This is a genomic window from Serratia sp. JKS296, assembly GCF_900215445.1.
Lineage (GTDB): Bacteria > Pseudomonadota > Gammaproteobacteria > Enterobacterales > Enterobacteriaceae > Serratia > Serratia marcescens.
Map to the genome: position 1 here is coordinate 4,040,802 of NZ_OCMX01000001.1, position 55,166 is coordinate 4,095,967.

Below are 55,166 nucleotides of genomic sequence, written 5' to 3' on the forward strand. Positions count from 1 at the left end.
GGCGCCGCATAGGGTTACTTTTTCACCGGATGATCGCGGCGGAACAGTTCCCAGCTTTCAATTTCCTGCCCACTCGGCAAGGTACAGGTGGAATACTGGCCTGCCGCATTCTCTTTGGCGTTCAACTTGCCGCCGATTTGGGTGCAGTACACGTCGGCCGGGTTCGCCATGCCGATCGGTTTCACCTGCGGCGGTGGCGGCGCCTCATTGGATTTCACGGAACACCCCTGCAACATCGTCATCCCTGCCAGCAGGGAAAGCATCAACGTTTTTTTCATTTTTTCAGCTTATGCAAAAACGAACGGCGGAACGCTCCGCCGTTCGCTCATCATGAAATAAAGGATTTGCCCTGTTTCAGCACCAGATCGCAGGCTTTTTGCTTCACCTTCTCGGTGATCTGCGAGGTGCCCAGGCTGTTCAGATCCAGACTCTTGCCTTCGCCGGTCTGCAGCAAGCCGCCCAGGCCCTGCTGATAATCCTGGCTCTTGGCGTTTTCGGTGCTGGTGATGCCCAGCTTGCTGAGCAGCTGATCTTTCACCCCTTCGGCGCCGTTAGCCGACAGCACGTTGTTTTTCACGCAGTACTGCAGGATACCGGCGGCATTGGTCATGCTGCTGGAGCTCAACGCCTTGTCGCCGCCGTTCAGCAGGCCGGTCAACGAGGAGAGCGACATGCCGCCGCTGCTGTCGCCGCCCGACTTGCTCAGTTCGCCCGCCGCGCTGCTGAGGGAATCCATCAGCCCGGCGGCCTGGGTGGCGCCGCTGGCCAGGGTAGCGGACAGAGCCAAAGCCAGAAATAAACGATGTTTGGTGATCATAGTGGTGAAACTCCTGTCATAACGGCATGCAATCGGCGCAGCGCGCCGGGATACCCTTCCGACGCCGTCGGCGGCGACAAGTTCCTTTTATCTCGCCGCCGCGCCGTTTTTCGGAATTCAGGAAGTTTAGAACTGCCAGCGCAGCCAGGCGAAGAACACGTTGCCGTTGTTATAGGTGCCGGGAATGTAGGTCGCCTGGAACGTCAGCCGCTGATAGCCGATAGAGGCCAGCGGCAGCGGCGCCGGGATAGGGATGTAATTCCAGTTGTCGCGCGCGGTGACGCTGGCGGTGAAGCCCAGCCCCAGGCGAAAATCCTTGTCATCCAGCGGGCGCCAGATCTTCTCGTAGGCATAACCGCCGATCGGCTCCCATTTGTTGAAGGAGTCCTTGAACGCCATGATATAGATGCCGTGCCAGTCACCGTCGCTGTCGTAGCGGGAGATGCCGTAACCGGCGCCCCACGGGCGTTCGTTGTACTTATCGATATGCTCATCATCATAAGTCCAACGGTTGTGCCAGGTGATGGCCGGGATATAGAGATCGTGGTTAGGCGAGTTGTTCCAGGTCTCCGCCACGTTATCGGTAAAACGCTGCCATAAACCCGGTTTTTCAGCCTGTGCGGCATTGCCACTTTCTGCACCAACCTCAGCGTAAGAAGGCAGTGCAGGAAATATCAACGCCAGAGAACACGCCAAAAGAGTCCGTTTTAGAAACATCGTAAAGCTCCTGTAAAAATACGGCCGCAGATTTTTACCGATAGCCCGGGCAAGATCAAGCCGTATCTAATTTATCCAACGCCCGTTGTGCTTTGGTTAAGTTTAGCACCGGAAAATTCCCAATAATTCATGACAGACCGTACCGATATCCGCATGCTATCGCCTTTCGGGCGGCAAAACCGTGGGAAAAGTCCGCTTTGTCGCACGCGACTCGCGAGCAAGGTGCTTGACCAACACATCGACATCGAGACGGTTCACAAACGCCAGGGAATAAGAGGAATAGAGGCCGAACAGGCGGTTTTGGTGCCCGACCACCACCAGATCGATGCCGGTCTGGTGAATAAAATCGCTCACGTCCTTAAAGCGCCTTATGGTGACAATCTCCTTGACCGCGACCGGCACATCGACGGCGCTCACCAACCGGCTCAGCATCGCCTTGGCGGCGATCACTTCCTGCGCCTGGCGATCCTTGATTAACGCATCGCTGCCGTACTCCAGCTCCGCGTAGTCGGCGTTAAGATGGCCGACAGTGAGGGCGATTGGCTGCCCGCGCACCATCGCCGCCGCTTGACTCAGCAACGGCAGCCCATCACGCTCGTTATGAATCAGTACCAAAATATGCCGATAGCCTTTCATCACACTTCCCCCTCCCAGGCCAGCACTACTGGGATATGATCCCCTCTGGTAGGTATACGCCATCCGCGCACACGTAGAGAAAAGTTTACGTATCACTTCCCACAGAATGTGATGACCGCCACGTTATATTAACGCCCGTGACGGCCCATTTTTACACCGGCCCGACGCGGCGCGCATTGCGGCATCTGTAAAGCAAAACTGACAACCATGACCGAATAAAAAAACCTTATTGTTAATTTTTTGTTTTTTATTGGTTACGGGATGGTTTCGTGAAATAAGCGTGCGGCGGATCACCAAAATGCCCCTTTACGCCAGGCTCTGCTTTTCTTTCTCAGGCAAAAAGCGTTACGCCACCCGATGGGACTTAACGCGGCGTCAAAAGTACCGGATGTCTCGCCCTGCATCACGATAAATGCCAATGCGCCGCCGCTTCTCTGCCGATATACCGTCAATGAAAAATACCGTCTCTTCCCAATATCCAATAACCCTACTTTTTATGTATTACTCAATCGCGTAAAGCGCCGAATACAAACCGCCTATTCACCGGCCGCCCTCCTTATCTTGAACAAGCCGAGACTTTAAATAACTGTTAATGCTAACGACACAACATCGCCAGCAATTTATTTTTGCTGATTTTCGCCTGACAAAATAAAGATAAATAATCCGGAGCAATCAATGAAAATAACTATCGGGTCATTCATTCTGCAACAGCTTCATGCCCTGAGCGTCGATCGTATTTACGGCGTGCCCGGCGACTATAACCTCAGCCTGCTGGAGCTGTTGGAAAGCGACGAACGGCTGACATTTGTCGGCAACTGCAATGAATTGAACGCCTCCTACGCCGCTGACGGCTACGCACGGATGAAAGGCGCCGGCGCGCTGATCGTCACCTACGGCGTCGGCGATCTGGCCGCGTTGTCCGGCATCGCCGGCGCCTATGCCGAATCTTCACCTGTGGTCTGCATCGCCGGCACGCCGCCGCTGCACGCGATGAAGAATCATCAGCTATTGCACCATACCCTGGGCGACGGCAATTTCGACAACGTCATGAACTGCTTTAAACAATTCACCGTCGCTCAGGCTCTGATCACGCCGGAAAATGCCGCTCAGGAAATTCCACGCGTTATTTCTCGCGCCTGGATAGAGAAGAAACCGGTATATTTACAGCTGCCGTCTGATATTTGCGATGTCGAAATTGAAGTTGCCGCAGCCGCAGCACCGCCGCAGTTGCCGGCGAGCGATAAATACAATGTGCAATTAGCGGCGATGGCGCTGTTAACCAAAATAAAACGCGCGCAGCGCCCGATCATATTGGTCGACCAAATGGTGGATCGTTATCGGTTGCAGCAGCAGGTTATCGCCGTCGCTCACCGCTTTGCCATTCCGCTGACCAATATGCCAACCGCCAAATGCATTATTCCGGAAGATACCGCCGGTTGGATGGGCGGCTACAGCGGCAACCTATCGCGCCCCGAACTCTATGAACGCATGGCCCACTCGGACTGCGTGCTGAGTTTCGGCGTGCGTCTGGTGGACTCCACCACCGGCTATTTCTCGCAGCAAATTCCCGCCGCCGCTCAGGTGGATATTCAGCCGTTCTCGATGACGCTGGACAAGACTTCCTACCCGGCGGTGTCGACGGCGGATCTGCTGCAGGCGCTGTTGGACCTGAGCGAAGACGCGCCGGCGCAGCGTTTATCACCACTGGCCGATCCGCGTGACAAGCTGGCGACGCCGAGCGACGCGCCTCTCGACCAGGCCTATCTGTGGCAGCGGATCCAACGCTTCATTCAGGCGGATGATGTGGTGGTGGTGGAAAACGGCACCTCGGGCGCGGCCATCGGCGGCATGCGCATGCCGGGCGGCGTCAAGGTGGTCAACCAACCGATTTGGGGCTCGATCGGTTATACCCTGCCGGCGCTGCTCGGCACCCTGATGGCGGCTCCTGAGCGCCGTCACCTGCTGTTCATCGGCGACGGCTCCTTCCAGCTTACCGCGCAGGAAGTGTCCACCCTGCTGCGCTGTGAACAAAAACCGATCATCTTCCTGATCAACAATGACGGTTACACCATCGAACGCTATATCCTCGGCGAAAACTCGTCCTACAACGACATCAGCCCGTGGGACTACGCCAAACTGCCGGCGGTATTGAATACCCAGGCGCAGCCGTTCAGCGTGGCGGTGGAAACCACACAACAGTTGGAAATGGCCCTGGAACACGCCTCGCGGCAGGATCGGCTGGCGTTTATCGAGGTGAAAGTGCCGATGATGGACACGCCGCCAGTGATGAAAGAGTTCTGTAACCGCTGCAACAGCTTTAACTTCGGCCTGACCAACCCGCGCCGCAGCGCCTGAGGCGCGATGATCGCGCCGCCGGTGGTTCAGGCCGCCGGCGGCGTTTTTCATGCCGTTACCCGCCGGCGCGCGCCATGCAACGCTGGCGGCGTTCATCCACCCGCTTGGCGAACCAGGCGGTGGTCAGCTTGCGGGTGATTTTCGGGCTTTCCAGCTGAATGCCCGGCAGCATCTCACGCGGCAGCTTGCCGCCCGCCAACGCAAAGACCTTCTTATACAGGTCGGTATCGGCAAAGTCAGCCGTATCGCCTTTCTCAAGCGCCCGGCGAATGGCGCTGTCGCTCATGTTCAGGCGCTTGCCGAGCGTGCGCACCGCCAGCTCGGTCGAGCCGGGCTTGTCGCTGCTGAAGTCGATCAGATCGCCGTCCAGCGCCAGCGGAATGGCGCTCGCCCGGCTGACCGCGTTTTGGAACGCCGCGTTGCGGCTGGCGTACCAGCCGGCGTTGAAGTCGGCAAAGCGGTAAATCGGCCGGCTGTAATCGGCCGGGTACCCCAGCAAATGCATAATGCCGAAGTACATACCGCCGCGCCGGCTGAAAACTTCGCGGCGAATCGAGCCGTCGACCGGATAAGGATACCCTTTGGCGTGCGCATCGGCGAAGGCGATGCTCACCTGCATCGGGCCGCCGGTATGTACCGGGTTCAAATGGCCGAACAGTTTCTGTCCCATCGGCACGCGGTCGATCATGTCATCGAAGATATCGCTCAGATCCTTCTCCGTGCGCACCTTATCCAGACGCTCGCTGTAGCTCTGGCCGTTCGACGACGAGATCTTCAACGCGGTATGCACCAAAAAGTTCGGGATGTGCATCTGATCGGCGCGGCGGTCGATCTCTTTCCAGGCGATCTTCGGCAGCCCCGGCACCTGCGGGTTAGCCTGGAACGTCGACTCTTGTTCGGTCACCGCCAGCACCGAACACAGGTTCTCATCGCTCGGTTCGATGCCCTGCGCGGCAAAGGCGGCGGTAATATCGGTGGCCCAGCCCTGACGATCGCCGGCGTTGGCCGGGATCAGCGTCATCAGTCGGGCTTTGACGTCGGCGGGACGCGCCGCCGGCGCCGTGGTGGTGGTCTTGCTGGTACAGCCCGCCAGCGCCAGCAGCGCGGCCAGGCTCAGCCAACGGAAGGGCATCGGGTGGAATAAACGAGGTATCGGCATCTTTTCCCTGAACGTGATGACATGAACAGCACTGAAATTAGCCCAGCCGCCGCGCACAATCCAGTATAAAGATACCGCCGCACCTTTCCATCAGGCCGCTATGTTCAAACGATCGATAAAGATGTATTTTATATGCATCATATAAATCACTTTGCTCACCCAGCCAGAGGAGCCCCCTATGGAGCAGCAGCTGCTTTGCTATAAAACCTTGCCGGAATGGAACAGCGATACGCTGCCGGAAGCCTTCCGCCAGCGCCACAACACCCAGAGCGGCACCTGGGCGAAGCTCACCGTGCTGAGCGGCAACCTGACGTTCGCCATGATGACCGAAGACGGCGCCACCACCGAAACCTGGCAGTTCAGCCCCGAAAGCCAGCCGCCGTTTATCGCGCCGCAGCAGTGGCATCGCATCGTTTCCTTCTCGGACGACATGACCTGCCGGCTGGCGTTTTACTGCACGCCGGAAGATTACTACCACAAGAAATACGAACTGACGCGCACCCACTCCGAAGTGATCGAGGCGGCGGCGCGCATCGCGCCGGGCAAGGCGCTGGATCTGGGCTGCGGCGGCGGCCGCAATTCGCTCTATCTCAATCTGAAAGGTTTCGACGTCACCGCCTGGGACAAGCACGCGCCGTCGATAGCTCGCCTCAACCAGATCGTCGACGCCGAGCAGCTGACCCGCCTGCGCGCCGGGGTGCAGGATCTCAATACTCACCGCTTCAGCGGCGAATATGACTTCATCCTGTCCACCGTGGTGTTGATGTTCCTCGAGCGGCAGCAAATCCCGCATATCGTGCAAAACATGCAGGACAGCACCGTGCGCGGCGGCCATAACCTGATCGTGGCGGCGATGGATGCCGAAGATTATCCCTGCCCGCTGCCGTTCCCGTTCACCTTCAGCCCGGGTGAGCTGAAGCATTATTATCGCGACTGGGAAATCCTCAAATACAACGAAGATGTCGGCCAACTGCACAAGACCGACGCCAACGGCAACCGCATCTCGCTGCGCTTCGCCACCCTGCTGGCGCGCAAGCTATAGCGCGTCGTGAAAGATCACCCCCAGCGTATGGCGTTGGCCGGTGCGTATCCGGCTGACGCCGTGGCGCAGATTGACCCGATAGTAACCTTTCATTCCCGCCACCGGCCGGTGATGCACGGCGAACACCACCGCGTCGCCCTGCTGCAGTGGCACCACCTCCGGCCGGCTCTGCATCTGCGGCCGCTGTTCGGTCAGCACGAATTCGCCGCCGGTGAAATCCCGTTCGGGGGCGGAGAGCAAAAACGCCACCTGCAGCGGAAACACCCGCTCTCCGTACAGATCCTGATGCAGGCAGTTGTAATCCCCTGTTTCGTAGCGCAACAGCAGCGGCGTCGGCCGCCGTTGGCCGGCCCGGTGGCATTCGGCCAGGTAGGCTTCGTGTTCGGCGGGATAGCGCGCCGCCAGGCCCAACAAGGCGTTCCAGCGGTTGGCCACCGGCGCCAGCCGTGCATACATCAGGCTGCGCGCCTCGGCCACCGGCGGCGGCAGCGGATAGGCGAAATAGCGGTACTCGCCGCGGCCAAAACCGTGCTTCGCCATTACGATGCGGCTGCGGAAGTGCGCATCCTGCGGGTAGAGCGCTGTCAGCTCGCGGCACAGCTCTTGGCTGAGCACGCCGGGCAGCCGCGCGCAGCCCTGCGCATCGAGTTCGCGCTCGATCGCCGCCCAGTCCAATTCGGCCAGCCGGGCCGCCAGCGCGCCGCTCATCGCAGCGCCTCTTTTTCCAGCAAGGCTTTCTTGCGCTCGACGCCCCAGCGATAGCCGGACAAGGCGCCGTCGTTGCGCACCACCCGGTGGCAGGGGATCGCCACCGCCAGTATGTTGGCGGCGCAGGCGCCGGCCACCGCGCGCACCGCTTTGGGCGCCCCAATGCGCCGGGCGATATCGGCATAGCTGACGGTTTCGCCGACCGGTATCGCCTGCAGCGCCCGCCAGACTCGCTGTTGAAACGCGGTGCCGCGAATATCCAGCGGCAGCGCCAGCCCGTTCTCCGGCGCTTCAATCAGGCCCACCACCTGCGCCATCAGCGCTTCATACTGCGCATCGCCGCCGATCAGCTCGGCGTTGGGGAATTTGTCCTGCAGATCCTGCACCAGCTGCTGCGCATCGTCCCCCAGCAGAATGGCGCAGATGCCCACCTCGCTCTGCGCCGCCAGGATCTCGCCCAGCGAACAGCGCCCGACGGCGAAATGGATGCGCATGCCTTTGCCGCCCGCCCGATAGGCCTTCGGCGTCATGCCCAGCGCGGCGTTGGCCTGCTGGTAGAAGCGGCCATTGGCGCCATAGCCGGCGTCGAAGATCGCGTCGGTCACCGTTTCCCGCTGTGTAAGACCGGCGCGCAAGCGCTGGCTGCGCTGCGCATCGGCGTAGCCTTTCGGCGTCAGGCCGGTGATCGCTTTGAACAGCCGGTGGAAATGGTATTGGCTCAACCCGACGTGGCGCGCCAGCGTCTGCAGTGACGGCGCTTTTTCCGCCCGTTCGATATAGCGGCAGGCCGCGGCTATCTGCCGCGCATGCTGTTCCGTCAGCGGCGTCAGCCCTTGCCGGCAGCGTTTGCAGGGCCGATAACCCGCCGCCTCCGCCTGCTCCGCATCGTCGAACAGCTCCACGTTTTGCCGATTCGGCTGGCGTGACGGGCAGGAAGGCGAGCAATACACGCCGGTGGTTTTCACCGCGTAGATAAAGCGGCCGTCGGCGTGCTTGTCGCGGCTGACGATCGCCAGCCAGCGCGGATCGGCACTGTCGATTACGTTTTTCATCATCCGTTCCTCACTGCGGTTTCGATGTTAACCAGCATAGTGACGGGCCGTTGGCGAAACACGCCGACTCTTGCTTTTTAATTCGATGCCGACGTTTTCAACAATGTTTCGACAATTTTTAACCAACAACATGAAGTTTATTACGTTGCCAACCCGGTTGCACGGCGTTAGGATCGCGGCCGGCCACGGGCGTGGCCAGTGTTTCTGCCTGTTAGTTGCGCGCATGGAGAGGTTATTGTGTTAGAGAGTTTTGGCGTCCTGAATTTATGGACCTATTTGGCCGGGGTGGTCTTCATCATCATTCTGCCGGGGCCGAATACGCTGTACGTGCTGAAAACCGGCGTATCGCGCGGCGTGCGCGCCGGCTATACCGCGGCGCTGGGCGTGTTTATCGGCGATGCGATCCTGATCTTCTGCGCCTATATCGGCGTGGCTTCGCTGATCCGCACCACGCCGTTCCTGTTTACCCTGGTACGTTTTCTCGGCGCGATTTACCTGCTGTTCCTCGGCGCAAAAATCCTCTACGCCACCTTCGTGCAGCAGGCGCAGGCGCAACAGCAGCAAATTGAAGGCGGCCACAGCATTCTGCGCAAGTCGCTGACGCTGAGCCTGACCAACCCGAAAGCTATTCTGTTTTACGTGTCGTTCTTCGTCCAGTTCATCGACTTTAACTACGCGCACACCGGGCTGTCGTTCACCATTCTGGCGCTGATCCTCGAAGCCGTCAGCTTTATCTACATGAGCACGCTGATCTTCTCCGGCGCGATGCTGGCGCATTTCTTCAATCACAAGAAAGGCCTGGCGAAGCTCGGCAACGGCCTGATCGGCCTGCTGTTCCTCGGTTTCGCCACCCGTCTGGCGACCCTGAGCTCGTGATCCCTCCCGGCCGGCGCCCGCCGGCCGCAGTTTACTGTTCCGTCACGGCAAAATGACACGCAGGACAAACCGAATGTCAGGCAGAGCAAAGCCGCCGCTTTACCGCTGATCTAGACTCTCAGGGTTAACGATAACCTGATGAGCCTGATCGGAGGATGTATGTCTGACAATACCGTAGCCGTGCTGGATAGCGTGTCGCGTTTTCTCGATCGTCAGCATGGGCTGTATATCGACGGCCAGTGGCGCGCGTCCGCCGCGGAAGGCCGCCTGGCGGTGTATAACCCCGCCAATGGGCAGCAGATCGCCACCACCGCCGACGCCAACGAACACGACGTCGCGCTGGCGGTGCAGTCCGCCCACAAAGCCTTCAGCGAAGGCGTCTGGGCGCAGCGTCTGCCGGTAGAGCGCGAACGCATCCTGCTGCGCTTCGCCGATCTGGTGGAGCAGCACGCCGAAGAGCTGGCGCAGCTCGAAACCCTGGAGCAGGGCAAATCCATCAACATCGCCCGCGCTTTCGAAGTCGGCAGCACCCTGAACTGGATGCGTTACACCGCCGGGCTGGCGACCAAAATCACCGGCCAGACGCTGGACGTCTCCATTCCGATGCCGCCGGGCGCCAAATATCAGGTTTATACCCGCAAAGAGCCAATCGGCGTGGTCGCCGGCATCGTGCCCTGGAACTTCCCGCTGATGATCGGCATGTGGAAAGTGATGCCGGCGCTGGCGGCGGGCTGCTCCATCGTCATCAAGCCGTCGGAAACCACCCCGCTCACCCTGCTGCGCATCGCCGAACTGGCGAGCGAAGCCGGCGTGCCGCCGGGCGTGTTCAACGTGGTCACCGGCCGCGGCACCGTGTGCGGCAAGGCGCTGACCGAACATCCGCTGATCGCCAAAGTCAGCTTTACCGGCTCCACCCCGGTGGGCAAAAGCATCGCGCGCGCGGCGGCGGATCGCCTGACCCGCGTGACGCTGGAGCTGGGCGGCAAAAACCCGGCCATCGTGCTGAAAGATGCCGATCCGCAGCAGGTGATCGAAGGCCTGATGCTCGGCAGTTTCCTCAACCAAGGGCAGGTGTGCGCCGCCAGCTCGCGAATTTATATTGAAGCGCCGATTTATGATCGGCTGGTAGCCGGATTCGAACAGGCGGTGAAATCGCTGTCGGTCGGGCCGGGGATGGATACCGGCGCACAAATCAACCCGCTGGTGTCGCTCGCACACCGCAACAAGGTGGCGGCCTACCTGGACGACGCCCGGGCGAAAAACGCCGAGCTTATCGGCGGCGCGGCCGGGCCGGACGCCAACGGCTTCTACATTCCGCCGACGCTGGTGATCAACCCGGACGATCGGCTGAACCTGACGCGCGAGGAAGTGTTCGGCCCGGTGGTCAACCTGATCCAGGTGGCGAGCGCCGAAGAGGCGCTGAGCAAGGCCAATGACACCGACTTCGGGCTGACCGCCAGCCTGTGGACCACCAGCCTGCAGCAGGCGATGGCGCTGACGCCGCGCATTCAGGCCGGCACCGTGTGGGTCAACACCCATACGCTGATCGACCCGAACATGCCGTTCGGCGGGTTCAAACAGTCGGGCAGCGGCCGCGATTTCGGCCCGGATTGGCTGGATGCCTACACCGAGTCGAAATCGGTCTGCATCCGCTATTGAGTGAAGCGGCGCGGGCCTGGCCCGCGCCCTGACTTACTGATACTGCCGACGGTATTCGCTCGGCGACATGCCGAAACGCTGCTTGAAAGCGGTTGAGAAATGGCTGTGATCGGCGAAGCCCCAGTCGAGGCCGACCCCGGCCAGCTTTTCCTGCCCGGCGGCGCTGCGCAGCGCCTGCGCGCACAGATCCAGCCTGCGGTTCCTGATGTACTGCGCCACCACCAGCCCCTGACGGGCGAACAGCCGATACAGGCTGCGTAACGACACCCCCAACTCGGCCGCCACCCACTCAGGGCGCAGCTGCGCCGACTGAATATGCCTGTCGATCAACGCCAGCGCCTTGTCGAAAACCGATTGTTGTCCCTCCGGGCGCGCCTGTTCGAGCGCCAACGCCGGGCGCAGCAGCGCCGCCAGCGCATTCAGCACCGCCTCGCTTTCCGCCGCGGCGAGCTGAGGATCCTGCATGCTGCTCAGCACCAGCTGGCGGCTAAGGCGCACCGCGCTGAGCTCGGCCCCCAGACGCTGGGCGCAGGGCGGCGGCAGCGGCAGGCAGCCGCGCGGCAATAGCAAAGAGATTTGGCGCGAATCGCGCTGGAAGGTGAAGCTGCTGGGCTGTGAGGCGTCGATCAGCGTCATGTCGCCGGGAGAGAGCACCGTTTGGCGATCGCCCTGCTCCATCAACGCGCTGCCGCGCAGCTGGATGACGGTGAAAAAGTGCGCGCCGTCGCTGCGGGCGATCTCACGCGGCGTGCGGTACAGCCGGGCCTGAGACACGTCGACCACGCTCAGGTGCAGGGCATGGGCGCGAAACTCCTGCATCGCCCCGCTGAAGCCGGGCCCCAACGTTTTCGCGCAGAATCGGCCGCAGGCGGTGTTGATTTTCCCCAGCCACTCTTCGAAGCCGACGTCCCGGAGCGTTGCCAATGCCGTCATGATCTCTCCCTTCAAACAGCAGCGGTGCTGCGCCGTTGAACAGAAAAACACCATAACAATCCGTTAACACACAATCAATGGCGAGCGGGGGATTTGGCGCCGCGATCACAGATCATCGGGTGCCGGGAGGCATCGCCTTAAGGCTGCGTATCCAACAGATAGCGCACCACCGCCGCGTACTCTTTGGCGTAGCCTTCAACGCTGGTGCTGGCCATGCCGGCATTGTCTATCTTGTATTTGCCTGCCACGTAGAACGACGGAGTACCGCGCACCTCGAACGCTTTCACCGCTTCGTTCTGCTTGGCGATCAATCCTTTGACCAGCAGGCTGTGGCGCGCGTTTTCATAGGTGGCGGCATCGATGCCGGCCGCCGTAAACACCCGCTGAATATCGTCGGCGCCGTTGACGGCGCGCTGTTTCTGCACCGCGTCGAACATCGCGCCTTCAATCTTGTCTTCCACGCCCAGCACCGTCGCCACCGCCCAGGCTTCGGTCAGCGCATTGCCCAGTTTGCCCATCAGGCTGACGTGATATTTGGTGACTTTCTCACCGGCGGGCAGCGCCTGCGCCACGGTGCCGCCTACGCGGTAGGTTTCGGCGAACTGATAGCAAGGGCCGCAGTAGAAGGAGAAGAACTCCACCACCGCCGGCGCGGCGGCCACCGGCTTATCCAGCCGGGTATATTGCTCGCCCGCACGGTAATCCGCGGCCTGAACCGCGGGCAGCGCCAACATCAATACGACGGCGGCGGCGAACGAACGCTTAGCTTTTGCCAACATAAACACTCCTGGTTTCATCTATGAACATCGTCCTTAGCGGCGGTTTTTATAATCAAATAACCGCCAGAAGACCAGTTTTTATTACCTTCTATTTGTGAGGGATTAAGTCAGCGTCCCTCGTAGCCGTCCCAATAGGCACCCACCGCTTCCTGCGAGAGCACCTGGCGGCGCTTAGGATTGTCGGCGCTGCTGTAGGCGCGATTGATGAAAATGGTTTTGTGTTCCATGTTCTGCTGGAACTCCGCGCTGGCCAGGTAATCGGCCTTTTTCTGCGCCTCGCTGCGCGCCACGCCCGCCGCGCGATCCTTTTTCCCCTGCTGGTAGAACTGTTCGAACATCGGCACGGCGTTTTTAATGCTGCCGTTCACATCGGTGCGGAATTGCGGATCGAAGTCGTCGCGGGTTTGATAAACGTAGTGTTTGGCATGCTGCTCGGCGCTGCTGAGGTGATGAGTGCAGGCGCTGAGCGCCAACAGCGGCAACAACAGCGCCGCGCTTTTCAGTCTTTTCATGTCGTCTGTCCCTGTCAGTGAGGAAGGTTCCTTTAGCGCCACGAGCATAGCGCCGGCCCCCGGTGAACGTCAAACGACAAATCGCGCATCACTTTGTTTTATATTAATATTATATACATTGATTGGTATTCATTGCCTGAAACACTATGCTTTAACAGACAGGGTAAACACTCACCGACAGCGAGGCGGCCAATGAAACCGATCGACAAAAACGTGGGGGAGTACGACCTCACGGCGGAAAAAAAAGCGGGCATGATCACCGGCACCATCCGCGGTGAACTGCCGGACAGCGACGCGAATCTGCCGCTGGTGCCCTTCTCCGGCACTTTCGCCGGCCCCAGCGTAGCCGAAGCCATCGCCGATATTCAGCAGCAGTTCCCCGACATCGAACCGGCGATTATCGACGATTTGCGCGAGGAACTGCTGAAGGCCGGGTTCTAAGCCGGATCGCAGTGCCGCACGAACGGGCTGTACACCGGCGCGCCGGGCTTCAGCGCCAGATCGGCGTCAAAATCTTCATTGCGGTTGAACGGCACCGCCGGCCAGGCGGAAAACGCGTTCAAACCGTCCCGGTACGCCTGTGTCACCTGCGCCAACGCGGCGTTTTGCGCCTGCAGAGCTTCACCCGCCAACCCGCCGCGCACGCCATAGACCAGGAACGGCTCCAGCACGCTAAAGCCGATATAGTGCAGCGCATGCATGATTGGCCACAGCATCAGCCGCATGTCGCCGTCGCGCCCATTCGGCGCGCAGGCCTGTGCGGAAGCGCCGGCGGTGACGGTCAGCAGCGCCCGTTTGCCGCGCATTACGCCGTTCTCATGGCGGTGGCGGCTGTCGTAGATCCCGCCGTAAACGAACACCCGATCCATCCAGCCCTTGATGATAGCCGGCGCGCCGAACCACCAGAAAGGGAACTGCAGCACCAGCGTATCCGCCCAGCGCAGCAGCTCGATATGCCGCCGGATCTCCGCCGGCAGCGCCTGGATCGTCCAGTGATGGCGCTGTTCCTGCATCGCATCGAACCTGTCCGCCCGCTTTCTGCTGGGGTAGTGGCCGGCGCCCTCGCGCGGATCAAACCCCTCCTGATACAGATCGACCGTTTTCACCTGATGCCCCTGCGCCAGCCAGGCCTGCCGCGCCTGTTCGGCCAAATGGGCATTGAAAGAATGCGGCTCGGGGTGAGCCAGCACAATCAGCACGTTCATCCTGTGTCTCCCGTTGTAAGGTGGTGCTGTTATGCTGTGGTTTTATCGCCCCCTTGGCAATTACGCACCTGAAGGTAACCCCCAATGGCTTATCCCGGCGACGTCTATTCGAGCAAGTGTTCCGCGCGCGATGCGCTGGCGCTGATTTCCGGCAAGTGGGTGATGCTGATCCTGCCTGCGCTGGCGCAGCGCCCGATGCGCAACGGCGAGCTGCTGCGCCGCATCGACGGCATTTCGCAGAAGGTGCTGACGCAAACGCTGCGCCAGCTGGAACGCAACGGGCTGCTCGAACGGCTGGATTTAAGTGAAAAGAATCAGGCGCATGTGGAATACCGGCTCAGCGCCGTCGCCCGCTCGCTGGTCGAGACGCTGACGGCGCTGGACCGATGGGCGGAATACCACTTCCCCGAGCTGGACGCCGCCCGCGAGCGCTATGATGCCGACCGCGGGCGCGAAGCCGATTAAAGCGGTTTGGCCCGCAGCGTCTCGCCGCTGCGCACGAAGTTGCCGGCCCCCAGATGATGAATGGTGTGCAGATCCGCATTGGCGGCGGTGAAGTTCCAGCGCCCTTGCTGGAACACCCGCTCGTCCGCAGCCGCGCTCAACACCTCGCCGAAGCAGGTGTCGTATTTTTCCTGCGCGCCGCTTTCCGGCAATAATCGGCACTCCAGCCACGCCACGCAACCCTGTTCGATCAGCGGCACCTGCAGCGTAGCGCTCGGCGCAGCGGCGATGTGAAAGCGGGCGAACTTGTCGTCATCCAGCCCGGACACGCTGCCGACCGCGTAGGTGGCGTCGATGAACATGGCCGCCGGCACGCAAATGCCGAATGCGCCGCTCTCCTCGATCATTTGCCGGCTGTGCGCCCCTTTGTCCACCACAATGGCGATGCGCGGCGGGCTGAACTCCACCGGCATCGACCAGGCGGCGGCCATCACGTTGCGTTTGGCGCCGTCGCGGCTGCGGCTGGTGATCAATACCGTCGGGCCGTGGTTCAGCAGGCGGCTGGCGTGTTCGAGGGCGACAGGACGAAAGTGGCTCATCGGGAAATCCTTGCAGTGACTGTTTGCCCAGCAGTGTAGATCTGCGCCGTAAAGGCAAGCAACGCGGGGCGCACAGAATGCACCGATGAGACGCTTGTTCCCGATCTCGCCATCCGTTATCTATAGTTAGATCAATTCGCCGGTAACGGCCCACTCCACCTGAGGATCTTGCCTTGACGTTTTTAAAACACCCTATCGCCGGATTGGTGCTGGCCGGCTGCGGCCTGTTGTCGGCGGGCGGCGCGCTGGCCGCTTCCGATGCGCTGGTGTACTGCACCGTCGCCTCGCCGGAATCGTTCAACCCGCAGCTCTCCAGCTCCGGGCCGACCTTTATCGCCACCTCGCAGGTGCTGTACAACCGCTTGGTGACGCTGCGCGAAAGCGATAAAACCCCCGCCCCGTCGCTGGCCACCGAGTGGAGCGTCAGCCCGGACGGCAAGACCTACATCTTTACCCTGCGCCAGGGCGTGAAATTCAACAGCAACAAATACTTCACCCCAACGCGCGACTTCAACGCCGAAGACGTGGTGTTCACCGTGATGCGGCAGAAGGATCCCGCTAACCCGTATCACAAGGTCTCCGGCGGCAACTATGAATACTTCACCGACATGGGCCTGGATAAGCTGATCACCAAGGTGGAAGCGGTGGACGAGCATCACGTGCGCTTCACGCTGAGCCAGCCCAACGCCGCCTTCGTCGCCGACTGGGCGATGGATTTCGCCTCGATCCTGTCCGCCGAATACGCCGACGCGATGCTGAAAAAGGGCACGCCGGAATACGTCGACAACTGGCCGATCGGCACCGGGCCGTTTGCGCTGCAGCAGTACAAGCAGGATTCGCTGATCCGCTACACCGCCAACCCGCACTACTGGCAGGGCGAAGTGGCCAGCAAGCACCTGATCTTCTCGATTACGCCGGATCCGCAAACCCGGCTGGCCAAGCTGAAAACCAACGAATGCCAGATCATCCCCGCGCCGCTGCCGGAACAGTTCGCCGCCATCAAGGCCGACGGCAACCTGCAGCTGCACGACATTACCGGGCTGAACGTCGGCTATCTGGCGTTCAACACCCAGAAAAAACCGTTCGACAACCTGCTGGTGCGCCAGGCGCTGAGCTACGCGGTAGACAAGAAAGCGATCGTCGCCGCGGTGTTCAAAGACAGCGGCACGCCGGCCAATTCGCTGCTGCCACCGGGCATGCTGGGCTACAACGACACACTGCCGGAGTACGCCTACGATCCGCAGAAGGCGCGCGAGCTGCTGAAGCAGGCCGGGCTGGAACAGGGCTTTGAAACCGACATTTGGTCGATGCCGGTACAGCGCCCTTACAACCCGAACTCGAAACGCATCGCCGAGATGATCCAGAGCGACTGGGCGAAGGTGGGCGTGAAGGCCAAGATCGTCACCTGGGAGTGGGGCCAGTATCTGGCCGGGCTGCGCAAAGGCGAGCAACAGAGCGCGCTGTACGGCTGGGTATCGGACAATGGCGATCCGGACAACTTCGCCACCCTGCTCGGCTGCGCCGGCGTGCAGAGCGGCGCCAATGTGGCGCGCTGGTGCGATAAGGATTACGACCGGCTGATCCAGCAGGCGATCCAGGAGAACCAGCCACAGGCGCGCGCCAAGCTGTATCAACAGGCGCAGGTGATCTTCGCCAAACAGGCGCCGTGGCTGCCGCTGGCCACCGGCAAAGTGTTCTACGCCACCCGCAGCAACCTGAGCGGCTACGTGGTGGACGTGAACGGCAGCGATTTCGCCAAGGCCAAATTGAACTGATCTCAGGCGCCGCAGCGAGGGCTGCGGCGTAATCCGCTTCATCGCTTAATAAGCTGCCAGCCTCTGAACCTATCGTTTATTAGCTTCATAACTTGCGACGCTCACCTATCGCCAGGCGCATATCTCACTAAGCCAATAGCTTAATAAGTGAGTTGAACCTGGCGTTTTGCCTAAATTGCGCGCACGCGCTTTCCTCCGATGTAACATTTCGTTACCATCGGCGCACAGACCCTTTAACATCAAAAGGTAACCCGGTGCAGAACACCTACATGCCGTGGCAAATTCGCCTGCACTGGCTGGTGGCGATCCTGCTGGTCATCACCTGCGTCACCATCGAGCTGCGGGGCTTTGCCGAACCGGGCAGCGCCCCCTGGTACGTGCTGGTTGTCACCCACTTCAGCTGCGGCGTAACGGTGTTTGCGCTGATGATCGCCCGCCTGTTCCTGCGCTGGCGCCGCCCCTCGCCCGCCATCGCGCCCAGACCACCGAAGTGGCAAACCGGCCTGGCGCACCTGACGCACACCCTGATTTACCTGCTGCTGCTGACACTGCCGGTGCTGGGGGTGTATTCGCGCTATCTGGGCGGCAAGGAGTGGTTTCTGTTCGGCCTGCCGATGCCGTTCGCCGACGTGGCCGATCGGCCGCAGGCGCGGACGATTATCGGCTGGCACAAAACGCTGGCGTCATTCGGCTACTGGCTGATCGGCCTGCATGCCACCGCCGCACTGTTCCACCACTATATCGTCAAGGACAATGCGCTGGTGCGCATGCTGCCGCTGATGAAAAAGCGCTGACCAGCCGGCGCCAGGGAAGAATTTTCGGGCCACGCCCGCTGACAGGGAATGATATGCAAACCCAATTTTTTAATGTGACCGTCGAACAATGCGCCTGCCAGCAGACGGCGCCCGACAACCTGGTGAGGATCATCGCCTCCGGCCAGACATTCTTTTTTTACCGTGACGACTTCAGCGACAGCGAAAATCTGCTGGCCAGGCTCGCCGCCGGCGATCGGGTGAAGATCGGCGCCCACCGCCTGCAAGACGGCAGCTACTGGCTGCACTGGCTGGTGCACGGGACAAAAGGCCGGCTGGAGCCGGACAGAACGCTGAAATACAAGCTGAAATACTTCGCCCTGCTGCTGCTGGGCGCGGTGCTGGCCGGCGGTTTCCCGGCGGCCTTTTTCATCATGGACGGGGAAGATTCCTGGCTGACCGTCGTCCTGTTCTTTATCGCCATCATCGCCGGCCTTATCGGCATCGGCATGGTGCTGTTCATCGGTTCGGAGCTCCTGCTGATCGGGCACCGCGGCCGCAGGCGCCTGCTCCGGGCGCTGGATCGCGTGCTGCAGGGGCAAGACGTCACGCCGCCCGGCTCGCTCAGCCTGAAAATCCCCGGCATCAAATACCGGGCCGTCCGCGCAGACGCCGCGCCAGTGCCCGCAACGCCACAAACCGAGTTTCCCCTCCCCGAGGGCGTCGAAGCCTCCGACATCGAGACGGTCAACGCCCTGAGCTACGAACTCCGCCACTATGAACTCCGGCGGCAGGTGCAGTATTTGGATACGTATGCGTGGCGCCAGAAGGAGACGCACTTTGCGTTGACGACCCGCGCGCTCAATGTCCCCAATACCAAACTGCATCCGGTATTTCGTCGGCAACATCCGCTTTTCATCGCCAAAGGCGATCCGCTGCAGGTGCTGTATTGCGAGAACGACACCGTCCCCGAGTTGCCGACGGTGCGTGGGATCATCAATCATCGAGATCGCCAAACCTATCTCATCGGCGGCAGCCGCTACTTCACCGAAGCCGGCCTTAACCTGTGCGCGCGCGTTGTCTTCATTTTTGGGGCAATCGTGGCGTGTTTTGTGCTCGGCATGACGGTAGTGGATAACGCCGATACCCCGGCGGGCTTTTATCTGGATGCCTGGACCCTGAAGCGTCTCGGCAGCGAATTGCCGCCGATTATTCTGTTGCTGATGCTGATGGTCAGTGGCCTGGCGCTGTTGTTCGAGGGTTTCGCCCAGATCTGCCGCCTGTACTCTTTTGACCAGCACCGCACGTTTAAAACGTTTAAATACCTGCGAAATCTGCGCCGCAGGTTATGGCGGCAGGCTCAGGTGACGGAGCTGAAATGATGACGTTAGCGCTTTATAAAAGACCCCTTATTATCCTGACGCTGTTTTTGGCCAGCGCGCTGGGCGTCTATTTGCTCGCCCCTGAGCAACGCTATGCGCAGTGGCAATGGACTCAGGGCGACCAGGCGTTGCCGACGATAGCCCGTTACGATCTCATCCACAGCTACCCGGCGCAGGACGGCGCTCTGCTGCTCACCAGCAAAAGAAGTGAAGACCGCGCATACAATAGCTTTTACGGCTGGGCGGCCAACTACCTCAGCCAGGTGCTGTTTGCCGGCCCAAAAGGGTTACAGATGCTGGGGGAACTCGACGACTTGATCCACGATGCGGTGTGCGGCGAACAGGAGTGCGTGCTTTTTCTCTCTGAGGGCCGCAGGCTGGTTGATGTGCAACGGGGCACCATCGGGGCGCTGATCCCCTGGCCGGAGGGCGACGACAACCGGCCTTCCTTTGTCGGCGGCAAACTGGTGGCGCAACCGGGAAAACGCGCGCTGTATCTCATCAGCACCGAAGGCGTATTCTACAGCCCGGACTTCGGCGCCCATTGGCGGCAGACGCTGGATCTGCCGGCGCTGCTGGACGCGCGGCAACTGCTGGGCTTTGAGCGCGGCGAGGAGGAGTCACCGACGGCTTACGCCTCCGGTAAGCGCAAATCCATGCCCGAGATTTTTACCGCCGTTGATGGCGATCGCGTGCATTTCTGGATGAACCCGGTGCTCGGCTCCGGCGCGTTACACATCGCCGTTAACGGTAAAACCGGCGAGGTGACTGAACTGCATTGGCTGCTGGTGCGCGTCAAGGAAAGCGCGCAGGCCCCGGACGGCGGCATCTACCTGATCGCGCAAACGCTGGACAGAGGACTGTATCAGCTTCTGCGTTATCAATCCGACGGGCAGTTGAAGGTGCTGCTGGAGACCGGCGATAAATCGCTGTATCAGCTCTGGGCGGGCAACGATAAGCTGGTCGCCCAAACGGATAACGGCGATGCGCGTCTTTCGCTGATTTTCGATCTGCGCTCATCCGAAGTGCGCTACCGACAGCCGTTGGAGTACCGGTACAACGGGCGCGACGACACGCGCCAAACCGTGATCGAACCGGAAAGCCACTATGACGATGACGGGGAGACCCCGGCGCTGCCCTACTTCGTTCGCTATCGCTCCACCACGCCGTGAACATAAGGAACTTGCCATGCTGTTAGGTTATGGCGCCGGCGCCGCCGGCCTGCTGGCGCTGTTATTGGCCCTGCTGCTCGCCGGCATCCTGCTCGCCTGGTGGGGCTGGCGATACGCCGCCGCCCGCTGCGGCCGCCCGCGCCCGCCGCTTTCCTGGGGCGGCTATCTGTTGGCCTCGGCGCTGGCGATCTACCCGGTGGCGTTCGCGCTGATGCTGATCGACATTGCCCTTCAGGATCTCAAGAGCCAGCGGGCGGAAGAACGCTGGAATCGGCGCAGTTACCTGACGCTCGAGGCGGCAAAACCGTTCGGTGAAATCACCCTGCCAAAAGGCAGCTGGGTAAACCGGCAGGAGCCGCGCCAGCCCGGCACCGAAGACAGCCCCATCACGATGAACGGCGTGACCGCCGTGCGCTTTCCTCAGCCGCAGAGCGTGGCCGGCGTGCCGATCATCGCCTTCGAGGTTTTACCGCCGGTGATGGAGCTGGCAGATGCGCATACTTTCACCCGCCCAACCGGTCAAATGGCGCACTGCGAAGCCGGTTGGCTGGTCTCTTTCTCTTTACCGCCGGATAAGCCGGCCCCGCAGTGGGAGGAGTGGCAAGCCGGCCTTCCTGCGGCGGCGTTTCGGCCCAGCGACTGGATCTTTAAGGAGTGCTTCTCCGGCAGCCCAATCGCGGTGCTGACCTTGCACAACGGCGAAGTCAGGGTGTTGCCTTAAGCCTTACGCCGTGGCGTTGGGCAAGCGCACGGTCACGCGGTTGTTGGCCGTTGGCAACTGCAGCGGCGTTTCCTGCCAACTCACCGCGATAACCAATACCGGCGGGGCCGGCACGCGCGGCTCACGCCCGTCGGGCCCCACGCTGTAAGCATCCCATTCAATCACAAAAACCCCGCCGTCTTGCGGCTCGACCCGCTCGACGAAAAAGGTGGTGTCCGAACCGCGCCCGCCCGCCGGTTTATGCGCGTAAGAGAGCAGGCTGAACCACTCGCCGGCGAAGTACAGATGATACAGACCATCGACGATATGCTCGCCGTGGAACTGGCAGCCGCCGACGCTCAAGCCGTCACCCGACGGGGATCCCGCCACGCGTTCGAGATCGCGCACGAAGCGATCGGTCGGCCGGTTATCCAGCAGCAGCTCATAAGGCGGCGTGTGCAGCAGCGCGGCAGGATCGTCCGCCTGGCGCAGATCCGCCGGCAACATCGAGCGCGCCGCCAGCATCCGGCCGTTGGGTAAGGCGATCTCCAGCCGATCCGCCGGATCCGCTACCCACTGCGGCACCCACAGACCGCGTACAAGGTGCAACGGCGTGGCCTCCACCTGCCGACACGTCGCCCGCAGTCGCGCCAGCGCCTCGGCGGAGCCGGCGGCCAACGCGTCCTGCTCGCGATCGGTCAATGCCGGCAGCGCGTACATCACCCGGGCAGCAGGCTCATAGACCGTCAGCCCCTCCCCCTCGCGGCCGCGGGTCGGGATCAGGCGCAGCTTGCCGTCGTCCACGTCCTGCGGCGCGGCACAGGCGCCATGCACAATCGCCCCGTCGCGCAGCAGCAGCGTCCAAAAGCTGGGGCCGCCCATGCCCAGTTCCCCCACGCCGCCAATCTGCCGGTCGCTGTCGCCGGCGTGCGCCATTTCAATCGGCTGCGAATGCCAGTCGGTCTTGCGCCACTCTGCCGCCTCTTCGGGTTCTTGCTCGCTTTTAGCGGCGTACTTCGCCCATTGCAGCACGGCAAACAGCGCGATGCACAGCACACCCCAAACCGGGTGATCCTGCCAAATCAACACCCAACCGACAATCAAAAGCGCCCAGGCGGCCATGGCGATATCCTTTTCCACGAGAAAACCGCCTGATTCTAGCGCAGGAAACGCAAGGGGTTGAAGCCTATGCCATGAATAATTAGCCGTTAAATAGAAAGATAATAATTTCAGCGTTATTTCTGTGACTATGAAGATTACATAAATAATGCTTCACTGCGTGATTTTAACGTAGAAAAGACAACTCCCTGTTTCTCAATGTAATATTTATAACCCTGTTAAAAATAGAAAAATGAAAGTGAAAAAAACCGCAATAATTTGTGCATATTCTAAACATTGACTATGTTTATACATACTCTTTATATGCAGGTAAACAGACTGAAAAACAAAAGATAAAGACTCTCAATACAATTAAACAAACCTCGCGCACCGCGTGGGTGACACGCTATTTATTATAAAAATTCCGAGGCTATTTTATCTCCACGGAACGGGCCACTTTGCGTTTTATCAGGCCAATAGGCTACACACCGCAATTAATATCATTATTAGCATTCCGGAGATCGACAATGAAAATCGTTACGGGCATTATCCTTACCTCTGTGGTCGCCTTCAGCGGCGCGGCTTACGCGGCCGATGCGCAACCTACCACCGGCAACGCAGAAGTGACGCTGGAACACGTGCACGCCGTGATGGAAAACGGCAGCCCGGCGCCGCAGCATGACGCCGCCTGCAAAAAAGAACTTTCCATGCCGGAATCGAAATATATGGGCATGAAGGTTAAAACCGATTACACCATCAACAGCAGCAGCATGATGATGTCGGCCAAATCGATGTTCCCATCGCCGGATTCCATGAAGCCCATGGAACTGACGGTCGATCTCTCCGCGCTGGGCCTGGCGGATGTGTATGCCTTCGGCGCCTTTAAACCGGCCGCATTGCCGCAGGCCTATATTTATTTCACCATCGACAAGGATTTTAAAAATCCGGTCAGCACCTTTATGATCATTAACCAAGGCAAGCAATATAACTGCGTAATTTCCAGCTCGAATAAAATGATGAGTGAAGAAATGCGCGGCAAGATGATGAAGAAACAATAACGGAATGAAAAACGGCGCTTCCCTTAGCAGGAAGCGCCGCCAGCAAAGCCTTAAATCAGACCAGGATTGTATTTCTGGTTGAACTTCTCTTCCGACTGGAACAGATAAATAATGCCTTCGATAAAGCCGACAATCGCCGGGATCCCCGTCCAGCAGAACAGCAGGTAGAACAGCCCCCACCACTTCATCCCCAGGTAAAACTTATGAATGCCCAGCCCACCCAGGAAGATGGCCAGCAGGGCCGCCGCGAGCTTGTCTTTTCTGCTCATAGTGCACTTCTCCTTACTTCTCACCGAACCACCGGCATGTCCAAAAAACGGATGCCGCTCCGCAGAGCGCCGCATCGCAATGCTTGAGGTGAAAACATTCACCCATCAAGGCTCAACAGGGGTAATTATAACAGTGATTAATTAAACGGTTGTTTAACCGGCGAAAGGGTAAGCAAATGGAGTCTGGAGAGGGAGTGGTGCCGATAATAGGAGTCGAACCTACGACCTTCGCATTACGAATGCGCTGCTCTACCAACTGAGCTATATCGGCATCGAGCCGGGCCTGCGGGGCAAGCCGGAAGTGCGTTGAACAAGGTAGACCCGTGCACGAAATGAGTCAATAGCCGCCGGGGCGTTTGGTTGTTTTGCAAGCAACCAGACTGTCGTGCAGACCCTCTTTTCCAAAAACAATCAGGGCGCAGCATGGTGCGCCCTGACCTCTTTATGACCGCAATCCGGCCTTAGCTGCGCACCAGATCGTCGCCGTAGCCGATCCACTTGTAGGTGGTCAACGCGTCCAGGCCCATCGGGCCGCGGGCGTGCAGTTTCTGGGTGCTCACCGCCACTTCTGCGCCCAGGCCGAACTGGCCGCCGTCGGTGAAGCGAGTGCTGGCGTTGACGTACACCGCCGAGGAGTCCACCGCGCGCACGAAGTGCTCGGCGCTGCTGAGCGAACGGGTGAGGATCGCGTCGGAATGGTTAGTGCCGTGGGTGCGGATGTGATCGATGGCCTGATCGATATCGTCCACCAGCAGCACGTTCAGATCCAGCGACAGCCATTCGTCGTCGTAATCCTCCGCATTCACCGGCACCACCGTCGCCGGGCCGCCCTGCAGCAGCGGCAGCGCGTTTTCCGCCGCGTGCAGCGTCACGCCCGCCGCCGCCATTTTGGCGCTCAGCGCCGGCAGGAACTCGGCGGCGATGCTGCGGTTCACCAGCAGCGTCTCCAGCGAGTTACAGGCGCTTGGGCGCTGGATCTTGGCGTTTTCAATCACCGTCAGCGCCTTGTCGAAATCGACATCGGCATCCACGTAGGTATGGCACACGCCGATGCCGCCGGTGATCACCGGGATGGTCGATTGCTCGCGGCACAGCTTGTGCAGGCCGGCGCCGCCGCGCGGGATCAGCATGTCGACATAGCGATCCAGGCGCAGCAGTTCGTTCACCAGCGCGCGATCCGGGCTGTCGATCGCCTGCACCGCCGCCGCTGGCAGGCCGCACTGTTCCAGCGCCTGCTGGATCACTTTCACTGTGGCCTGGTTGGTATTATGCGTCTCTTTACCGCCGCGCAGGATCACTGCGTTGCCGGTTTTCAGGCACAGGCTGGCGACGTCAATGGTGACGTTCGGCCGCGCCTCGTAAATCACGCCGATCACGCCGAGCGGCACCCGGCGGCGCTCCAGCTTCAGCCCGCTGTCCAGCAGGTTGCCGTCCAGCACATGGCCGACCGGATCGTTCAGGCGGCACACCTGGCGCACGTCGTTGGCGATCGCCGCCAGCCGCGCCGGGGTCAACAGCAGGCGATCGAGCAGCGCTTCGCTCATGCCGGTGGCGCGCGCCTGCGCCATGTCTTGTTCGTTCGCCAGCAGGATCGCTTCACTGTTGGCTTCCAGCATGTCGGCCATCACCGACAGCACCTGATTCTTCTTCGCCGTGCTCAGCACCGCCAGCTGCCAGGAGGCCTGCTTGGCGGCCTTCCCCATCTGCTCCAGCATGCTCACTCCTTAACTGACAATCATATCGTCGCGGTGCACTGCCACCGGACCGTATTCGTAACCGAGGATCTCGCTGATTTCCTGCGAGTGGTGCCCGGCGATCATGCGCATCGCATCGCTGTTATAGCGGCTGACGCCGTGCGCCAGATCGCGCCCCGCCAGGTTGCGGATGCGGATCACTTCGCCGCGCGAGAAATCGCCCTTCACTTCGCGGATACCCTTCGGCAACAGCGAGCTGCCGCGCGCCATCATCGCTTCCACCGCGCCGTCGTCGACGGTGATCTCACCGGCCGGCGGCGCGCCGAAGATCCAGCGCTTGCGATTTTCCAGCGGAGTTTCCAGCGCGTGGAAACGGGTGCCCACCGGTTTGCCTTCGATCACGTCCGCCACCACGCCCGGCTTGCTGCCGGCGGCGATCACCACGTCGATGCCGGCGCGGCAGGCCACGTCGGCCGCCTGCAGCTTGGTGCCCATGCCGCCGGTGCCCAGACCGGAGACGCTGTCGCCGGCGATGGCGCGCAGCGCGTCGTCGATGCCGTGCACTTCACGGATCAGTTCGGCCTGCGGGTTGTTGCGCGGATCCGCGGTGTAGAGGCCCTGCTGATCGGTCAGCAGCAGCAGTTTGTCGGCCCCGGCCAGAATGGCCGCCAGCGCCGACAGGTTATCGTTGTCGCCCACCTTGATTTCGGCGGTGGCGACGGCGTCGTTCTCATTGATTACCGGCACGATGCGGTTGTCCAGCAGCGCCGTCATGGTGTCGCGCGCGTTGAGGAAGCGCTCGCGGTCTTCCAGATCGGCGCGCGTCAGCAGCATCTGCCCGACGTGGATGCCGTAAATGGAGAACAGCTGTTCCCACAGCTGGATCAGCCGGCTCTGCCCCACCGCCGCCAGCAGCTGCTTGGAGGCGATGGTGGCGGGCAGCTCGGGGTAGCCCAGGTGTTCGCGCCCGGCGGCGATGGCGCCGGAAGTGACGATAACGATGCGGTGGCCCGCGGCGTGTTGCTGCGCGCACTGGCGCACCAATTCGACGATGTGGGCGCGGTTCAGACGCAGCGATCCGCCGGTCAACACGCTGGTGCCCAATTTCACAACCAATGTCTGGCTGCCGTTCATAGTATTTCTGCCGTGTAATATACCCGTCATCTTTCAAGCTGCAGCGTTGTTGGCTGCACGCACTCACCCCAGTCACTTACCTCAGTAAGCTCCTGGGGATTCCTGCGCTTGCCGCCTAGCCGCAACTCGAAAGCTATAGGGTATGATGAGAATAAGGGTGCAAAGGTCTTTGTAACAGGAGAGACGCGTTATGCCAACAGGCACAACGCGAAATCAGCACAATACGTGGTCAAACGGGGTCAGGCGGAGAGTTTGATCAGTTTTTCTTTGAAATCGTCGGCGGGTTCCAGCCCCAGCTCCATGGTCGCCAGCAGCTCGCCGAGGCGGCGATGGAAGTCGCGCAGGGTGTCTTCCAGCTTGGCGTTCACTTCATCATCCTTAATGTTTTGCGCCGTCCAGTCGCCTTCCTTGTCGAACAGGCCGAATTGGTACGAATAGGTGAAGCGCGCCTCTTCCGCCTGCAGCTCCATCCACCAGCCCCAGAACTCACGCTTCTCCGGAGCGGGCTTTACATTGACGCAGACGGCCAAACAATCAAAGAAAAAACGGTCGTTTTCACATTGCCCTTCACGCAGGTACGGCCCCAAGCTGGCAAAACGTTTCATTAGTCGGCTTTTAGGGTGACCACTCGGTAACGTCATTCTCTAACCTCCTCAATGTAGACCACTCTTTTTAACAAACTGTTAAAATTTAGCAACTAATTAACGCATTTTGTCCCTCAGCCAACCGGACATCTGCAGCAACGCCCGGTGGAAGCTGTCGTAAACCGGGGTGCGCGGGATGGCGACCAGCTTGCCGCTCACCGAGGAGGTGACGATCAGCTGCGACTCTTCTTTCGGGCTGAGCGTATCGCGCTCCCAGTAGCCGGAGATCATCGGCGTCGGGCAACGGCGCCCCAGCAGCCCCTGCATTTTCAGCGAGTAGCTGTTCAGCTCCACCTTCAGCACGTTGTCGGAGGCATTGGCCATGCCCATGCGGCTGGCCAGCACGTCCATATACATGTCCGGCACGTTCAGCTGGGTGCTGCTGTCGCACAGCAGGCGATGCACCACCGGCCCCAGGCAGGCCACGCCGCGCAGCCGCTGCGGCTCCAGATAGGCCAGCCGCACCGCCACGTTGGCGCCGAAGCGGAAGCCGAAGGCGCTCACCCGCTGATGATCCACCCACGGCACCGAGGCCAGCTGGATCAACACTTGTTGGTGCAGGTAGCTGGAGTCCTGCGTCAGCTTCCATTTGCAGGAGGAACCTATCGACGGCATGTCGAGCGTCAGCATGGCGATGCCGTGCGGCGCCAGGTAGTCGCGGAACAGGCGATGATAGTCAGTCTGCAGCGTATCGAGACTGCCGCACATCAGCACCGTCGGGAACGGCGCTTCGCCCTTCTCGGGCATGTGCAGGAAACCGGTGACGCAACCGCCGCCTTCGATGCGGAACTCCAGCTCTTTCAACTGATACGGCAACAGCAGCGCCGCCTCTTCATAAGCGCGGTTGGCGAGCATCTCCGCCTGTTCAGCCAACTCGTCGCCCTTCAGATGCGGGTAGCCGGCGATGCTGTACAGGCTCGCGGCCTTCAGCCAGTACTCGCCGCCGAGCAGCGGATCCTGCTGCTCCGTCGCCCGCTGCTGCCACTGCATGCCCTGATGGATCCACTCGTAGATCCAGTTGCCGTTGCGGTAGCCCACCACGGTATCCAGCCGCTGCGGATTGCTGCGCTCGGCGTCCGAGGCGGCGATGCGCGCCAGCACTTCGTGAATTTCGATCGGGCTGACGCCGCGCCAGGCCCACAGCAGCGGATTCAGCATGCGGTACCAGCTGCCGGTGGTGTCGCCTTCCAATGCGGAATGCATGGCGGCGCTCACTTTGTTGCGCGCGCGCAGCACCAGCGTCGAGGTTTCAGGGTGTTTGAATTTGGGCTTGAAAAGAATTTCAGAAAGGTTGGCCTGTGCCATGGTAACAACAGCCTCCGTAAATCTGGCTATAGGCCGCAACAGGCCTACTTAACTGGAGGTAGTGTACCTAACTCTGGCGGGATAAACCAAGATAACGCAAACGCCCGGCATAACCGGGCGTCAGGCGGCTGACAAAGGAGGAAAAAGCGTGGTTTTTCCTCCTTTGTGGTCAACGGCCGAAAATCAATAAATTGATTTTCCTTATTTTTTTATATCTTGCCTTCGGTAAGCCTGACAACGCCATCACGTTTATCATTAAACAAACGCCCGGCATAACCGGGCGTTGACTTGGAACTGGCTGGGCTTAGCGACCGCCGATAGGGGGAACGAAGCTGACGCCCATGTCCCACGGCTGCTCAATCCAGGTGTCCTGCGGGATGTCGATCACGTAGTCGTCCACCAGCGGACGGCCCGCCGGCTTGGCGAAGATGGTGACGAAATGCGCTTTCGGGTACATGTCGCGAATCGCTTTTGCGGTGCCGCCGGTATCCACCAGATCGTCCACCACGATGAAGCCTTCACCGTCGCCTTCGGCGCGCTTGAGCACTTTCATTTCGCGCTGGTTGTCATGGTCATAGCTGGAAATGCAGACGGTATCCACATAGCGGATGCCCAGCTCGCGCGCCAGCAGGCCCGCCGGCACCAGGCCGCCGCGGCTGACGGCAATGATGCCGGTCCATTTGTCGGCAGGCAGCAGGCGGTGCGCCAGCTTGCGTGCATGTATTTGCAGCATATCCCAGGTAACAACGTATTTTTCGCTCATAGAATCGTGTCCCAGCCGGTTGGTGAAGCGGCTTACTTTATAGTTCAGGGGAAAAAAGGTTGCGCGAGATTATAGAGACTGGCCGCGTTGAATTCCAGCTGTACCGAGGAAAACCTCGCGATTTCCGCCGGGCGGCTTTTCGGTGATTGATGCTGAAAAAGCGAGCGTTCCCGCCGCGAAGCCGTGTGATCAAGCGCTTAAACCGCACAATACGGGGGGCGCACCGCCGGAAATAAAGTGATATTCTCTGACGATCGTGCCACGACGCACAGATACCCGCTCACCTTAACCGCGCGGCACGCCCGTCCTGTCGGAGCCTGCCGTCACAGGAGACTTATAGTGTCTGAATTGTCTCAGCTTTCGCCACAGCCGCTGTGGGATATTTTCGCCAAGATCTGTTCTATCCCGCACCCTTCTTATCATGAAGAAGCGCTGGCGCAGCACATCCTCACCTGGGCCAAAGAAAAGAACCTGCACGCTGAGCGCGATCGGGTCGGCAATATCCTGCTGCGCAAGCCGGCCACCAAAGGCATGGAAAACCGCAAGCCGGTCGCGCTGCAGGCGCACCTGGACATGGTGCCGCAAAAGAATAACGACACCGTGCACGACTTCGCCAAGGATCCGATCCAGCCTTATATCGCCGGCGAGTGGGTGAAAGCGCGCGGCACCACGCTGGGCGCCGACAACGGCATCGGCATGGCCTCCGCCCTGGCGGTGCTGGCCGACGACAGCGTTGAGCACGGCCCGCTGGAAGTGTTGCTGACCATGACCGAAGAAGCCGGCATGGACGGCGCCTTCGGGCTGCAGCCGAACTGGCTGCAGGCGGACATCCTGATCAATACCGATTCCGAAGAAGAAGGCGAAATCTACATGGGTTGCGCCGGCGGCATCGACTTCATCACCACCCTGCCGCTGCAGCGCGAAGCGGTGCCGGCCGGTTACCAAACCCTGAAGCTGACCCTCAAGGGCCTGAAAGGCGGCCACTCCGGCGCCGAGATCCACGTCGGGCTGGGCAACGCCAACAAACTGCTGGCGCGCTTCCTGTTCGCCCATGCGGCGGCGCTGAACCTGCACGTGCTGGACCTGAACGGCGGCACCCTGCGCAACGCCATCCCGCGTGAAGCCTCCGCGGTGGTAGCGGTGCCGGCGGACAAAGCCGACGCGCTGAAAGCGCTGAGCCAGGAGTTCCTGGCCGTGCTGCAGAACGAACTCTCCGCCAAAGAGAAGAACATCACCGTGCTGCTGGAGCCGGCCAACAGCGCTTCGCAGGCGCTGAGCGCCGACAGCCAGCAACGCTTCCTGGCGCTGCTGAACGGCACGCCGAACGGCGTGATCCGCATGAGCGACGCGGTCAAAGGCGTGGTGGAAACCTCGCTGAACGTCGGGGTGGTCACCACCAGCGAAAACGAAGCGGAAATCATCTGCCTGATCCGCTCCCTGATCGACAGCGGCAAAGATTACGTGGTCGAGATGCTGACCGCGCTGGGCCAGCTGGCCGGCGCCAAGGTGGCGCCGAAGGGCGGCTACCCGGGCTGGCAGCCGGACGCCGACTCGCCGGTGATGCACCTGGTGCGCGAGCTGTATCAGGATCTGTTCAACAAGACGCCGAACATCATGGTGATCCACGCCGGCCTGGAATGCGGTCTGTTCAAAAAGCCGTATCCAAACATGGACATGGTATCGATCGGGCCAACCATCACCGGCCCGCACTCGCCGGATGAGCAGGTGCATATCGAAAGCGTCGGTCTGTACTGGAAGCTGCTGACCTCGTTGCTGAAAGCGATCCCTGAACGCGCGTAATCTGCGCGCTTAACGCAAAAAGCCGGCGACTTGCCGGCTTTTTTTATTCCCAAGGCAGCGCCAGCTGCCGCTCCAGCTGCGGATCGAGCAGCGTCACATGCAGCCCCACCAGCCGCACGCCGCGCCCTTCTCGCCGCTCGCGCCACGCCTGCCGCGCCACCGCCAGCAAATCCTGCCGGTTCAGCACCGGGAACACGTGTTCCTGAGTGGTTTGCTGAAAATCCTGAAACTTCAGCTTCACGCCTTGCCGGGCGATGTGCAGATCCGGCTTCACCTTGCGCAGCCGCATCTCCAGCTCGGGGTAGAGTTTGTCGATAATCAGCGTTTCGCAGTCTTCCCAGTCGTGAATGTCTTCCGCCAACGTGCGCTCCACGCCCACCGATTTACGCAGCCGCTCCGCCGAGATTTCGCGCCGATCGATGCCCTGACACCGCTCCCACAGCACCCGGCCGAACTTGCCGAAACGCTTGAGCAACTGCGCCAAATCGTATTGCTGCACGTCGGCGCAGGTGATGAGCCCCACCTCTTCCAGCCGCTTGGCGGTCACCTTGCCGACGCCGGGGATCTTGCTGAGCGGCAGCTGCTGCAAAAACGCCGGTACCTGCGCCGGCGTGATCACGTATTGCCCGTTCGGCTTGTTCATCTCGGAGGCGATTTTAGCGAGAAACTTGATTGGCGCGATGCCGGCCGACGCGGTGAGGTTCAGCTCGTCGGCGATCGCCTGACGGATCTCCTGGGCGATCAGCGTCGCCGAACCGTTGCATTGCGGGCTGTCGGTCACGTCGAGATAGGCTTCATCGAGCGACAGCGGCTCGATCAACGGGGTGTAGCGGGCGAAGATTTCACGGATGTGTTGCGAAGCCTCTTTGTAGGCCGCCATGCGCCCCGGCAGCAGGGTGAGATGCGGACACAGCTTGAGCGCCATCGCCGTGGACATGGCGCTATGCACGCCGTAGCGCCGCGCCGGGTAGTTGGCGGTGCTGATCACCCCGCGCCGATCGGCGCTGCCGCCAATCGCCAGCGGGATATCGCGCAGGCTGGGATCGTCGCGCATTTCCACCGCCGCGAAGAAGCAGTCCATATCGACATGAATGATTTTACGCATCGCACCCTCCAGTAACACTGTATAAGTATACAGTCAGATACCGAAAGCTCAAGGCCGCAGGCTTCGATGAAAGCGCCGTTTCCGCCAGATATTTCCGCGTTGTTAAAAAAGCTTAATTTTTCAATAGTATGATTTCCGCCATCCCGTGCGGCTCACCACAACGATAACGACAAGGTACTCTACATGATCAGATTTTCTCATTGGCTGCTGGCTTCCGCACTGTCGCTGAGCGCGCTGGCGGCCAGCGCCGCCGCCGGTCACGCGCCGGCGATCGTCGCCCATCGCGGCGGCACCGCCGATGCGCCGGAGAACACCCGCATCGCCATCGAAACCGCGCTGAAAAACGGCGCCGACGCCGTTTGGATCACCCTGCAAGCATCCAAAGACGGCGTCATCGTGCTGTATCGCCCCTCAGATCTGAAGGCGCTGACCAACCGGCAGGGCCCGGTCTCTGCCTATACTGCCGCGCAGTTGGCCGAGACCGATGCCGGCTGGGCGTTCGCCAAAGGCGATGCGCATCCGTTCCGCGGCCAGGGTATCGGCATTCCGAGGCTCGACGACGTGCTTAAAGCGTTTCCGCACGTCACCTTTTATCTGGACATCAAATCCCCGGACGCCGATCCGGCGCAGTTTGGCCAGGCGCTGCTGGCGACGCTGGAAAGCACCGACAGCCTGAATCGCACCCGCGTCTACTCTACCGACGCCAAATACCTGCAGGCGCTGCCGCCGGCCGTCCCGCGCTTCGAAAGCCGCGACGAAACCCGCACGCTGCTGGCCAACGTCACCATGGCGCACCAGTGCGATGTCAAACCGGACAACCGGCAGCCGCGCTGGTACGGGCTGGAGCTGAAGCGCGAGGTGGAAGTGGTGGAGAAGTACACCCTCGGCGAAGGGCGGTCGAAGGCGTTTCTGACCTGGGATAAAGAGTCGATGGATTGTTTCCGCTCGCAGGGCCCGACGCACATCATTCTGTTCGGCGTCAACACGCCGCAGGCGTATCAGCAGGCGCTGGCGCTGGGCGCCGACGGCGTGATGGTCAACTCGCCGGCCGAGGCGAAAAGTTTCCGCAAGGCGAAATAAATCACCGGTTACGGCATAAGGCGGTTCGTCATCCCGCCTTATGCCCGTATGGCTTTCAATATCCGTTAGCGAGCAGGAACCACCTGGATGGTGCTATTTTCATAGCGAACACTAAACCCAGCACCGAATAGCCGGGCGGCAGGCTCAAGACCTTTACTTCGTTTATCCCGCGACAACAGCGTCACCGATATCCCGTAAGACTTCCCGCCTTCGAATTTATAGTTATCGTCGGGAATGCACGTAGCCGCGGTGACCGCAGGCATCTCGTTATCCGCGAAGTGCTTGCCGAAGATAGCATTGGCGTTGCCGATTTCTTCGATAATGACGCCGGCCAAGCGTTCGTCCCCTTCAGGTTGAACCCGCACACAAACGTGGTTATCAACGACAGTGACGTTGGCCGCGTAGTTTTTTGGCCTCGGATCGTTCATGTGCATGCAGCCGACGAGCAACAAAGTTAGCGTTCCAGCCAAAATAATGCGGTTCATCCTGTTACCTCTGCTTAAGAAACTGAGAAAGCGCATATTCGTATTTTCTGGCGATCGTTTTATCCGTTACGCCCTGAAAATTCACGCCATTGTTAATCGCACCCAGCCAGATAGTGTAACCATACTTCTTCAGGAACCAATAATCAGCGATGATTGAAGCCTGCTGTTCCATGGAGTAGTTATGCAACAGCTGTTTACCATCGAGTCGATATTTGTATTCAGCAGCCCAACTCAATAACCCTCGGGTTCTCACCCACATGCCTTTTTGGTGCTGCCAGACATGGCTCATTTCGTGGATAAATACATGCTGGAAACCTGCAGCGGCCGTGGAAAAATCAGCCTTATATAAGGCTTGTCTAAACCAGACTTCTCCGTTGGGTGCCATCGCCGTTCTGTTGGCTTGCAGCCCAAACGGCAGATAGCTATCGCAGTGAACAAACACTTTTTCATAGAAAACTGACCTGCCAAACACGGAACGGGCCAAATTAATTTCACCCACCGTTAACCCCCGTTTTATCCCTTCTTGTTGTTGTCCCATCCTGGAACTCCCTAAATCCAAAAGAAACCTAATGAGACGACATTTTAACCAATCAAGTCAACAAACTAACCTAATGATAAATATCAGGAATATCCGAATAATTCTAAAATGAGAGATGTATCAACCTTACGATTTAATCCTGAGCAAGATTAAAGATTACGATGGGCGTTTTAGCGATTTCGTTAAATCAAAAGAAGTCTGGTTCTGGCAAGTGATATGAAACGAATAGCAGCAATTATTGCCGGTGCGATAATAGGTATCGGCCTCATGCTCCTGGCTTTTCCCTTTCTCTCAGACTGGATTATTGGCCACGTTGAGGGCGAGGATCAGATGTCGGCTAACTTCGAGTTGCTGGCGATTGACCTAGTGTTATGCTGTTTCATGGACGGTGTACTCGGCAACCTGGCCTATTCAAAATCAAATAACTCCCCCAAATAAAAAAACCCGGCCAGGGCCGGGTTTTCACTTCGTTACAGAATACGGTGCTTTTCCAACTGCTCGCGCCGCTGCGCCGCTTTGGCTTCGCGCTTTTTGCGCGCATCGCACGGCTCCGGGCAGTCGCAGACTTTCTCCATGCCCAGCGCGGTGATGCCGCCGCAGCTGCCCTGCAGGCTTTTGCGTTTGAACACATAGCCCAGCGACATGCCGCCGACGATCAGCAGGAACAACACGAAAGTAGCGGCGAATACCGTCAACATAGCAACCTCACGAACGCTTTTTCAGATAGGGCTTGAACGCGTCTGAATAACGCTCCTCAAACCCGTCGGCGGTTTTCACGATCATGAACACCGGAATGCCGAGCAGGTTGGCCAGCGCCATGCCGCGCTCCGGCCCCATCACGTTCAGGCCGGTGGACAGGCCGTCGGCGGTCATGCAGGTCGGGCTCAGCACGGTGATCGACACCAGCCGATGATGGATCGGGCGCCCGGTGATCGGATCGATGGTGTGCGAATAGCGCACCCCGTCCTGCTCGAAGTAGTTGCGATAGTCACCCGAGGTGGCGATCGACATCTCCCCCGGTTGGATCACCAGCTGCGCCTGCTGCTGCGCGCCGGTGGTCGGGCGCTCGATGGCGATGCGCCACGGCTTTTGCTCGCCGTTATGCCCGCGCGTGCGCACCTCGCCGCCGATATCCACCATGTAGTCTTTCACGTGTTGCGATTGCAGATACTCCGCCACCACGTCCACGCCATACCCTTTGGCGATCGACGACAGATCGACGTACAGCTCAGGGATGCTTTTCACCAGCGCGCTGCCCTGCACCGCCAGTTTGTCGGCGCCGGTCCAGGCGCGGCGGTGCGCCAGCTCCGCCTCGCTCGGCACCTTATCCGGCCGCCCTTCCGGGCCGAAGCCCCACAGGTTGACCAGCGGCCCGACGGTCACGTCCAGCGCGCCATCGGTGACGCGATTGATGCGCAGCGCTTCGCGCACCACTTCGGCGGTGGCCGGCGAAACCGGGAACGGCCGGTCAATGTCGCGGCTGGCGTTGAAGCGGCTGAGCTCGGAATCCGGCCGGTAGGTGGACATCTGATCGTTCACCTGTTCCAGCCGTTTGTCGATCTCCGCCTGCATCTCGCGCGCCGACGGCGTATTGTCGCCGGCCACGTAACGGATCGAATACGAGGTACCCATGGTTTTACCCGTCAGATCCACCTGTTCCGGCCCGCAGCCGGTCAGCAGCAGGGTGGCGCTCAGCGCCACGCCCGCCAGCCAGTTCTTCGTCGCCAATGCGCGCAATTTAGCCACCAAAGTCATCCAGCATGATGTTTTCGTCTTCGACGCCCAGATCTTTGAGCATCTTGATCACCGCGGCGTTCATCATCGGCGGCCCGCACATGTAAAACTCGCAGTCTTCCGGCGCCGGGTGGTTCTTCAGGTAGTTCTCCAGCAGAACATTATGGATAAAGCCGGTGTAGCCGGTCCAGTTATCTTCCGGCTGCGGATCCGACAGCGCCACGTGCCAGGTGAAGTTTTCGTTCTCCGCCTGCAGCTGGTTGAAATCGTCTTCATAGAACATCTCGCGCAGCGAACGCGCGCCGTACCAGAAGGTGATCTTGCGTTTCGAGTTCAAACGCTTGAGCTGATCGAAGATGTGCGAACGCATCGGCGCCATGCCCGCGCCGCCGCCGATAAAGATCATTTCGGCGTCGGTGTCCTTGGCGAAGAACTCGCCGAACGGCCCGGAGATGGTCACCTTGTCGCCCGGCTTCAGCGACCAGATATAGGAAGACATGATGCCCGGCGGCACGTCCGGATTGTTCGGCGGCGGCGTGGCAATACGCACGTTGAGCATGATGATGCCCTTTTCTTCCGGGTAGTTGGCCATCGAGTAGGCGCGCACCGTGGTGTCGTTCACCGTCGAGCGGTAGCGGAACAGGTTGAACTTGTCCCAGTCGCCGCGATACTCCTGCGGCACGTCGAAGTCAGCGTAGCTGATGTCGTGCGCCGGCGCTTCGATCTGGATGAAACCGCCCGCGCGGAACGGCACGTCTTCGCCATCGGGGATCTTCAGCTTCAGCTCTTTGATAAAGGTGGCTTTGTTATCGTTGGAGATAACCTCGCACTCCCATTTCTTCACGCCGAAGATCTCTTCCGGCAGCTCGATCTTCAGGTTCTGCTTCACGTTCACCTGGCACGCCAGGCGGCAACCCTCTTTCGCTTCGCGCTTGTTGATGTGCGAGAGCTCGGTCGGCAGGATATCGCCGCCGCCCTCTTTGATCACCACCCGGCACTGGCCGCAGGAACCGCCGCCGCCACAGGCCGAGGAGACGAAAATCCCCTGGCTGGAGAGCATGTTGAGCAGCTTGTCGCCCGCCGGCGCATGGAAGCTCTTATCCAGATCGCCGTTGATTTCCACCGCGATGTCGCCGGTATTCACCAGCTTCGACTTGGCGAACAGGATCAGCAACACCAGCACCATCACGATGGCGGTGAACATTGCTACGCCTAAAATAATTTCCATAAATTCTTCCCGCCTTTACAACTGAACACCGGAGAAGGACATGAAGCCCAGCGCCATCAGTCCGGTGGTGATAAAGGTAATGCCCAGGCCGCGCAGCCCTGCCGGCACGTTGGCATACTTGAGTTTTTCGCGGATCCCCGCCATGGCGACGATCGCCAGCATCCAGCCGGTGCCGGAACCAAAGCCGTACACCACCGATTCGGCGAAGTTGTAGTCGCGCTGCACCATGAAGGACACGCCGCCGAAGATGGCGCAGTTCACGGTGATGAGCGGCAGGAAGATGCCGAGCGCGTTATACAGCGACGGGAAGAAACGATCGAGGATCATCTCCAGAATCTGCACCAGCGCCGCAATCACGCCGATGAAGGTGATGAAGTTGAGGAAGCTCAGATCGACGCCTTCCACCAGCGCGCCGTCGCGCAGGATCAGGTTGTAGACCAGGTTGTTCACCGGCACCGAAATGCCGAGCACGATGGTCACCGCGATGCCCAGGCCAAAGGCGGTCGAGACCTTCTTCGACACCGCCAGGAAGGTGCACATCCCGAGGAAGAACGCCAGCGCCATGTTCTCAACGAACACCGCGCGCACAAACAGGCTGATATAGTGTTCCATCGGCCTTTACTCCTTTTCGATCTGCGCCGGCTTCAGGGTGCGCAGCACCCAGATCAGCAGGCCGATGATGAAGAACGCGCTCGGCGCCAGCAGGAACAGGCCGTTCGGCTGATACCAGCCGCCGTTCTGCACCGTTTCCAGCACCGGCACGCCGAACAGCTTGCCGGAGCCGATCAGCTCGCGCAGGAAACCGACCAGCACCAGGATCACCCCGTAACCCAGCCCGTTGCCGATGCCGTCCATAAAGCTCTCGATCGGCGGCGACTTCATGGCGTAGGCCTCGGCGCGCCCCATCACGATGCAGTTGGTGATGATCAGGCCGACGAACACCGACAGCTGCTTGGAGATCTCAAACGCATAGGCGCGCAACAGCTGATCGACCACGATCACCAGCGAGGCGATGATCGCCATCTGCACGATGATGCGCACGCTGTTGGGAATATGATGACGGATCAGCGAGATGAAGAAGCTGGAGAACGCGGTCACCAGCGTCACCGCAATGGTCATCACCACCGCCGTCTCCAGCTTGGTGGTCACCGCCAGCGCCGAACAGACGCCCAGCACCTGCAGGGCGATCGGGTTATTGTCGAACAGCGGCCCCAGCAGGACCCGCTTTATCTCTTTGGAATCAGCCATTTTTCAGCGCTCCTTCACGAACTTTTTTCAGGAACGGGCCGAAGCCGTGCTCGCCCAACCAGAAATCAAACGTATGCTGTACGCCGTTGGAGGTCAGCGTGGCGCCGGACAGGCCGTCCACACCATGCACATCCCCCTGACGCGCGCCGCCTTTCACCACGCGGATCGCCGGCTGGCCATTGTCGTCGAACAGCTGCTTGCCGACCCACTGCTGGCGCCAGGACGGGTTCTCGACCTCCCCGCCCAGCCCCGGGGTTTCCCCCTGGTCGTAGTAGGTGATGCCCTTGACCGTGTTGCCGTCATTATCCAGCGCCACGAAGGCGTACATCATCGACCACAGACCGGTGCCGTATACCGGCAGCACAATCTTGTTCACCTGGCCGCTTTCATCGCGCACCAGGTAGATTTCCGCCTGGTTGCTGCGGCGCTTGATGCCGGCCGGATCGTCGCCCGCCGCCAGCGCCACGCTTTTGGCGTCGTCGCGCAGCGCGGCGCCCAGATCGAACGCCGCCGCCTTGCCGGCGACAAACTCGCCGCTGTTCAGATCCACCAGGCGCGGTTCGATGCGCTCGCTGTACAGGCGCTTGACCTGCTCGCTCTCCATTTTCGGCTGTAACAGGCCGGCTACGTCGAGAATATTGCGCTGCTTGTCGAGCAGCTTTTGCTCCTGCTGTTTGGACTTCAGGCCGACGGCGGAGCCCGCCACCACCACTGAACACACCAGACACAGCAGCAGCACTACCAGCAGCGTTTTACCGATGCCGTCGTTTTTCGCTTCATTCGCCACGGGCTTTTCTCCGCTTGATGTTGGCCTGCACCACCAGATAATCGAACAGCGGCGCGAACAGGTTGGCGAACAGGATCGCCAGCATCATGCCTTCCGGATAGGCGGGGTTGACTACCCTAATCAGCACGCACATCACGCCAATCAGAATGCCGTACCACCATTTCCCCTTATTGGTGAAGGAGGCGGAAACCGGGTCGGTCGCCATAAAGATCATGCCGAAAGCGAAGCCGCCCAGCACCAGATGCCAGTACCACGGCATGGCGAACATCGGGTTGGTGTCCGAACCGATGGCGTTGAACAACAGGGCGGAAGCCACCATGCCGAGCATTACGCCGGCGACGATGCGCCAGGAGGCCACGCGGCCGAACAGGATAATCGCCCCGCCGATCAGGATCATCAGCGTGGACACCTCACCGATCGAGCCGGGAATGTTGCCGAGGAAAGCGTCCAGCCAGCTGATGGACTGGCCGGTGGCCACGTTGCTCAGGCTGTGCGCCCCGCCCGCGCTCCACTGCGCCAGCGGCGTCGCGCCGGAGAAACCGTCCGCGGAGGTCCACACCAAATCGCCGGAGATCTGCGCCGGGTAGGCGAAGAACAGGAAGGCGCGGCCGGCCAGCGCCGGGTTGAGGAAGTTGCGCCCGGTGCCGCCGAAGATCTCTTTGGCCACCACCACGCCGAAGGTGATGCCCAGCGCGGCCTGCCACAGCGGCAGGGTCGGCGGCACGATCAGCGCGAACAGGATGGACGTGACGAAGAAGCCTTCGTTGACCTCATGCTTGCGGATAATGGCGAACAGCACTTCCCAGAAGCCGCCGACGACGAACACCACGGCGTAGATCGGCAGGAAGTAACAGGCACCCAGCACCATCTTGCTGACCCAGCCGGCGTCGGCCGCCAGCGAGGCGCCGAGCCACTGCGCCAGGCGATAATGCCAGTCGCCCGCCAGCACCTGTTGCAGCGCGTCGCCGCTGTACAGATGGTGCAGCGCCGGGATTGCCTGCTGGCCGACGTTGTACATGCCCCAGAACATCGCCGGGAACACCGCCAGCCACACCAGGATCATCATGCGTTTCAAATCGATGGCGTCGCGCACGTGCGAAGCGCCGCGCGTCACCGTGCCGGGGGTGTAAAACACCGTAGTGGTCGCTTCATACAGCGGGTACCACTTTTCCAGTTTGCCGCCCGGCGTGAAGTGATGCTCTATCTTCTCGAAATAATTCTTCAGGCCCATCGGTTATCCTTCCTGCTCAATCTTGGTCAGCACCTCGCGCAGCACCGGCGCGTACTCATACTTGCCGGGGCAAACGAAGGTGCACAGCGCCAGATCTTCCTCATCCAGTTCCAGGCAGCCCAGCGCTTGCGCGCTGTCGCTGTCGCCCGCCAGCAAATCGCGCAGCAGCAGCGTCGGCAAAATATCCAGCGGCATCACCCGCTCATAGTTGCCGATCGGCACCATGGCGCGCTCGCCGCCGTTAGTGGTGGTTGAGAAAGCGAACAGTTTGTTCTTCAGGAAGTGGCCCAGCGTGGTGCGGGTAATGGAGAATTTGTTCGGCGAGGGCACGATCCAACCGAACAGCTCTTTGTCGCGCCCTTCCTCCAACACCGACACCTGCGAGTGGAAGCGGCCGAGCCAGGCGTTCGGCCCGGCGGCGTGCATGCCATTCAGCACCGAACCGGAGATCACCCGATTCTCGCCGCCTTTCAGGCGGCCGGCGGTCAGCTCATCGAGGCTGGCTCCCAGGCGGGTGCGCAGCAGCGCCGGCTGCGCCACCTGCGGCCCGGCCAGCGCCACCACACGGCGGGTATCGAGCTTGCCGGTGGTGAACAGCGTGCCGATGGCGATGACATCCTGGTAACCGATGTGCCAAACGATTTTCTTCAGGCTGACCGGTTCAAGGAAATGAATGTGGGTGCCCGCCAGCCCGGCGGGATGCGGGCCGGCGAATTCGCTGTAGGCGATCTGCGAGCCGCTTTGCTGCCCAACCGAGGCGCCGGCGGCGTGGCATACGTGTACCTTGCCCGCCGTCAGGCGCGCCAACACCACCAGCCCGGCGTTAAACGCCGCCTGCTGTTCGGCGATGATCACCTGCGGGTCGGCGGCCAACGGCTGGGTATCCATCGCGGTGACGAAAATGGCGCGCGGCTCGCTGCCGGGGCTCGGCGTTTTGCTGAACGGACGGGTGCGCAGCGCGGTCCACAGGCCGCTGGCGATCAGTTCGCTTTCGACCTGTTCACGCGGCAGCTGGCTCAGTTCACCCAGCGGGTAGTGCGCAAACTCGAGCTGATCGTCGCCGCCGTTTTCCAGCGCAATCACCACCGATTGCAATACGCGCCGCTCGCCGCGGTTAATCGCGGCGATGCGGCCGCTGGCGGGTGCCGTGAAGAAAACCCCGGGGTTTTTCTTATCTTCGAACAACGCCTGGCCTTTCTTAACGGTATCGCCTTCCTGCACCAGCATGGAGGGGCGCATTCCGACATACTCTTCCCCAAGCAGGGCGACATGCTGAATGTTCGGGCCATCTTGGATCGCCTGAACCGGAACCCCGGCTATCGGCAGATCTAACCCTTTTCTGATCTTAATCATAGGATTTATACGATGTAGTTTGGTTTACACGTCTGCCCGGCCCCAGAGGCGGGTGCGGACGATGCCAGGATTGCCGGGCAGTGCGCACGACGGCACGCCCAACATGAACTTTCTCGCAGTGAATATATGGGGTAACGCGCATTCCCTTGATTCCCCCCTCTCCGTTATTTGCGTGACAATCGATGTGTTAACGGCCTGTAGCCAAATAACCACCGAAACGGCCGGGTTATATGCCATAACCCCCGCCGCTTCAATCGCCACCGCGCGTTAAATTGAAGAGAGAATATTAACATTGTTCGCAACATTGTTCTGCGTTCCGTCGTGACTTGGGTCAAGCAAACGCAATTAAATTTCGCCTGTTTTTCACTACTTATCGTTAAAATCTGCCGGTCATTTCACTTTTATCGAGCTTTGTCGTTTTTTTATACATATCACGTATTGCTAAAAATAAACGCGCTGGTAATCTGGCGGTGTTTTGCAGCAGTAAAAACAATAATCAGTGGCATGCTGGCCAGGTTGATTACGCCGGCAGATAAATATAAGCAGGAATTATAATGAGCAAAATCGCGCTGTTGTTTGCGATGCTTGTTTCTATGCCGATGATCACGGCCTGCAGCGCCAGCGAGCAGGTACCCGAAGCGCCGGTAGTTAAACAGCAATTATTGGGTTCGCCGGTCTATATTCAGATCTTCAAAGAGGAACGCAAGCTGGAATTGTATGCCAGAATGGGCAATGAATTCCGCCTGGTCAACACGTTCCCGATCTGTAATTTCTCCGGCGGGCTGGGTCCTAAACGTCGTGAAGGCGACTTTAAAAGTCCTGAAGGCTTTTATAGCGTTGACGCGCGCCATCTGAAACCCGACAGCAAGTATTATCGGGCGATCAATATCGGTTTCCCTAACGATTACGATAAGTCGCAGGGCTATTCCGGCGCTTATCTGATGATCCACGGCGAATGTAAATCGATCGGCTGTTACGCGATGACCAACACCTATATGGATGAGATCTATCGCTACGTCGAAGCCGCCTTCGCCTATGGCCAAAGCCGCGTCGACATCAGCATCTACCCGTTCCGCATGACCGAACAGAACCTGAAACGCCATGCGTCATCCAGCTATATCGCCTTCTGGCGCCAGCTGAAGCCGGGCTATGATTACTTCGCGAAGAACCGCCAACCGCCGACAATGGGCGTGGTCAATGGCCAGTACGTCTTGGGTCAACCGCTGATGAGCAGCGGCGGCATGATGACGCAGTACGCGTCAGCCAGCCCGACGCCCAACACCAACCCCTTCGCTCAGAACAAGCCGCTCACCGAAGTGAAATAACGCGAACTCGCCTGGCTCAATCTTGTGCCAGGTTTCGTTAGCGGTCAGCGGTTGGGTGGCGATCACCGTGACCACATCGTTCGGTGTGGTCTGTTGCTGAAAATCAATCTCCACGTCCTGATCAAGCAGCGTCGCCTTGCCGAACGGCGCGCGGCGCGTAATCCAATACAGGTTGGTGGAGCAATACGCCATCACGAAGCGCCCGTCCGACAACAGCATATTGAATACCCCTTTCTTGCGCAGTTGGCTCGCCAACAGGCCAATGTAGCGGAATACCGCCGGCCACTGGCTCGGGGTGCGCGGATATTTCAGCGCCAGCTGGTGCAGCAGCCAGCAGAAGGCATATTCGCTGTCAGTCTGGCCGACCGGGCGGAACGTGCCGGTATCCAACTGACGATAGCCTTTCAATTGGCCGTTGTGCGCGTAGGTCCAGTTGCGGCCCCACAGTTCGCGGGTGAACGGATGGGTGTTTTCCAACGCCACTTCGCCGCGGTTGGCCTGGCGAATATGGGACACCACCGCGCAAGACTTGATCGGGTAGTCCTGCACCAGGCGGGCGATCGGCGAGTTGAAGCTCGGCTGCGGATCCTTGAATGTGCGGCAGCCGTTCCCTTCATAGAAGGTAATGCCCCAGCCATCCTTATGCGGCCCGGTGCGGCCGCCGCGCTGTACCAGGCCGGTAAAGCTGAAGCAGATATCGGTCGGTACGTTTGCGCTCATCCCGAGCAGTTCACACATCGCCAGCACTCCTTAACCACACTGACACAGACTGTGCGGGCACGGCATACATGCGGCGCCCGCAGTCTTATTCATGGGGAGCCGCAGCCCCCGAAGGCTATTACGCCTTAACCATCTCTTTTTCGATCAGCTGAATCAAGATGTGAATCGCTTTAATGTGAATTTCCTGAATGCGATCGGCGTAACCGAAGTGCGGCACGCGAATTTCCACATCGGCGGAACCCGCCATCTTGCCGCCGTCCTTGCCGGTCAGGGTGATCACTTTCATCCCCTTGGCACGCGCCGCATCGATAGCCTTGATGATGTTGCCGGAGTTGCCGGAGGTGGAAATGCCCAACAGCACGTCGCCTTCGCGGCCCACCGCTTCCACATAGCGCGAGAACACATACTCATAGCCGAAGTCGTTGCTGACGCAGGACAGGTGGCTCACGTCCGAGATGGCAATCGCCGGGTAGCCCGGGCGGTTTTCGCGGTAGCGGCCGGTCAGCTCTTCGGCGAAATGCATCGCGTCGCAATGGGAACCGCCGTTGCCGCAGGAAATCACTTTACCGCCGGCTTTGAAGGAATCCGCCAGCAGCACCGCCGCGCGTTGGATGGCGTCGATGTTGGCGTCGTCATTGATAAATTTCGCCAGGGTATCAGCCGCTTCGTTCAGTTCACTGCGAATAAGGTCGTGGTACATGAGGAACCTCTTGTTATCGTCAAATCTTCCGCTCCGCAGTGTACCGGATCGCGGAAACAGCGAGAAGCATTCTCGGCCAAACAGCGCGCCGGTTAAGGAAGCGGAGAGGTTTTTGATGATTGGTGCTGTCAGTTTGTGACCTGAGTTGTAATTAAACTGTAAACGCATTGATAAAAATTCTGCCTTGTACTAAAACCTATTACATACACACAACAGGTCAGACCTCTTACTACTTCGGAGCTTCTTATGATGGTTCTTAGTATCGTCGTTTTCCTGGCTCTCCTCGGCGTGGTGTTCTACCACCGAGTGAACCTTACCCTCAGCAGCCTGATCCTGGTGGCGTACACCGCCGTCATGGGCGCTATCGGCCTGTGGAGCTTCTGGCTGTTGCTGCCGCTGGCGATCGTGCTGCTGCCGCTGAACCTTTCCTCTGTACGCCGTTCCCTGCTCTCCGCGCCGGCACTGCGCGCCTTCCGCAAGGTGATGCCGCCGATGTCCACCACCGAGAAGGAAGCGATCGACGCCGGCACCACTTGGTGGGAAGGCGATCTGTTCCGCGGGGCGCCGGACTGGAACAAGCTGCACAGCTACCCGAAACCGCGCCTGACGGAAGAAGAGCAGGCGTTTATCGACGGCCCGGTGGAAGAAGCCTGCCGCATGGCCAACGACTTCCAGATCACCCACGAACTGGCCGATCTGCCGCCAGAACTCTGGGCGTACCTGAAAGAACACCGTTTCTTCGCGATGATCATCAAGAAAGAGTACGGCGGTCTGGAATTCTCCCCTTACGCTCAGGCGATGGTGCTGCAAAAACTGGCCGGCGTTTCCGGCATCCTGGCGATCACCGTCGGCGTACCGAACTCCCTCGGCCCGGGCGAACTGCTGCAGCACTACGGCACCGAAGAACAGAAAAACCACTATCTGCCGGGCCTGGCGCGCGGCGACGAAATCCCATGCTTCGCGCTGACCAGCCCGGAAGCGGGTTCCGATGCCGGCGCGATCCCGGACGTCGGCACCGTGTGCATGGGCGAATGGCAAGGCAAGCAGGTGCTGGGCATGCGCCTGACCTGGAACAAGCGCTACATCACGTTGGCGCCGGTCGCCACCGTACTGGGCCTGGCGTTCAAACTGCATGACCCGAACCGCCTGCTGAGCGACAACGAATCCCCGGGCATCACCTGTGCGCTGATCCCGACCAGCACCCCGGGCGTGGAAATCGGCAACCGCCACTTCCCGCTGAACGTGCCGTTCCAGAACGGCCCGACCCGCGGCACCGACGTGTTCGTGCCGATCGATTACATCATCGGCGGGCCGAAAATGGCCGGCCAGGGCTGGCGCATGCTGGTTGAGTGCCTGTCGGTCGGCCGCGGCATCACCCTGCCGTCCAACTCTACCGGCAGCCTGAAATCCATCGCCCTGGCGACTGGCGCCTACGCGCACATTCGCCGTCAGTTCAAGATCTCCATCGGCAAGATGGAAGGGATCGAGGAACCGTTGGCGCGCATCGCCGGCAACACCTATGTGATGGACGCCGCCGCTTCGCTGATCACCTATGCGCTGGTGCAGGGCGAGAAGCCGGCCGTGCTGTCGGCCATCGTCAAATACCACTGCACGCACCGCGGCCAGCAGTCGATAGTTGACGCCATGGATATCGCCGGCGGTAAAGGCATCATGCTGGGCGAATCCAACTTCCTGGCTCGCGCTTATCAGGGGGCACCGATCGCCATCACGGTGGAAGGCGCGAACATCCTGACCCGCACCATGATGATCTTCGGTCAGGGCGCGATCCGCTGCCATCCTTATGTGCTGGATGAAATGGCGGCGGCGCAGAACAACGATCTGAACGCCTTCGATAAATCGCTGTTCGGCCACCTGGGTCACGTCGGCAGCAACAAGGTACGCAGCTTCTGGCTGGGCCTGACCAACGGCCGCACCAGCGCCACGCCAACCAAGGACGCGACCCGTCGTTACTATCAGCAGCTGAACCGCCTGAGCGCCAACCTGGCGCTGCTGTCGGACGTTTCCATGGGCGTGCTGGGCGGCAGCCTGAAGCGCCGTGAGCGCATCTCCGCTCGCCTGGGGGATATCCTCAGCCAGATGTATTTGGCTTCCGCCGTGCTGAAACGCTTTGACGACGAAGGCCGTCAGAAAGAAGATCTGCCGCTGGTGCATTGGGGCGTGCAAGACAGCCTGCATAAAGCCGAACAGGCGCTGGATGATCTGCTGCGCAACTTCCCGAACCGCTTTATCGCCGGCGCGCTGCGCTTCGTGGTCTTCCCGTTCGGCCGCGTGCATACTGCGCCGTCCGATCGCCTGGATCATCAGTTGGCCAAGATCCTGCAGGTGCCTTCCGCCACCCGCAGCCGTCTGGGGCGCGGCCAGTACCTGACGCCGAGCGAGCATAACCCAATCGGCCTGCTGGAAGCGGCGCTGGCCGACGTGATGGCCGCCGAGCCGATTCACGAACGTCTGTGCAAGGCGGCCGGCAAAAACCTGCCGTTCACCCGTCTGGATCGTTTGGCGGAGCGCGCGCTGGAAGAAGGCAAGATCAGCGCCGACGAAGCGAAGATCCTGGTGAAAGCCGAAGAGAGCCGCCTGCGCTCCATCAACGTGGACGACTTTGCGCCGGATGCGCTGGCGGCCGCCAAGCCGGAAAAGCCGGCGGCGCAGTCTAAGCGCCAGCAGCAGACCGAAGCGGCTTAACGCCAACTCCCACTCCACGTATACAAGGGGCGATCATCATCGCCCCTTTTTTCTTTTGCTTTCAGGACAAACTGCGCACCACGCCGCAGGTTGGCGCAACGGCGGATTTCACGGGAAGGAAGTTCGGGTAGACTGCGCGGCGGGTGCTCTGGATCTTTCTGTCCGGAGCCTTGGCAAAGGAGAGAAAGAGAAAGGCCCCGAGTCGATATTATCAACCCGAGGCCACTCTGATGCCTAGCAACATCAGGTTAGCCTCTTACCCGCCGCAAGGCAAGGATAGGGAGGTCAAAAATGCAGCAAAAACGGGTCGTACTTAAACTGGTGATCGTCTGTATGACGCTGCTCGCGTTCATCTGGCTAACCCGCGGTTCGCTGTGCGAACTGCGCATCAGGTTGGGAGACTCGGAGGATGCGGCCACTTTGGCTTACGAATCCGGACGGTAAGGCAACCCAACGGCGGGGTTCGCCCCGCCCGTTGGCTGATGGTGTCAGGCAGGATCCACGAGCACCCGCCTTTTCAGCCCTGCTGACGAATGCGCGCCAACAGCGCGTCGATATGCTCGATCTGCGGCGCATTGACGATCAGCGTGCGCCCCAATCCCAGGGCGTGACGCTGACAGTCGAGGCGCATGTCGGCGTCGGCGATGCTGTCCAGATCGGCGACGTGCGCCAGGCCGATGGTGCGCCGAATCAGTTCGGTGCCGCAGTATCCTATCGCGTCGCTCCAGACCTGCTGCAGGAACTGCTCGGCGTAACCCGGCGTCGCCAGCGCCGCATCGCGGCTTTGCTGATGGCACAGCGCCAGAAAGCGATCGGCAAAGATCAGCCACAGCTCGCGCACATCCTGCAGCCGCTGCTCGCGCCCGGCGGCGGCGTCGCGCGGCCCGAACAGCCCCGGCTGGCCGCAATAGTTGAGCAGCAGGTTGCCTAACGCAGTGCCGACATCGAAACCGATCGGGCCGTAGAAACCGAATTCGGCGTCGATCGCTTTCAATCGCCCTTCCGCCACGAAGATCGAACCGCTGTGGATATCCCCGTGCAACAGCGCCTCCGCCTTGCTGAGGAAGCGATGTTTCAGGCCGGCGACCGCCAACTTCAGCGGCGCATCCTCGCGCAGCGCCTGCACCTGCGGCAACAGCGCCGCCTCGAACTGATTGCGCTCATGGTCGATATAGGGATCGGTAAAGAACAGATCTTCGGTGATCTGGCACAGTTCGGGGTTGGTGAAACGGCTGACTTCCGCCTTTTTCTGCTGCGCCGACTGATAAAAATCGGAGGTGTGAAACAGCGTCTGCGCCAGGTATTCCGCCAGTTGCCCGGCCGCCAGCGGATGATAGTTCCCCTGCACCAGTTCACTGCGCCAGATGCGATGATCGGAGAGATCTTCCTGCACCATCACCGCCAACTCGGGATCGTGATGCAAGACTTTTACCGTATGCCGCGGGCAGAAACCGCCGTGGACCAGCAGCGTTTCCGCTTCGATGCGCGCCCGATCCAACGTCAGCGGCCAGGATTCGCCCACGCAGCGCACGTAGGGCAGCGCCTGTTTGACGATCACCCGGCTCACACCTTCACGATCGCGGATCTTGAACACCAGGTTCAGGTTGCCGTCACCGATCTCGTCGGCGCTCACCAGCGCCTGCGGTTCGGCCACCTGCCCGTATTGGCGGGCATATTCAACGGCATCGGCAGCCGTAAACGTACGATAAAGCGACATTCCCCAACCCCTCTGTTCTCTCTCACTGACCCAGCGACTCTGATTATTTAGACGTAAAAGCATTTGGACGTCTATACATCTGGAAGTCATGTTGGCAGAATAGCGTTTCAGATGCAATAACCACGCAACAAGGAATTAACCGCCGATGCAAGCGCTTAACACCACCAGTTTGTCCCTGCGGGACAACCGCCTTTGGATCCTCGATCAGCAAGCCCTGCCGCAGGAAAAGCGGTGGCGCGCCTGCGACAGCGTGGAGGAGTTGGTCGGGCACATTCACAGCCTGCGGGTGCGCGGCGCACCGCTGATCGGGCTGTCCGCCAGCCTGCTGTTGGCACTGCTCGCGGAACGCGGTCTGCCGCGCGCCGAGCTGGAGCAGGCGCTGCACACGCTGCGCGCCGCCCGCCCGACGGCGGTTAACCTGATGAACAATCTGGATCGCATGAAGTTGGCGCTGGCGGAACATGACTGGGCGCCGGCGATGGTGAACGAAGCGCTGCGGTTGGTGGAGGAGGATCGCCTGCTGTGCGATCGCATCGCCGATCGCGGCGCAGGGCTGGTCAAGCCCGGCAGCCGCCTGCTGACCCACTGCAATACCGGCGGATTGGCCACCGCCGGCGTCGGCACCGCTATCGGGGTGCTGCTGCGCGCCCACCAGCAGGGCAAGGTGCAACAAGTATGGGTCGATGAAACCCGGCCGCTGCTGCAGGGCGGCCGCCTGACCGCCTGGGAACTGGGCGAGCTGGGCATTCCCTATCGTCTGATCTGCGATTCAATGGCCGCCAGCCTGATGGCGCAAGGCCAGGTCGATGCGGTATGGGTCGGCGCGGATCGCATCGCCGCCAACGGCGACGTCGCCAACAAGATTGGCACCTACAGCCTGGCGGTGCTGGCGCACTATCACGGCATCCCGTTCTACGTGGCCGCCCCGCACACCACCCACGATCCGCACTGTCCGGACGGCGCCGCCATCCCGATCGAGCAACGCGCGGCGGCCGAAGTCACCGGCGTTTCAGGCAGCTTCGGCGCCTGCCAGTGGGCGCCGGCCGATGCGCCGGTCTGCAATCCGGCGTTCGACGTCACGCCGGCCAAGCTTATCAGCGGGTGGGTGTTCGACAGCGGCGTGATCACGCCGCAGCAGGTTGAAGCGGGGATTTTCCGGCGGGCGCTGGGTTAACGCCCGCCGGTTGACGATCAGTCCAGGCGCGGATAGGCATCGGCGATCGTGTCGCCGGTGAAATGCGCCACCCAGCCTTCCGGGTTGTCAAATACCCGGATCGCGGTAAAGTGCGGCGCCGAGCCCATATCGAACCAGTGACGGGTGTTGGCCGGCACTGAGATCAGATCGTTCTTTTCGCACAGGATCTGGAAGATCTTGCCGTCCAGATGCAGGCAAAACAGCCCCGCCCCTTCAACGAAAAAGCGCACTTCATCCTCACCGTGCGTGTGTTCGGACAGGAATTTTTCGCGCAGCGCCTGGCGCTGTTCGTGGTCCGGCCGCATGCTGATCACGTCCCAACTCTGGTAGCCCTTTTCCGCCACCAGCCGGTCGATCTCATGCTGGTAGGCGGCGATCACCGCCTGCGGCTGCGGGTTGTCGCCCAGTTCGCGATCCGCCTGCCAACGCTCAAAGCGCACGCCGATCTGCGCCAGCTGGCGCTGGATTTCCTGCGCGTCGCGGCTCTGCCACAGCGGCTGCTGCGGCGCTGTATCACTGAAAATGGTCAATCCACTCATGAGACAAACTCCCCTAAATCGATGTGATCAAAACGGCTGACCTGCGGATGCCGGCTCTGTGCATCCGCCTCATCGCGGATCAGCTGGCAGGTATGCCAGCCGGCGGCCTGCGCGGCGTCCAGTTCCTGGTGGATATCGGACAGGAACAACAGTTCGTCGGGCGCGATGCCGATAGCCTGCGCAATGTTGCGGTACGACGCGGTTTCACGCTTGGCGCCGACGTGCGTGTCGAAATAGCCGCTGAACAGCGGCTGCAGATCGCCGGCGCTGCTGTGGCCGAACAGCAGCTTCTGCGCTGCCACCGAACCGGAGGAATAGACGTAAAGCTTCAGTCCCTGACGCTGCCAGGCGGCCAACTGCCCCGCAACCTCCGGGTACAGATGCCCGCGGAAATCCCCTTCGCGATAGCCGCTGCGCCAGATGATGCCCTGCAGCGCCTTGAGCGCGGTGGATTTGCGGTCTTCATCCATAAAGCGGTACAGCGCGGCGATCAGCGCGTCGAGATCCGCCTGCGGCTGGTCAATTTCAGCGCGCAGCGCCGCCAGCGGCGCGGCGACTTCGCTCTCCGTGGCGTGACGGCGTACAAAATCCGCCAGCCGTTCGCGGGCATAGGGAAACAATACCTGGTGCACGAAGCGAATATCGCTGGTGGTGCCTTCAATATCGGTCACGATAGCGCGGATCATTTCGCCTCCAGCAAGCGACGTTGCAGTTCACACTGGAACAGGAACTCCAGCCCTTCGAGATGGCGGCGGGCTTCCGCCACCTGACTTCCCCAGCAATAGAGACCGTGGCCGCGCACCAGAAAACCGTACTGCAGCGGCGTGACCTCGGCATAGGCCGCGACGCGCGACGCCAGCCGGGGAATGTCCTGATCGTTATCGAAAATGGGGATCGCCACGCTGTCCAGGTGGCTGCGCTGACCGGCGAGCGACTTTTGCATTTCGTACCCCTGCAGCACCAACGCATCGCCGCGTTCCACCCGCGACAACACGGTGGCGTTGACGGAATGGGTATGCAACACCGCGCCAAGATGCGGGTACAAGCGATAGAGCAGCGTATGCAGCCCGGTTTCCGCCGACGGCGTACGGCCGCTCGGCACATGATTGTCGGCGATATCCACCTGCAGAAAATCGGCGGCGCTCAGGCTGCCTTTGTCTTTGCCGGATTCGGTGACCAGGCACTGGCGTTCGTCGAGGCGCAGCGACATGTTGCCGCCGGTCGCCGGACACCAGCCTTTGTCGCCAATCCAGTGGCAGGCCGCCAGTAATGCGGTAAGTTGCGGATTCTCCGTCATTGTTATCGTTTCCCGTTCGGTAAGGCGGCCGGCAGATGAAACGTTGCCTGCCGCGTGGCGGGCTAAGCACTTTTTCGCATTTAGCCATCTAAGCGTCTTGATTGCCAAATACTAGCATCGTGTTATATTGACGGCAATATAAGCGCCTGGAGTATTCACCTGCTATGAGCACTTCCGCATTGATTCCCGAAAGTAAACTGCCTGCCCTGGGCACCACCATCTTCACCCAAATGAGCGCGCTGGCGCAGCAGCATCAGGCGATCAACCTGTCGCAGGGCTTCCCTGATTTCGACGGGCCGGACTACCTGAAAGAACGCCTGGCCTGGCACGTCGCCCAGGGCGCCAACCAATATGCGCCGATGACCGGCGTGGCGGCGCTGCGCGAAGCCATCGCCGACAAAACCGCCGAGCTGTATGGCTGGCAGCCGGACGCCGGCGGCGAAGTGACCGTCACCGCCGGCGCCACCGAAGCGCTGTTCGCCGCCATCACCGCGCTGGTGCGCCCCGGCGATGAGGTTGTCTGTTTCGATCCGAGCTACGACAGCTACGCGCCGGCGGTGACGCTGGCGGGCGGCGTACTCAAACGCCTCGCCCTGCAGCCGCCCGCGTTTGCCGTGGATTGGCAACGGTTCGCCGCCGCGCTGTCGCCGCGCACCCGCCTGGTGATCGTCAACACGCCGCACAACCCGTCCGCCACCGCCTGGCAGGCGGAAGACATGCAACAGCTGTGGCACGCCATCGCCGAACGCGAAATCTACGTGCTCAGCGACGAGGTTTACGAACACATCTGCTTCACCAAAGGCGGCCACGCCAGCGTGTTGGCCCACCCGCAGCTGCGCCAACGGGCGATCGCGGTCTCCTCTTTCGGAAAAACCTTCCACATGACCGGCTGGAAAGTGGGTTACTGCGTGGCGCCCGCCGCGCTGAGCGCTGAGGTGCGCAAGGTGCATCAATACCTGACCTTTTCGGTCAATACTCCGGCGCAGCTGGCGCTGGCGGATAGCCTGCGCGCCGAGCCGGAGCACTGGCGACAGCTGCCGGCGCTCTATCGCGCCAAGCGAGATCGCTTTGTGCAGGCGCTGGCGAGCAGCCGACTGGAAATTTTACCCTGCGCCGGTACATACTTCTTGCTGGCGGACTACAGCGCCATCTCCGATCTGGACGATGTAGCGTTCTGCCATTGGTTAACCGAGCACGTGGGCGTGGCGGCCATTCCGCTGTCGGTCTTCTGTGCCGATCCTTTCCCCCATAAATTGATCCGGCTGTGCTTCGCTAAACAGGACGCCACGCTGGATGCAGCTGCGGAGCGGTTATGTCGACTTTAAAAATTACCCTGTTGCAGCAACCGCTGGTCTGGCGCGACGGCCTCGCTAACCTGGCCGCCTTCGACGCGTTGCTGGCGCCGATCGCCGGGCGTGATCTCATCGTCTTGCCGGAAATGTTCACCACCGGTTTCGCCATGGATGCCGGCGAGAGCGCCCTGCCCGAACAGCAGGTGATCGACTGGCTGCACGGTTGGGCGGTGAAAAGCCATGCGTTAATCGGCGGCAGCGTGGCGCTGAAAACTGACGAGGGCGCGGTCAACCGCTTCCTGCTGGTGGAGCCGGGCGGCCAGGTGCATGCCTATGATAAACGCCATCTGTTCCGCATGGCCGGCGAACACCTGCACTACCAGGCCGGCAACCGGCGTGAAATCTTCGAGTGGCGCGGCTGGCGCATCCTGCCGCAGATCTGCTACGACCTGCGTTTCCCGGTCTGGGCGCGCTATCAGCAGGATTACGATCTGGCGCTGTACGTCGCCAACTGGCCGGCGCCGCGCAGCCGCCATTGGCAAACGCTGCTGGCGGCGCGGGCGATTGAAAATCAGGTGTATGTGGCGGGCTGCAACCGGGTGGGCGACGATGCCAACGGCCTGAACTACAGCGGAGACAGCCTGATCATCAGCCCGCAGGGCGAGATCCTGGCGGATGCCGAGCCCGGCGCAGCCGCGCAGCTGGACGCTGAGCTGTCGCTGGAAACCCTGCAGAGTTACCGCAACGCCTTCCCGGCTTGGCGCGACGCCGACAGCTTTCTGCGTCTCGACTGATTAAACACGCTCCCAGCCGGCGATTGGCACGTCGATGTTCGGCAGAGAGATAAAGGCTCCGCGCCGATCGCCGCCAGCTTGTCGCCGCGCGTCATCATCCGTGCGGCGGCCTGCCGCGCCTCCAGCGCCGATGCCGGAAAAGGACGGCGCACTCAACACCAGTAGGCCATAAAGTTAACGGTGGAGCGATCCAGATCGCGTTCGCCGATCAGGTAACGCCGCAGCGTTTTCACCGTGGAAGACTCGGCCGCCACCCAGGCGTAGAAAACGTTGCTGCCGGCTGCCCGCTCCCACAACACCTCATCGCTCAGGCTGCTTTCCACCAGGGACTGCGCCTGCGCACAGGCCGACGCGGGGATATCCACCCGCTGGCGCACCGCTTCCACCAGCAACGTGCCGTGCGCCAACTGGCGGCCCACATCGCGCGGCAGCCAGTAAACCTCGGCGAACGGGAAACGGGTCAAATCCAGGCAATCCCCCGCCTGCGGCACTTCGAAGAACGCCTGCACGCGCGGCGGATTAGCCTGCTGCGCCAATTGCTCCAGAATGCCCATCGCCGCCGGCACGGCCGTTTCATCGGCAATCAACAGCGCCTGCTGCAACTGCGCCGGCGGCGCCCATTCGTAGCCGCCGCTGTCGCCGTCGAAGTCAGCGTTGGGGGCAACGGTCTGAATGGCATCACCCGGCTCGGCGTGAGTCGCCCAGGCGGAGGCCGGGCCGTTCACGCCATGCAGCACGAACTCGACGTCCATCTGATTCTGCTCACGGCGCAGCGCACGCAGCGTATAAGTACGCATCACCGGGCGCCGCTCTTTGGGGATCGCCATGTAATCGCCGTACCAGTCCGGGCTATTGGCCAATTGCGGGATCCGGCCGTCCGCCGCCGGGAACAGCAGTTTGATGCGCTGATCCGGCGCTTCCAGCTTCATCCGATGAATATCCGCACCTTCAAACACGCAGCGCACCAGCGAAGGTGAAATCAGTATTTTGCTTTTCAAGGTGATATCAAAAATTCTGTAGCTGGCGGACATGTTCTCGATTCTCCGGCAACGGCTG

At 60.6% G+C, this 55,166-nt stretch carries 58 protein-coding genes and 1 tRNA gene; 21 read left to right on the plus strand and 38 right to left on the minus strand.

From position 1 onward, the window contains the following. Positions 1-14 precede the first annotated feature (14 nt). From CRO23_RS19400 to CRO23_RS19415, 4 genes are all read right to left on the minus strand, one after another. Entirely contained in the window at positions 15-278 is a 264-nt protein-coding gene (locus CRO23_RS19400; RefSeq protein WP_016928925.1) for a putative hemolysin, read from the minus strand. Positions 279-328: 50 nt separating this feature from the next. Continuing rightward, positions 329-817: a DUF2501 domain-containing protein gene (locus CRO23_RS19405; RefSeq protein ID WP_079449624.1), complete on the minus strand. Its 489-nt coding sequence runs from the start codon at positions 815-817 to the stop codon at positions 329-331. 126 nt (positions 818-943) lie between these two features. After that, positions 944-1,534, minus strand: coding sequence for a lipid IV(A) palmitoyltransferase PagP (gene pagP, locus CRO23_RS19410; RefSeq protein ID WP_028128205.1), 591 nt, complete (start codon positions 1,532-1,534; stop codon positions 944-946). 156 nt (positions 1,535-1,690) lie between these two features. Beyond that, entirely contained in the window at positions 1,691-2,170 is a 480-nt protein-coding gene (locus CRO23_RS19415) for a universal stress protein (protein ID WP_097102695.1), read from the minus strand. Between the two features lie 675 nt (positions 2,171-2,845). Between CRO23_RS19415 and CRO23_RS19420 the strand changes: the two genes are divergently transcribed. Continuing rightward, on the plus strand, positions 2,846-4,525 hold the full coding sequence (locus CRO23_RS19420; RefSeq protein ID WP_060444101.1) for an alpha-keto acid decarboxylase family protein: 1,680 nt from the start codon (positions 2,846-2,848) through the stop codon (positions 4,523-4,525). Between the two features lie 55 nt (positions 4,526-4,580). Here the strand turns inward: CRO23_RS19420 and CRO23_RS19425 are convergent, their stop codons facing one another. Continuing rightward, a complete protein-coding gene (locus tag CRO23_RS19425) occupies positions 4,581-5,684 on the minus strand; it encodes a DUF1615 domain-containing protein (RefSeq protein ID WP_097102697.1) in 1,104 nt (367 codons plus the stop codon). 178 nt (positions 5,685-5,862) lie between these two features. On the opposite strand from CRO23_RS19425, the gene tehB reads away from it, so the two are divergent. Then, positions 5,863-6,726, plus strand: a complete 864-nt coding sequence (tehB, locus tag CRO23_RS19430; protein ID WP_049191778.1) for an SAM-dependent methyltransferase TehB — start codon at positions 5,863-5,865, stop codon at positions 6,724-6,726. Here the strand turns inward: tehB and CRO23_RS19435 are convergent. Continuing rightward, a complete protein-coding gene (locus CRO23_RS19435; protein WP_097102698.1) occupies positions 6,721-7,434 on the minus strand; it encodes a 2OG-Fe(II) oxygenase in 714 nt (237 codons plus the stop codon). The two genes, tehB and CRO23_RS19435, sit on opposite strands and share 6 nt — an antisense overlap. Next, complete coding sequence (gene ada / locus CRO23_RS19440; RefSeq protein ID WP_097102700.1) at positions 7,431-8,486, minus strand: bifunctional DNA-binding transcriptional regulator/O6-methylguanine-DNA methyltransferase Ada; 1,056 nt, start codon at positions 8,484-8,486, stop codon at positions 7,431-7,433. Before ada ends, CRO23_RS19435 begins: the two co-directional genes overlap by 4 nt. A gap of 237 nt (positions 8,487-8,723) precedes the next feature. Between ada and leuE the strand changes: the two genes are divergently transcribed. Beyond that, entirely contained in the window at positions 8,724-9,362 is a 639-nt protein-coding gene (gene leuE / locus CRO23_RS19445) for a leucine efflux protein LeuE (protein WP_049299711.1), read from the plus strand. Between the two features lie 159 nt (positions 9,363-9,521). Next, positions 9,522-11,021, plus strand: a complete 1,500-nt coding sequence (locus tag CRO23_RS19450; RefSeq protein WP_079449628.1) for an aldehyde dehydrogenase family protein — start codon at positions 9,522-9,524, stop codon at positions 11,019-11,021. A gap of 33 nt (positions 11,022-11,054) precedes the next feature. On the opposite strand, the gene feaR is transcribed toward CRO23_RS19450, so the two are convergent. The 3 genes from feaR to CRO23_RS19465 form a co-directional block, all read right to left on the minus strand. After that, positions 11,055-11,954, minus strand: coding sequence for a transcriptional regulator FeaR (gene feaR, locus CRO23_RS19455; RefSeq protein ID WP_097102702.1), 900 nt, complete (start codon positions 11,952-11,954; stop codon positions 11,055-11,057). A gap of 137 nt (positions 11,955-12,091) precedes the next feature. Further along, positions 12,092-12,733: a DsbA family protein gene (locus CRO23_RS19460; protein WP_097102703.1), complete on the minus strand. Its 642-nt coding sequence runs from the start codon at positions 12,731-12,733 to the stop codon at positions 12,092-12,094. Positions 12,734-12,840: 107 nt separating this feature from the next. After that, positions 12,841-13,245 carry an Exc2 family lipoprotein gene (locus CRO23_RS19465; RefSeq protein WP_016928937.1) on the minus strand — a complete coding sequence of 135 codons (405 nt, stop codon included), beginning with the start codon at positions 13,243-13,245 and terminating at the stop codon, positions 12,841-12,843. A 192-nt stretch (positions 13,246-13,437) separates the two neighbouring features. On the opposite strand from CRO23_RS19465, the gene CRO23_RS19470 reads away from it, so the two are divergent. Further along, positions 13,438-13,686, plus strand: a complete 249-nt coding sequence (locus CRO23_RS19470; RefSeq protein ID WP_016928938.1) for a hypothetical protein — start codon at positions 13,438-13,440, stop codon at positions 13,684-13,686. Here CRO23_RS19470 and CRO23_RS19475 read toward each other — a convergent pair. Next, a complete protein-coding gene (locus tag CRO23_RS19475; RefSeq protein WP_097102705.1) occupies positions 13,683-14,450 on the minus strand; it encodes an NAD(P)H-dependent oxidoreductase in 768 nt (255 codons plus the stop codon). The two genes, CRO23_RS19470 and CRO23_RS19475, sit on opposite strands and share 4 nt — an antisense overlap. A gap of 84 nt (positions 14,451-14,534) precedes the next feature. Between CRO23_RS19475 and CRO23_RS19480 the strand changes: the two genes are divergently transcribed. Further along, positions 14,535-14,915 carry a winged helix-turn-helix transcriptional regulator gene (locus CRO23_RS19480; protein ID WP_016928940.1) on the plus strand — a complete coding sequence of 127 codons (381 nt, stop codon included), beginning with the start codon at positions 14,535-14,537 and terminating at the stop codon, positions 14,913-14,915. Here the strand turns inward: CRO23_RS19480 and CRO23_RS19485 are convergent. Next, a complete protein-coding gene (locus tag CRO23_RS19485) occupies positions 14,912-15,493 on the minus strand; it encodes a flavin reductase family protein (protein ID WP_033641194.1) in 582 nt (193 codons plus the stop codon). The genes CRO23_RS19480 and CRO23_RS19485 overlap by 4 nt on opposite strands. A 173-nt stretch (positions 15,494-15,666) precedes the next feature. On the opposite strand from CRO23_RS19485, the gene CRO23_RS19490 reads away from it, so the two are divergent. The 5 genes from CRO23_RS19490 to CRO23_RS19510 all read left to right on the plus strand — a co-directional run bounded on the left by CRO23_RS19490 (position 15,667) and on the right by CRO23_RS19510 (position 21,295). Then, positions 15,667-17,268, plus strand: coding sequence for an ABC transporter substrate-binding protein (locus CRO23_RS19490; protein ID WP_097102707.1), 1,602 nt, complete (start codon positions 15,667-15,669; stop codon positions 17,266-17,268). Positions 17,269-17,537: 269 nt separating this feature from the next. Further along, on the plus strand, positions 17,538-18,062 hold the full coding sequence (gene cybB / locus CRO23_RS19495) for a cytochrome b561 (RefSeq protein WP_097103131.1): 525 nt from the start codon (positions 17,538-17,540) through the stop codon (positions 18,060-18,062). Between the two features lie 53 nt (positions 18,063-18,115). Continuing rightward, on the plus strand, positions 18,116-19,402 hold the full coding sequence (locus tag CRO23_RS19500) for a hypothetical protein (RefSeq protein WP_097102709.1): 1,287 nt from the start codon (positions 18,116-18,118) through the stop codon (positions 19,400-19,402). Further along, positions 19,399-20,574 carry a hypothetical protein gene (locus CRO23_RS19505; RefSeq protein WP_079449631.1) on the plus strand — a complete coding sequence of 392 codons (1,176 nt, stop codon included), beginning with the start codon at positions 19,399-19,401 and terminating at the stop codon, positions 20,572-20,574. The genes CRO23_RS19500 and CRO23_RS19505 overlap by 4 nt, the downstream gene beginning before the upstream one ends. 16 nt (positions 20,575-20,590) lie before the next feature. After that, the gene (locus CRO23_RS19510; protein ID WP_016928946.1) at positions 20,591-21,295 is read left to right on the plus strand and encodes a hypothetical protein; all 705 of its coding nucleotides are present in this window, start codon (positions 20,591-20,593) and stop codon (positions 21,293-21,295) included. 3 nt (positions 21,296-21,298) lie between these two features. On the opposite strand, the gene CRO23_RS19515 is transcribed toward CRO23_RS19510, so the two are convergent. Further along, positions 21,299-22,414 carry a hypothetical protein gene (locus tag CRO23_RS19515; protein WP_255253515.1) on the minus strand — a complete coding sequence of 372 codons (1,116 nt, stop codon included), beginning with the start codon at positions 22,412-22,414 and terminating at the stop codon, positions 21,299-21,301. A 485-nt stretch (positions 22,415-22,899) separates the two neighbouring features. On the opposite strand from CRO23_RS19515, the gene CRO23_RS19520 reads away from it, so the two are divergent. Next, positions 22,900-23,430: a hypothetical protein gene (locus tag CRO23_RS19520; RefSeq protein ID WP_097102710.1), complete on the plus strand. Its 531-nt coding sequence runs from the start codon at positions 22,900-22,902 to the stop codon at positions 23,428-23,430. Positions 23,431-23,480: 50 nt separating this feature from the next. Here CRO23_RS19520 and CRO23_RS19525 read toward each other — a convergent pair whose 3' ends face one another. The 7 genes from CRO23_RS19525 to gpt all read right to left on the minus strand — a co-directional run bounded on the left by CRO23_RS19525 (position 23,481) and on the right by gpt (position 29,239). Beyond that, positions 23,481-23,699 (minus strand): TM2 domain-containing protein, encoded by a 219-nt coding sequence (locus CRO23_RS19525; RefSeq protein WP_015376761.1) that lies wholly within the window; start codon positions 23,697-23,699, stop codon positions 23,481-23,483. A gap of 195 nt (positions 23,700-23,894) precedes the next feature. After that, positions 23,895-23,970, minus strand: a tRNA-Thr gene (locus tag CRO23_RS19530). A 190-nt stretch (positions 23,971-24,160) separates the two neighbouring features. After that, complete coding sequence (gene proA, locus CRO23_RS19535) at positions 24,161-25,414, minus strand: glutamate-5-semialdehyde dehydrogenase (protein WP_016928977.1); 1,254 nt, start codon at positions 25,412-25,414, stop codon at positions 24,161-24,163. A gap of 9 nt (positions 25,415-25,423) precedes the next feature. Then, entirely contained in the window at positions 25,424-26,527 is a 1,104-nt protein-coding gene (gene proB, locus CRO23_RS19540) for a glutamate 5-kinase (RefSeq protein WP_015376738.1), read from the minus strand. Positions 26,528-26,766: 239 nt separating this feature from the next. Then, positions 26,767-27,168: a sigma factor-binding protein Crl gene (crl, locus tag CRO23_RS19550; RefSeq protein ID WP_004930258.1), complete on the minus strand. Its 402-nt coding sequence runs from the start codon at positions 27,166-27,168 to the stop codon at positions 26,767-26,769. Positions 27,169-27,228: 60 nt separating this feature from the next. Further along, positions 27,229-28,476, minus strand: a complete 1,248-nt coding sequence (gene frsA, locus CRO23_RS19555; protein ID WP_016928979.1) for an esterase FrsA — start codon at positions 28,474-28,476, stop codon at positions 27,229-27,231. A gap of 304 nt (positions 28,477-28,780) precedes the next feature. Then, positions 28,781-29,239, minus strand: a complete 459-nt coding sequence (gene gpt, locus CRO23_RS19560; protein WP_004930253.1) for a xanthine phosphoribosyltransferase — start codon at positions 29,237-29,239, stop codon at positions 28,781-28,783. A 339-nt stretch (positions 29,240-29,578) separates the two neighbouring features. Here gpt and pepD point away from each other — a divergent pair, with 339 nt between their 5' ends. Further along, positions 29,579-31,039, plus strand: a complete 1,461-nt coding sequence (gene pepD, locus CRO23_RS19565; protein ID WP_097102712.1) for a beta-Ala-His dipeptidase — start codon at positions 29,579-29,581, stop codon at positions 31,037-31,039. Between the two features lie 43 nt (positions 31,040-31,082). Here pepD and dinB read toward each other — a convergent pair whose 3' ends face one another. Then, positions 31,083-32,144, minus strand: a complete 1,062-nt coding sequence (gene dinB / locus CRO23_RS19570) for a DNA polymerase IV (RefSeq protein ID WP_079449642.1) — start codon at positions 32,142-32,144, stop codon at positions 31,083-31,085. A 183-nt stretch (positions 32,145-32,327) separates the two neighbouring features. Here dinB and CRO23_RS19575 point away from each other — a divergent pair, with 183 nt between their 5' ends. Next, positions 32,328-33,224, plus strand: coding sequence for a glycerophosphodiester phosphodiesterase family protein (locus tag CRO23_RS19575; protein WP_097102714.1), 897 nt, complete (start codon positions 32,328-32,330; stop codon positions 33,222-33,224). A 65-nt stretch (positions 33,225-33,289) separates the two neighbouring features. On the opposite strand, the gene CRO23_RS19580 is transcribed toward CRO23_RS19575, so the two are convergent. Both CRO23_RS19580 and CRO23_RS19585 read right to left on the minus strand, forming a co-directional pair. Beyond that, positions 33,290-33,709, minus strand: coding sequence for a putative T6SS immunity periplasmic lipoprotein (locus tag CRO23_RS19580; RefSeq protein WP_016928983.1), 420 nt, complete (start codon positions 33,707-33,709; stop codon positions 33,290-33,292). Between the two features lie 4 nt (positions 33,710-33,713). Continuing rightward, positions 33,714-34,247, minus strand: coding sequence for a hypothetical protein (locus CRO23_RS19585; RefSeq protein WP_016928984.1), 534 nt, complete (start codon positions 34,245-34,247; stop codon positions 33,714-33,716). 216 nt (positions 34,248-34,463) lie between these two features. Here CRO23_RS19585 and CRO23_RS19590 point away from each other — a divergent pair, with 216 nt between their 5' ends. Beyond that, the gene (locus CRO23_RS19590) at positions 34,464-34,685 is read left to right on the plus strand and encodes a hypothetical protein (protein ID WP_016928986.1); all 222 of its coding nucleotides are present in this window, start codon (positions 34,464-34,466) and stop codon (positions 34,683-34,685) included. A 32-nt stretch (positions 34,686-34,717) separates the two neighbouring features. On the opposite strand, the gene nqrM is transcribed toward CRO23_RS19590, so the two are convergent. Genes nqrM through CRO23_RS19630 form a run of 8 tightly spaced genes read right to left on the minus strand, consistent with a single transcriptional unit; the run spans position 34,718 to position 41,828 of the window. Further along, positions 34,718-34,945 (minus strand): (Na+)-NQR maturation NqrM, encoded by a 228-nt coding sequence (gene nqrM / locus CRO23_RS19595; protein WP_016928987.1) that lies wholly within the window; start codon positions 34,943-34,945, stop codon positions 34,718-34,720. A gap of 7 nt (positions 34,946-34,952) precedes the next feature. Further along, complete coding sequence (locus CRO23_RS19600; protein ID WP_049299726.1) at positions 34,953-36,002, minus strand: FAD:protein FMN transferase; 1,050 nt, start codon at positions 36,000-36,002, stop codon at positions 34,953-34,955. Further along, a complete protein-coding gene (gene nqrF, locus CRO23_RS19605; protein ID WP_028127828.1) occupies positions 35,986-37,209 on the minus strand; it encodes an NADH:ubiquinone reductase (Na(+)-transporting) subunit F in 1,224 nt (407 codons plus the stop codon). The genes CRO23_RS19600 and nqrF overlap by 17 nt, the downstream gene beginning before the upstream one ends. A gap of 15 nt (positions 37,210-37,224) precedes the next feature. After that, the gene (gene nqrE / locus CRO23_RS19610; protein WP_004930235.1) at positions 37,225-37,821 is read right to left on the minus strand and encodes an NADH:ubiquinone reductase (Na(+)-transporting) subunit E; all 597 of its coding nucleotides are present in this window, start codon (positions 37,819-37,821) and stop codon (positions 37,225-37,227) included. Between the two features lie 6 nt (positions 37,822-37,827). Next, on the minus strand, positions 37,828-38,457 hold the full coding sequence (locus CRO23_RS19615; RefSeq protein ID WP_004930232.1) for an NADH:ubiquinone reductase (Na(+)-transporting) subunit D: 630 nt from the start codon (positions 38,455-38,457) through the stop codon (positions 37,828-37,830). Then, positions 38,450-39,244: a Na(+)-translocating NADH-quinone reductase subunit C gene (locus tag CRO23_RS19620; protein WP_015376731.1), complete on the minus strand. Its 795-nt coding sequence runs from the start codon at positions 39,242-39,244 to the stop codon at positions 38,450-38,452. The genes CRO23_RS19615 and CRO23_RS19620 overlap by 8 nt, the downstream gene beginning before the upstream one ends. Beyond that, positions 39,234-40,475 (minus strand): NADH:ubiquinone reductase (Na(+)-transporting) subunit B, encoded by a 1,242-nt coding sequence (locus tag CRO23_RS19625; RefSeq protein ID WP_016928991.1) that lies wholly within the window; start codon positions 40,473-40,475, stop codon positions 39,234-39,236. The genes CRO23_RS19620 and CRO23_RS19625 overlap by 11 nt, the downstream gene beginning before the upstream one ends. Positions 40,476-40,478: 3 nt before the next feature. After that, positions 40,479-41,828, minus strand: a complete 1,350-nt coding sequence (locus CRO23_RS19630; protein ID WP_028128252.1) for a Na(+)-translocating NADH-quinone reductase subunit A — start codon at positions 41,826-41,828, stop codon at positions 40,479-40,481. Between the two features lie 554 nt (positions 41,829-42,382). On the opposite strand from CRO23_RS19630, the gene dpaA reads away from it, so the two are divergent. Beyond that, positions 42,383-43,153 (plus strand): peptidoglycan meso-diaminopimelic acid protein amidase, encoded by a 771-nt coding sequence (gene dpaA, locus CRO23_RS19635; protein WP_004930225.1) that lies wholly within the window; start codon positions 42,383-42,385, stop codon positions 43,151-43,153. Here dpaA and CRO23_RS19640 read toward each other — a convergent pair. Both CRO23_RS19640 and lpcA read right to left on the minus strand, forming a co-directional pair. Beyond that, complete coding sequence (locus CRO23_RS19640) at positions 43,088-43,891, minus strand: class II glutamine amidotransferase (protein WP_004930222.1); 804 nt, start codon at positions 43,889-43,891, stop codon at positions 43,088-43,090. The genes dpaA and CRO23_RS19640 overlap by 66 nt on opposite strands. A gap of 100 nt (positions 43,892-43,991) precedes the next feature. Further along, positions 43,992-44,573 (minus strand): D-sedoheptulose 7-phosphate isomerase, encoded by a 582-nt coding sequence (lpcA, locus tag CRO23_RS19645; protein WP_004930220.1) that lies wholly within the window; start codon positions 44,571-44,573, stop codon positions 43,992-43,994. Between the two features lie 246 nt (positions 44,574-44,819). On the opposite strand from lpcA, the gene fadE reads away from it, so the two are divergent. After that, positions 44,820-47,276, plus strand: coding sequence for an acyl-CoA dehydrogenase FadE (gene fadE / locus CRO23_RS19650; RefSeq protein WP_016928993.1), 2,457 nt, complete (start codon positions 44,820-44,822; stop codon positions 47,274-47,276). 291 nt (positions 47,277-47,567) lie between these two features. Then, on the plus strand, positions 47,568-47,720 hold the full coding sequence (locus tag CRO23_RS19655) for a Hok/Gef family protein (protein ID WP_097102716.1): 153 nt from the start codon (positions 47,568-47,570) through the stop codon (positions 47,718-47,720). Between the two features lie 73 nt (positions 47,721-47,793). On the opposite strand, the gene mtnK is transcribed toward CRO23_RS19655, so the two are convergent. Continuing rightward, positions 47,794-48,993: an S-methyl-5-thioribose kinase gene (gene mtnK / locus CRO23_RS19660; protein ID WP_016928995.1), complete on the minus strand. Its 1,200-nt coding sequence runs from the start codon at positions 48,991-48,993 to the stop codon at positions 47,794-47,796. Positions 48,994-49,138: 145 nt separating this feature from the next. Here mtnK and mtnA point away from each other — a divergent pair, with 145 nt between their 5' ends. Beyond that, positions 49,139-50,167 carry an S-methyl-5-thioribose-1-phosphate isomerase gene (gene mtnA / locus CRO23_RS19665; protein ID WP_097102718.1) on the plus strand — a complete coding sequence of 343 codons (1,029 nt, stop codon included), beginning with the start codon at positions 49,139-49,141 and terminating at the stop codon, positions 50,165-50,167. Between the two features lie 17 nt (positions 50,168-50,184). On the opposite strand, the gene CRO23_RS19670 is transcribed toward mtnA, so the two are convergent. From CRO23_RS19670 to CRO23_RS19680, 3 genes are read right to left on the minus strand one after another with little or no spacing between them, the layout of a single operon-like run. Further along, positions 50,185-50,727 carry a 1,2-dihydroxy-3-keto-5-methylthiopentene dioxygenase gene (locus tag CRO23_RS19670; RefSeq protein WP_028127829.1) on the minus strand — a complete coding sequence of 181 codons (543 nt, stop codon included), beginning with the start codon at positions 50,725-50,727 and terminating at the stop codon, positions 50,185-50,187. After that, positions 50,724-51,413 carry an acireductone synthase gene (gene mtnC, locus CRO23_RS19675; protein WP_097102719.1) on the minus strand — a complete coding sequence of 230 codons (690 nt, stop codon included), beginning with the start codon at positions 51,411-51,413 and terminating at the stop codon, positions 50,724-50,726. Before mtnC ends, CRO23_RS19670 begins: the two co-directional genes overlap by 4 nt. Then, positions 51,410-52,024: a methylthioribulose 1-phosphate dehydratase gene (locus CRO23_RS19680; RefSeq protein WP_016928999.1), complete on the minus strand. Its 615-nt coding sequence runs from the start codon at positions 52,022-52,024 to the stop codon at positions 51,410-51,412. The genes mtnC and CRO23_RS19680 overlap by 4 nt, the downstream gene beginning before the upstream one ends. A 164-nt stretch (positions 52,025-52,188) precedes the next feature. On the opposite strand from CRO23_RS19680, the gene CRO23_RS19685 reads away from it, so the two are divergent. Both CRO23_RS19685 and CRO23_RS19690 read left to right on the plus strand, forming a co-directional pair. Beyond that, the gene (locus tag CRO23_RS19685; RefSeq protein WP_097102721.1) at positions 52,189-53,349 is read left to right on the plus strand and encodes a pyridoxal phosphate-dependent aminotransferase; all 1,161 of its coding nucleotides are present in this window, start codon (positions 52,189-52,191) and stop codon (positions 53,347-53,349) included. Further along, entirely contained in the window at positions 53,337-54,110 is a 774-nt protein-coding gene (locus CRO23_RS19690) for an amidohydrolase (protein WP_016929001.1), read from the plus strand. Before CRO23_RS19685 ends, CRO23_RS19690 begins: the two co-directional genes overlap by 13 nt. A 152-nt stretch (positions 54,111-54,262) precedes the next feature. Here the strand turns inward: CRO23_RS19690 and CRO23_RS19695 are convergent, their stop codons facing one another. Next, a complete protein-coding gene (locus CRO23_RS19695; protein WP_097102723.1) occupies positions 54,263-55,141 on the minus strand; it encodes a siderophore-interacting protein in 879 nt (292 codons plus the stop codon). Positions 55,142-55,166 lie beyond the last annotated feature (25 nt).

Coding starts and splice junctions, on each gene's coding strand:
- CRO23_RS19400 (WP_016928925.1), bottom strand. CDS start 278: ATGAAAAAAACGTTGATGCTTTCCCTGCTGGCAGGGATGACGATGTTG.
- CRO23_RS19405 (WP_079449624.1), bottom strand. CDS start 817: ATGATCACCAAACATCGTTTATTTCTGGCTTTGGCTCTGTCCGCTACC.
- pagP (WP_028128205.1), bottom strand. CDS start 1,534: ATGTTTCTAAAACGGACTCTTTTGGCGTGTTCTCTGGCGTTGATATTT.
- CRO23_RS19415 (WP_097102695.1), bottom strand. CDS start 2,170: ATGAAAGGCTATCGGCATATTTTGGTACTGATTCATAACGAGCGTGAT.
- CRO23_RS19420 (WP_060444101.1), top strand. CDS start 2,846: ATGAAAATAACTATCGGGTCATTCATTCTGCAACAGCTTCATGCCCTG.
- CRO23_RS19425 (WP_097102697.1), bottom strand. CDS start 5,684: ATGCCGATACCTCGTTTATTCCACCCGATGCCCTTCCGTTGGCTGAGC.
- tehB (WP_049191778.1), top strand. CDS start 5,863: ATGGAGCAGCAGCTGCTTTGCTATAAAACCTTGCCGGAATGGAACAGC.
- CRO23_RS19435 (WP_097102698.1), bottom strand. CDS start 7,434: ATGAGCGGCGCGCTGGCGGCCCGGCTGGCCGAATTGGACTGGGCGGCG.
- ada (WP_097102700.1), bottom strand. CDS start 8,486: ATGAAAAACGTAATCGACAGTGCCGATCCGCGCTGGCTGGCGATCGTC.
- CRO23_RS19450 (WP_079449628.1), top strand. CDS start 9,522: ATGTCTGACAATACCGTAGCCGTGCTGGATAGCGTGTCGCGTTTTCTC.
- feaR (WP_097102702.1), bottom strand. CDS start 11,954: ATGACGGCATTGGCAACGCTCCGGGACGTCGGCTTCGAAGAGTGGCTG.
- CRO23_RS19460 (WP_097102703.1), bottom strand. CDS start 12,733: ATGTTGGCAAAAGCTAAGCGTTCGTTCGCCGCCGCCGTCGTATTGATG.
- CRO23_RS19465 (WP_016928937.1), bottom strand. CDS start 13,245: ATGAAAAGACTGAAAAGCGCGGCGCTGTTGTTGCCGCTGTTGGCGCTC.
- CRO23_RS19470 (WP_016928938.1), top strand. CDS start 13,438: ATGAAACCGATCGACAAAAACGTGGGGGAGTACGACCTCACGGCGGAA.
- CRO23_RS19475 (WP_097102705.1), bottom strand. CDS start 14,450: ATGAACGTGCTGATTGTGCTGGCTCACCCCGAGCCGCATTCTTTCAAT.
- CRO23_RS19480 (WP_016928940.1), top strand. CDS start 14,535: ATGGCTTATCCCGGCGACGTCTATTCGAGCAAGTGTTCCGCGCGCGAT.
- CRO23_RS19485 (WP_033641194.1), bottom strand. CDS start 15,493: ATGAGCCACTTTCGTCCTGTCGCCCTCGAACACGCCAGCCGCCTGCTG.
- cybB (WP_097103131.1), top strand. CDS start 17,538: ATGCCGTGGCAAATTCGCCTGCACTGGCTGGTGGCGATCCTGCTGGTC.
- CRO23_RS19500 (WP_097102709.1), top strand. CDS start 18,116: ATGCAAACCCAATTTTTTAATGTGACCGTCGAACAATGCGCCTGCCAG.
- CRO23_RS19505 (WP_079449631.1), top strand. CDS start 19,399: ATGATGACGTTAGCGCTTTATAAAAGACCCCTTATTATCCTGACGCTG.
- CRO23_RS19510 (WP_016928946.1), top strand. CDS start 20,591: ATGCTGTTAGGTTATGGCGCCGGCGCCGCCGGCCTGCTGGCGCTGTTA.
- CRO23_RS19520 (WP_097102710.1), top strand. CDS start 22,900: ATGAAAATCGTTACGGGCATTATCCTTACCTCTGTGGTCGCCTTCAGC.
- CRO23_RS19525 (WP_015376761.1), bottom strand. CDS start 23,699: ATGAGCAGAAAAGACAAGCTCGCGGCGGCCCTGCTGGCCATCTTCCTG.
- proA (WP_016928977.1), bottom strand. CDS start 25,414: ATGCTGGAGCAGATGGGGAAGGCCGCCAAGCAGGCCTCCTGGCAGCTG.
- proB (WP_015376738.1), bottom strand. CDS start 26,527: ATGAACGGCAGCCAGACATTGGTTGTGAAATTGGGCACCAGCGTGTTG.
- crl (WP_004930258.1), bottom strand. CDS start 27,168: ATGACGTTACCGAGTGGTCACCCTAAAAGCCGACTAATGAAACGTTTT.
- frsA (WP_016928979.1), bottom strand. CDS start 28,476: ATGGCACAGGCCAACCTTTCTGAAATTCTTTTCAAGCCCAAATTCAAA.
- gpt (WP_004930253.1), bottom strand. CDS start 29,239: ATGAGCGAAAAATACGTTGTTACCTGGGATATGCTGCAAATACATGCA.
- dinB (WP_079449642.1), bottom strand. CDS start 32,144: ATGCGTAAAATCATTCATGTCGATATGGACTGCTTCTTCGCGGCGGTG.
- CRO23_RS19575 (WP_097102714.1), top strand. CDS start 32,328: ATGATCAGATTTTCTCATTGGCTGCTGGCTTCCGCACTGTCGCTGAGC.
- CRO23_RS19580 (WP_016928983.1), bottom strand. CDS start 33,709: ATGAACCGCATTATTTTGGCTGGAACGCTAACTTTGTTGCTCGTCGGC.
- CRO23_RS19585 (WP_016928984.1), bottom strand. CDS start 34,247: ATGGGACAACAACAAGAAGGGATAAAACGGGGGTTAACGGTGGGTGAA.
- CRO23_RS19590 (WP_016928986.1), top strand. CDS start 34,464: ATGAAACGAATAGCAGCAATTATTGCCGGTGCGATAATAGGTATCGGC.
- nqrM (WP_016928987.1), bottom strand. CDS start 34,945: ATGTTGACGGTATTCGCCGCTACTTTCGTGTTGTTCCTGCTGATCGTC.
- CRO23_RS19600 (WP_049299726.1), bottom strand. CDS start 36,002: ATGACTTTGGTGGCTAAATTGCGCGCATTGGCGACGAAGAACTGGCTG.
- nqrF (WP_028127828.1), bottom strand. CDS start 37,209: ATGGAAATTATTTTAGGCGTAGCAATGTTCACCGCCATCGTGATGGTG.
- nqrE (WP_004930235.1), bottom strand. CDS start 37,821: ATGGAACACTATATCAGCCTGTTTGTGCGCGCGGTGTTCGTTGAGAAC.
- CRO23_RS19615 (WP_004930232.1), bottom strand. CDS start 38,457: ATGGCTGATTCCAAAGAGATAAAGCGGGTCCTGCTGGGGCCGCTGTTC.
- CRO23_RS19625 (WP_016928991.1), bottom strand. CDS start 40,475: ATGGGCCTGAAGAATTATTTCGAGAAGATAGAGCATCACTTCACGCCG.
- CRO23_RS19630 (WP_028128252.1), bottom strand. CDS start 41,828: ATGATTAAGATCAGAAAAGGGTTAGATCTGCCGATAGCCGGGGTTCCG.
- dpaA (WP_004930225.1), top strand. CDS start 42,383: ATGAGCAAAATCGCGCTGTTGTTTGCGATGCTTGTTTCTATGCCGATG.
- CRO23_RS19640 (WP_004930222.1), bottom strand. CDS start 43,891: ATGTGTGAACTGCTCGGGATGAGCGCAAACGTACCGACCGATATCTGC.
- lpcA (WP_004930220.1), bottom strand. CDS start 44,573: ATGTACCACGACCTTATTCGCAGTGAACTGAACGAAGCGGCTGATACC.
- fadE (WP_016928993.1), top strand. CDS start 44,820: ATGATGGTTCTTAGTATCGTCGTTTTCCTGGCTCTCCTCGGCGTGGTG.
- CRO23_RS19655 (WP_097102716.1), top strand. CDS start 47,568: ATGCAGCAAAAACGGGTCGTACTTAAACTGGTGATCGTCTGTATGACG.
- mtnK (WP_016928995.1), bottom strand. CDS start 48,993: ATGTCGCTTTATCGTACGTTTACGGCTGCCGATGCCGTTGAATATGCC.
- mtnA (WP_097102718.1), top strand. CDS start 49,139: ATGCAAGCGCTTAACACCACCAGTTTGTCCCTGCGGGACAACCGCCTT.
- CRO23_RS19670 (WP_028127829.1), bottom strand. CDS start 50,727: ATGAGTGGATTGACCATTTTCAGTGATACAGCGCCGCAGCAGCCGCTG.
- mtnC (WP_097102719.1), bottom strand. CDS start 51,413: ATGATCCGCGCTATCGTGACCGATATTGAAGGCACCACCAGCGATATT.
- CRO23_RS19680 (WP_016928999.1), bottom strand. CDS start 52,024: ATGACGGAGAATCCGCAACTTACCGCATTACTGGCGGCCTGCCACTGG.
- CRO23_RS19685 (WP_097102721.1), top strand. CDS start 52,189: ATGAGCACTTCCGCATTGATTCCCGAAAGTAAACTGCCTGCCCTGGGC.
- CRO23_RS19690 (WP_016929001.1), top strand. CDS start 53,337: ATGTCGACTTTAAAAATTACCCTGTTGCAGCAACCGCTGGTCTGGCGC.
- CRO23_RS19695 (WP_097102723.1), bottom strand. CDS start 55,141: ATGTCCGCCAGCTACAGAATTTTTGATATCACCTTGAAAAGCAAAATA.